Origin of the sequence: Aeromonas media (assembly GCF_020423125.1) — a bacterium.
Lineage (GTDB): Bacteria > Pseudomonadota > Gammaproteobacteria > Enterobacterales > Aeromonadaceae > Aeromonas > Aeromonas media.
The window spans coordinates 4,392,501-4,448,798 of the sequence record NZ_CP075564.1 but is presented as its reverse complement, the minus strand read 5'-3'; the positions used below and the strand labels follow the sequence as shown (position 1 = coordinate 4,448,798).

Sequence of the window (56,298 nt, the reverse complement as noted above, 5' to 3'; positions counted from 1 at the left end):
CGGCATGTCGATGTTGTCGATGATGTAGGCAGCGTGTTGCGGCGCCTTCTTGTACTCGATGCAGAGGCCGATCTCGTGCAGCAGAGCCGCATAACGCAGGATCGGGCGTCCGTAACGCTTGGAGAGACGCCAGGCCGGCTGTAACTGGGTGAAAGCCAGGACGGCGGTATCGCGTACCCGCTCGGCGTGCTCTTTATCCAGCTGATAGCGGCTGATCAGGCTGTCGGCGGTTCTGTCCCGGGCATCACAGTCGTGATTGTTGCCGAGCAGACCGTAGATCAGGCCTTCCCGCAGGGCGCCGCCCGCCAGGGTCATGCTCTCTATTCCCAAGGTCTCGAAGATGGCGATCAGGATGGCGAGGCCGGAGGGGAACACGGTCAGTCGCTCGGCCGCCAGCCCTTCCAGCTGAAGTTGATCCAGCTTGCCACAGGCGATGGCCTGACCCATCAGCTCCTGCAACTTCGGCAGGGTGACCCGCTCGCTCTTCCCTTGCGCCAGCATGATCTCCTGCAGCGCTTGCACCGTGCCTGAGGCGCCGACGCAGGTGCGCCAGCCGAGGGCGCGGTAATCTTCCGCCACCTTCTCCAGCACCGCCTTGGCGGCGGCAATGGCCTGCTGGAAACGGGCCTCGGAGAGCTCACCGTCACCGAAATGATTGTTGAGCCAGGTGACGCAGCCCATGTGCAGGCTGTTGAGCAGTTTTGCTTCGCTGTGCTCGCCGATCACCAGTTCGGTACTGGCGCCGCCGATGTCGATCACCAGCCGGTTGCCTTCCCCGGCAGAGGTCCAGGAGACCCCTTCATAGATGGTCTTGGCCTCTTCCTCGCCCGAGATGATCTCGATGCTGTGGTTGAGTACCCGTTCCGCTTCGCTGAGGAACTCATCGACATTGGTGGCGAGGCGCAAGGTGGCGGTACCCACCACCCGGATGTTGTCGGACGGAATGTCCTGCAACTGCTCGGAGAACAGGCGCAGACAGTCCCAGCCCCGCTCCATGGCGGCACGGCTGAGACGAAATTCCGGATCGAGACCGGCGGCGAGGCGAACCTTGCGCTTGACCTTGGTGACGGTGCGCAGGGCACCGGCGACCTCGCGCACCACCAGCATGTGAAAGCTGTTGGAGCCGAGGTCGATGGCGGCATAGAGAGGCGAGTTGTGCAACTGGGCCTGTCCCTCAGTTCTTGCGTGGCGGACGGCGGCGGTTGTTGCTGTTGCCACCACCCTGGCGATCCCGCATGTTGCGGTTCACCGGCTGGCGGTTGCGGAACACCCGTTTCGGGGCGGTTACGTCATCCAGCAGGGATTCACGATCGTACTTGCTGACCGGGATGGGGTGGTGGATGTACTCCTCGATGGCCGGCAGGTTGAAGGCATAGTCTTCACAGGCCAGGCTGATGGAGTGACCGCTCTTGCCGGCACGACCGGTACGACCGATGCGGTGTACATAGTCTTCGGCGTCGTCGGGCAGGTCGTAGTTGAAGACATGGGTCACGTCGGGGATGTGCAGACCACGGGCGGCCACGTCGGTGGCGACCAGTATGTCCAGCGTCCCCTTGGTGAAGTCTTCCAGGATCTTCATCCGCTTCTTCTGCGGCACGTCACCAGTCAGCAGGCCGACGCGGTGGCCGTCGTTCTCCAGCCACGCATGCACGTCTTCGCAGACATGCTTGGTGTTGGCGAAGACGATGGCTTTTTCCGGCCACTCCTCTTCCATCAGGGAGAGCAACAGCAGCATCTTGTCTTCGTTGGAGGGGTAGAACAGCTCCTCCTTGATCCGCACGCCCGTCATCTGCTCCGGCTCGATCTGCACGTGTTCCGGGTGGTTCATGTGCTCGTAGGCCAGCTCCTGCACCCGCAGGGAGAGGGTGGCGGAGAACAGCATGCTCAGACGTTCGGTCGGGGCAGGCATGCGGCGGAACAGGAAGCGGATGTCCTTGATGAAGCCGAGATCGAACATGCGATCCGCTTCATCCAGCACCACGACCTGAATGTTGCCCAGATCGATCACATTGGACTTGAAGTAGTCGATGATGCGGCCCGTGGTGCCGATCAGGATGTCGACACCCTGTTCCAGCACGGCCAGCTGCTTGTCATAGCCTTCGCCACCATAGGCGAGGCCGAGCTTGAGCCCGGTGGAGGCGGACATGCCTTCTGCATCGTTGTAAATCTGGACCGCCAGCTCCCGGGTCGGGGCCATGATGATGGCGCGGGGCTGGTTGACGAGGCGCGGCCTGGTCAGCGGATGGGTCAATAGATAGTTGAAGGTCGCGGCCAGGAAGGCAAGGGTTTTGCCGGTCCCCGTCTGGGCCTGACCGGCGAGGTCATGGCCTTCTACCAGCAGCGGCAGAGACAGTGCCTGGATGGGCGTACAATAGTGAAATCCCTTTGATTCCAGACCAGCCAGAACTTCGGGTTCGAGGCCCATTTGGGCGAATTTTTCGGTCGTTAAGTGTGTTTTGCTCATGGCGGTAGGTTATCAGGTTAGGCTTGCAATAATAAACAGGATCATTTCAAATAGGGCAACTATTGCCTTTGTTGAACCATCAATAAAGCCTTAATTACTGACTGGAGTTGGAGATGAGTGACAAGATTGTTCAGCTGAGCGATGCCAGCTTCGAGGCCGATGTAATCAAAGCCGACAGCCCCGTTCTGGTCGATTTCTGGGCTGAATGGTGCGGTCCGTGCAAGATGATTGCCCCGATCCTGAACGAAGTCGCCCAAGAATATGCCGGTCGCGTGACCGTGGCGAAATTGAACATCGATCATAACGCCGACACTCCGCCCAAGTATGGCATTCGCGGTATCCCGACCCTCTTGCTGTTCAAGAATGGCGAAGTGGCAGCGACCAAGGTCGGCGCCCTGTCCAAGACTCAGCTGAAAGAGTTCCTGGACGGTAACCTGTAATAATCAAGAAGGAGCGCATTGCAATAATGCGCTCCTTGTGTTTTATCACCTAGACGCTCATCCCGATTGGTGCTAGTTTATCGCTCGTTTGCTAACCTTTTTGCCTGACTCCTTGCTTAACAGCAGCCTGGCAAGTCAAATCCGATCAGCATCAATCCAGCAGACTGTCTCCTCATTTCAATCCTTGCTTACAGACTTTCACCACTATGAATCTGACTGAATTAAAGAACACTCCTGTGTCCGAGCTGGTACAGCTTGGCGAATCCATGGGGTTGGAAAATCTGGCTCGGGCGCACAAGAAAGACATCATCTTCGCGATCCTCAAGGCGCACGCCAAGGGTGGCGAGGATATCTTTGGCGACGGTGTGCTGGAAATCCTGACCGACGGCTTTGGCTTCCTGCGCAGCGCAGACGGCTCCTATCTGGCAGGCCCGGATGACATCTATGTCTCCCCGAGCCAGATCCGCCGCTTCAACCTGCGTACCGGTGATACCATCTCCGGCAAGATCCGGCCGCCGAAAGAGGGTGAGCGCTACTTCGCGCTGCTCAAGGTCAACGACGTCAACTACGACCGTCCGGAAAACTCCCGCAACAAGATCCTGTTCGAAAACCTGACCCCCCTGCACGCCAACGAGCGTCTGCGCATGGAGCGTGGCAACGGTTCCACCGAAGACATCACCGCCCGCGTGCTGGATCTGGCTTCCCCGATTGGTAAAGGTCAGCGTGGCCTCATCGTCGCACCGCCCAAGGCCGGTAAGACCATGCTGCTGCAGAACATCGCCCAGAGCATCGCTTACAACCACCCGGACTGCGAACTTATCGTCCTGCTGATCGACGAGCGTCCGGAAGAAGTGACCGAGATGCAGCGCATGGTGAAGGGTGAAGTGATCGCCTCCACCTTCGACGAGCCTGCCTCCCGTCACGTCCAGGTTGCCGAGATGGTGATTGAGAAGGCCAAGCGCCTGGTCGAGCACAAGAAGGACGTGGTGATCCTGCTGGACTCCATCACCCGTCTGGCGCGCGCCTACAACACCGTCATCCCGTCATCGGGCAAGGTGCTGACCGGTGGTGTGGACGCCAACGCCCTGCATCGTCCGAAGCGCTTCTTCGGTGCGGCCCGTAACGTCGAGGAAGGCGGCAGCCTGACCATCATCGCCACCGCGCTGATCGATACCGGCTCCAAGATGGATGAAGTCATCTACGAAGAGTTCAAGGGTACTGGCAACATGGAACTGCACCTCTCGCGCAAGATTGCCGAGAAGCGCGTCTACCCGGCCATCGACATCACCCGCTCCGGCACCCGCAAGGAAGAGCTGCTGACCGCGCCGGACGAGCTGCAGAAGATGTGGATACTGCGCAAGATCATTCACCCCATGGGCGAGATCGACAGCATCGAGTTCCTCATCGACAAGCTGGCAGCCACCAAGACCAATGACGAGTTCTTCGACTCCATGAAGCGTCAGCAGAAATAACTGCATCTTGGAATGACAGAACCGCGGCCCAGGTCGCGGTTTTTGTTTATCTATTTCACGGCTGGCTTAGTAGTATGTAGCCTCGATGTCACAAGGAAAGGGACGTCATGAAGCTGGTATTTCTCATCGGACTCTGCTGGATGCTGGCTGCCCCTGTGCATGCTGATACCCTGCCGCAGCTGCAGGCACCTCTGGTGGCGGACGAGGGGTTGGAGGGGCACCGGGCGTACCTGGATAGCCGCATGGCATTGGGGCAGTTTGATGCCATGGACTCGCTGCTCGAGACCCTGTCGGTGGGGCAGCGGGAGTACTTGCTGCATCAGCTGCTGAGCGGGCTCAAGTCATCGGATGCACCCAGCCCCGCCCTGCTGGCCTGGGTGCGGGCGCAGGCCGCCAAGGCGCCGCAATGGCTGGTGGAGGGGGAGGTGGACGGTTTCCTGGTCCAGCTGCCCGCCTATGATTTTGCCGCCGAGGCCAGGCTGGTGCTCAGCCACTGGCAGCAACTGGCCTGGCAGGACAACTACCGCCAACTGCTGGAGCGGAACAGCTTCGACTACAAGCAGCTCTACTACAGCCGCAACCCTGAGCTGGCCCGGCAGCAACAGGCGCTGCTGGCCGTGCTCGATGACCAGCCCGTTCCAGTGCTGCGACGCGAGGCCGACCGGCTCGCCTCCCTCAATCTCTTCCTGCCTGACAACCAGTTGCTGCTGCACCTCATCGAGCGGACGGGCGACACCGCACTGTATCTGAAGCTGTGGCGCCAGCCCGTAGATCACGACAGCCTGGCTGCCCTGCACTCCATTCCCCGCTTCCATACCGGCCAGGAGGCGAGCGATCTGCTGATCGCCGCCAGCCGCAACGGGCGGCTGATGATCCCCGCCTTGCAGCAGCTCAGCCGGCTTTCACCGCTGCCGGACGGTGCCCAGCAATATCTGCTGGCGGAGCTCGGCAAGCATCAATATGGCGGCCTGGTGGCCGGTCTCTTGTTGCAGATGGACGAGCCCAGGTTGCTGGGCCAGCTGGCAGACAGGCTTACCCGGCAGGAGCGACGTCACACCTCGTCCGTGATGCTGCCCGATACGGGTACACCGGATGCGCGGCCAGGGTTATAATGCGGAACCTCCTGATCCCGCTAGGGTACCTGCATGAAATACAAGGACTTGCGTGATTTCATCGCGCAGCTGGAACAAACCGGACAGCTCAAGCGCATCAGCCGCGAGATAGACCCCTATCTGGAAATGACCGAAATCAGCGACCGCACCCTGCGTGCGGGCGGCCCGGCCCTGTTGTTCGAGAATCCCAAAGGCTACTCCATGCCGGTGCTGACCAACCTGTTTGGCACCCCGGATCGGGTCGCCATGGGCATGGGCCAGCCCAATGTCGGTGCCCTGCGCCAGGTCGGGGTCTGGCTCTCCTACCTGAAAGAGCCAGAGCCGCCCCGCGGCCTCAAGGAGCTGATGGAGAAGCTGCCCATCTTCAAGCAGGTGCTCAACATGCCGACCAAGCGGCTCTCCTCCGCCCCCTGTCAGCAGGTGGTGCTGGAGGGAGACGCGGTGGATCTGGACCAGATCCCGATCCAGCACTGCTGGCCAGGTGACGTGGCCCCCCTGGTGACCTGGGGCCTGACCATCACCCGCGGTCCCTACAAGAAGCGCCAGAACCTCGGTATCTACCGGCAGCAGAAGATCGGCAAGAACAAGCTGATCATGCGCTGGCTGGATCATCGTGGGGGGGCCATCGATTTTCGCGAGTGGCAGGAGGCCCACCCAGGGGAGCGTTTCCCGGTGGCGGTGGCCCTCGGCGCCGACCCTGCGACCATACTCGGCGCGGTGACGCCGGTGCCTGATTCCCTCTCCGAATATGCGTTTGCCGGCCTGCTGCGCGGCAGCCGCACCGAGGTAGTGAAGGCCCTGAGCTGCGAGCTTGAGGTGCCCGCCAGCGCCGAAATCGTGCTGGAGGGCTATCTGGAGCCCGGCGAGATGGCGCCCGAGGGCCCCTATGGGGATCACACCGGCTACTACAACGAGGTGGACGAGTTCCCGGTGTTCACCATCACCCACATGACCATGCGTCGCGACGCCATCTATCACAGCACCTACACCGGCCGTCCACCCGATGAGCCGGCCGTGCTCGGAGTGGCATTGAACGAGGTGTTCGTGCCGCTGCTGCAGAAGCAGTTCCCCGAAATCGTGGACTTCTACCTGCCGCCGGAAGGCTGCTCCTACCGGATGGCGGTGGTGACCATCAAGAAGCGTTACCCCGGCCATGCCAAGCGGGTGATGCTGGGGGTCTGGTCCTTCCTGCGCCAGTTCATGTACACCAAGTTCGTGATCGTCTGCGACGACGACATCAATGCCCGGGACTGGAAGGACGTGATCTGGGCCATCACCACCCGGATGGACCCGGCACGGGACACCACCTTGATCGAACACACCCCCATCGACTACCTCGACTTCGCCTCGCCGGTCTCGGGGCTCGGCTCCAAGATGGGGCTGGATGCCACCAACAAGTGGCCGGGAGAGAGCAACCGGGAATGGGGTCAGCCCATAGTCCAGGACGAGGCGGTGAAGCAGAAGATCGACGGGATCTGGGACGAGTTGAAGATCCTCGACTGAGCGACCCACCCGGGCTGGCGGCCATACCGACGCAAAAGTGCGGTATTGCCGTGCCGAATTGGGTATGCTCGACAGACTTGACCACCAACTGGTCGCCATAAAAACAGTGAAACCATGAGCGAAGCGGGCCGGGCAGGCCCCTCACAAGGACAAGAATGCAACGTATCAAGTGCCGCGTAGAGGAACTGCGCGAATATGTCGACACCATCTGGCACGTGGCCCTGACGCCGCAGCAAGCGGTGAGCTTCAAGCCTGGCCAGTATCTGCTGGTGGTGATGAGCGATTCGGACAAGCGCCCCTTCTCCATCGCCAACTCGCCGACCCGCTCCGGTGTGCTGGAGCTGCAGATCGGTGCCACCCCGGAAAATGCCTACGCCGGTCAGGTGCTGGCCCGCATGCGCGAGCAGGGAGAAATCGAGATCGAACTGGCGGCGGGCAAGGCGTTCCTGCGTGACGAATCGCCACGCCCCCTGATCCTGATGGCAGGCGGCACCGGCTTCTCCTACGCCCGTGCCATCCTGGAGTATCTGATCGATACCGGCAGCAAGCGCCCTGTGTTCCTCTACTGGGGCGTGCGCCAGGCGCACTGGCTCTATGAGCAGGGGCAGATGCAGCAGTGGGAACGCGATTATGCGCCGCTGACCTTCATCCCCGTGGTACAGGAGCCTGAGGCGGACTGGACCGGCAAGACCGGCCTGGTGCACAAGGCCATCATGGATGACTTCGTCAGTCTGCATGACTACGACATCTATGTGGCCGGTCGCTTCGAGATGGCGGGTGCCGCTCGTGAGGAGTTCAAGGTGCTGGGTGCCGAGCCCGAGCGCATCTTCGGCGACGCCTACGAATTTATCTGAGCGCTAGCCGAGGGCGATTCACCAGTCTCTTCGGTGAGCCAGAAACAACAAACCCCAGCCAGGCTGGGGTTTGTCTTATGTGCCGACGGGACGTCGGGCCGGATTACTCGCCCTTGGCGCCGAGCTGCTGCTCGAGCTGGGCCAGCTTGGCCTCGAGGGCGGCCAGCTTCTCCCGGGTGCGCAGCAGCACCTTGGTCTGCACGTCGAACTCCTCGCGGCTGACCAGATCCAGCTTGCCCAGCTGGGCCTGCAGCACCTGACGGGTCTTCTTCTCCACCTCTTCACCCATGCTGCGAATGCCGGGCGGCAGGGCGTTGTGTATCTGTTTGGCGATCTCTTCCAGTTTTTTCGGGTCGATCATGGGGTTCTCCTTGAGCAATGGCGCCATTCTACCGACAAATCCCTCTCTTTGCCGAGATCGGGGCGGCTTTTTGCGCCACTGGCCCTGAAAGGCTCTGGTCGGGTCTGGCGATAACAGTAAGGCTGCTACCCTTTCTCGTCGGGGTTCAATTCCAGTTCCTTGATGTTGTACACAAAAAAATCAGATCAGATGACCGACCAGAGGCTTATTAATTGTTGCGTTGCTGTTAATATGATTCGGTCGGGTTTGGACCCTACCCCGTCAGGCTCATCATGGATAACAACATAAAAGAGATAAGGATATGAAAAAAAAGCTAATTTATGCGGCCGTCGTCAGTGCGCTGCTGAGCGGTTGTGGTGGCAGTGACGACAACAAAGGCGATACCTCAAGCTATCTCGATTATCTGCTGAGCGGCACCAATGCGGCGCGCCCCAGCGCCCTGGCTGCCCGTGCCAGTGACGGCACCCTGAAGTTCTCGACCGAAACGGCCGATCTCTCCAATCCCGTCTCCGCCCTCTCCACCCTGGATGGCTGGTCCACAACCCAGGCGATCCAGATAGTGCCCGTGACAGCCTCGGGCATCACCGTCAAGGCGCCAGCCGCCGGCGAATTCGGTGCTTCCGTGGCCCCGCTCTACCTGCTGGAGCTGGAATTCGACAGCGCCGCCCTGCGCCCGAGTGGCGTGAAGAAGGTGCTGGCCTACGGGGTAGACTTCGTGGTCGCCGAGTCGGCGGGCAAGCTGAACCTGGTGCCGCTCAAGCCGCTCAATCCCTCTTCCTACTACATGATAGTGGCGACCGATTCGCTCAAGGACAGCAGCGGCAACCCCCTGCGGGCGGGCAGCGACTATAGCAACTACAAGAGCACTACCGGCAGCAATGCCCAGGAGCAGACCATCAGCGGCCTGATCGCGCTGCAGGAAGGGCTGTTCAAGGCGGCTACCGGCATCACCAGCGACCACGTGATCTTCTCCGACTGGTTCGGTACCCAGTCCGGCGCCGACGTGCTGGTGGCGGTGAAGGGTGCGGCCGCCTCCGTGCTGAAGAGCCCGACCCTGGACGCTGCCGCCCTGTGGAAGCAGGATGCCCTGGGCAACACCAGCCTGCCGGGTACCTACACCTTGGCGGTGAGCGGCGGCAACCCCTTCCTGACCCAGCTGGACGCCGAGCCCTTCCTGCCGCAAGAGCAGAAGGATGCGTTGGCCGCCGCCTTTGGTACCGGCACCCCGCTCAACGGCCTGGCCCAGATGACCACCGTCTACAGCGGCACCGTCAAGCTGCCGTACTTCCTCTCCTCCCCGGCCACCGCCGGCTCCTGGGACAAGGCCAGGACCCAGTCCTGGCACGGTGCCATCCCCAGCCTCTATGCCATCGCCAATGCCCTGAAAGCGCAGGATGCCGAGGTGATCGGCGGCCTGGTGGGCGCCGGTGTGGATCCGGCCCTGCTGGGCGAGCTCATCGCCGATCCGAGCCGTCAGGCCGAGCTGCTGGCGGAGGCGAGCAAGCTGATCGGAGTGACCCTCACCTCCGGTGGCAAGCCGCTGGATCCCGAGATGAACGTGGGCCGCTTCAACCCGCTGCCGGCACTGGAAGAGGTGCAGTCCGTGCCGATGCGGATCTTCGCCGCCGCGCCGCTGGCGAACATCACCGACGTGATCATCTATCAGCACGGCGTCACCTCGGTGAAGGAGAATGCCTACGCGCTGGCATTGGGCCAGATCGGCGCCGGCGTTCAGGCGAGCAAGAACGTGGCCGTGGTGGTGATCGATCATCCGCTGCACGGTGAGCGCGGCTTCGCCCTGACCGGCAGCATGGACTCGGTGACTACCTCCGACAACCCGACCCCCTACCTGAACCTGAGCTACCTGACGGTGGCGCGCGACAACCTGAAACAGAGCGTGGCGGATCTGTTGGGCCTGCGTCTGGCGGTGGGGCTGGCCAATGCCAAGGGTGCCATCGGCACCACAGGCAGCCTCAAGGTGCACTTCCTGGGTCACTCCCTGGGTGCCATCGCGGGCGCCAACCTGCTGGCGGTGGCCAACCAGTCCATCGGCAATCCCCAGGCCGATGCCCTGTTCAAGTTCGACACCGGCGGCCTGGCCATGCCGGGGGGTGGCATCGCCCCGCTGCTGCTGAACTCGCCGACCTTTGGCCCGACGATCCAGATGAGCGTGCTCACCGGTAGCAGTGCCGCCCTGAAGACGGCCTTCACCGCCTATGCGCCGAACTGCAAGACCGCGGTGCCGACCTGCTTCGTCAACGAGTTCCTGCCAAGCTTGGATGCAACCACTCAGGCGAGCGCGGCCGGTACCCTGCAGAGCTACAGCTTTGCAGCTCAGTCGGTGCTGGATTCGGCGGATCCGATCAACCTCGGTCGCGGCATAGCGGCGGACTTCCCGCTGTTTGCCACGGAAGTCGTCGGCGATGGCGCCCTGAGCCTGTCGGATCGGGTGATCCCGAACAGCATCGCCACCGCGCCCCTGGGTGGCACCGAGCCGCTGTTCAAGGTACTGGCCCTGCAACCCCTGAGCGCGACCGGTGCGGCCAACCACCACGCCACCCGCTTCGTGGCGGGGGGACACAGCTCGCTGCTGGCACCGGACGAGAACTTCGATCCGACCGGCGCCGTCACCACCGAGATGCAGACCCAGTTCGGCAGCTTCTTCGCGAGCGATGGTGCCATGGTCAAGGTGTCCGACGCCAGCCTGCTCAAGCAGTAAGCCTGTCGGCCAATAACAACGCCGCCCCTCGGGGCGGCGTTTTCGTTTCTGGCAATGGGTACAGGGATCGTCAGGCGGGCCTGTGATGCCTGTCCAGCCAGCCTTGCAGCAGGCCGACCAGCAGACCCACCAGATGGGCCATGTTGGCGGTCGCTCTGGCTGCCGAGCAGATTGCAGCCGCCTCGATGACTACAACAACTCAGGTGGGTCTGTGGTGCCTGTCCAGCCAGCCTTGCAGCAGGCCGACCAGCAAACCCACCAGATGGGCCATATTGGCGGTGGGGGTGCCGAGCAGGTCGAAGAAGCCGAGCACCAGCCAGACCAGCATGAAGCCCATCAGGGCCGGCGGCATGGTGAGGCCGCAGGCGGGCTGCAGTCTGGCACGCAGCCAGCTGTAGCCGAGCAGGGCATAGACCACCCCGGAGAGGCCGCCAAAGCGCGGGCCACTCACGAAAAACTCGGCGATATTGGGCAATGCAGCTCCGACGATGAGCAGGATGAACAGCTTGCCGCTGCCGAGCCGCTGCTCGATTTGGCCGCCGAGATACCACCACCACAGCAGGTTGAACACCAGGTGCAGCACCGAGAAGTGGATGAAGGCCGGGGTGACGTAGCGCCAGGCCTGCCAGTCGGTGAACTGGGCCAGGGTCGGGTGGAACGCCAGCTCATCGAAGATGGGCAGGCCTATGGCGTCGAGGGCATAGATGGCCAGGCAGGCGATGATGACCACCAGGGTCAGGGGGCCCGCCTGATGCAGAAAATCGGTGACCGGATCCGTCATCCCCTTGCTGTAGTCGATGCGGGCATCCGCCCGGCCGGACTGCCAGGAGGCCTCCATGTAGCGGGGGTGATTGGGCTCGGCGAGGAAGCGCTTCACCTCCTGCTGGGCCTGGGCGAGGCGCCGCTCGTCCGCCAGCCAGACCGAGACGCCGAGCTCGGACTGGGTCAGCTCGCACGGGATGCCCAGGGTCGCGAGGTAGTCCACCAGCGCCTGGGCCATGCGGGCGTCCCCCAGCACCAGCAGCTGGATCATGCCGGCTGGGGAGGAGTGGCCCCCCCCTGTCATGCGTCGCCTGCCTGGATCGGGAACTCCCTGCGCCAGGCCTCGAAGCCACCGTCCAGGCTGTAGACGGCGTCATAGCCCTGTTGCAGCAGGTATTGGGCCGCCCCCTGGCTGCTGTTGCCGTGATAGCACATCACGATCACCGGGGTGTCGAAGTCCACCTCGTTCATGAAGCGAACCAGGGTGCCGTTGGTGAGGTGGAAGGCGCCGACCGCGTGGGCCGTCTCGAAGGATTGGGGATCGCGAATGTCCACGAGACGGGCCTCACCGGCCTCCAGCTTCTGGTGGGCATCCTGGGCGCTGATATGGGCAAACTGGTCCATTGAGATGTCCTGCAAATAGATGATTGAGGGCCAGTTTACCGCAAGCCGTGGCTTGCGCTAAGTCCGCAATGTGCCTTGCCATGTGCCGCGGGATCGCAATTTCCTTCAATATCGGCCTGGGTGGGCCGGATAGGCTGGTGGCTCAATCCTTTGCGTGAGCATCATCCATGGAAATCAGTCTGTTGTTGTCCATGTCCGGGTTTGCCCTGGCCATGTCCATCTCCCCCGGCCCGGTCAACCTGGTCGCCCTCGGCACCGGCGCCCGTTACGGCTTCCCGGCCAGCCTGCGTCACGTGGTGGGGGCGACCCTCGGCTTCATTTTCCTGCTCCTGCTGATGGGGTTGGGCCTCGGCGGTGCCCTGTCCCAGTGGCCGGTAGCGGCGGACGCCATCCACTGGGGCGGCGTGCTCTTTCTCTGTTACATGGCCTGGCAACTGCTGGTGGACAGGGGGCAACTGGAGCGGGTCGAGGGGGCGCCGCCTGCCTTCTGGTACGGGGCCCTGATGCAGTGGCTCAATCCCAAGGCCTGGCTGGCGGCCAGCATGGGAATGGGAGCCTATGGGGTTGCGGGCGGGGTGGGGCAGGTAGCCCTGTTTACTTCTATCTATCTGGTGATCTGCCTCGGCTCCATCGCCTGCTGGGCCTATGCCGGCAGTTGCATGCAGGGGCTGCTGCTCGTGCCTCGCCGACTGCGCTGGTTCAACCGGGCCATGGCGCTCTTGTTGCTGCTCAGCGCCGCCTATCTGGTACGTTCAGCCTGACGGGTGAGCTGGGTCCTGTACTGGCCCGGGGTGGTGGCGACCCGGCGTTTGAACTGGCGTTGGAAGTGGGCCTGATCCGCGAAGCCGCTGGCCAGGGCGACCTCGACCAGGGGCTGCCCCTGCCTGAGCAGGGTGCGGGCGTGGCGGATGCGTCTATCCAGCAGATAGGCGTGAGGGGTCATGCCGTAATGCTGGCTGAAGGCGCGCACGAAGTGGGAGGGAGTGAGCCCGGCCACCGCGCTCAGTTCGGCAAGGCTGAGGGGGCTGGCGCTGTCGTCCTGCATCAGCTCGGCAGCCCGTTGCAGGTGCTGGGGCGGGCGATCGTCCCAGCTGGCCGGGGTGAGCCTCGCCAGCAACTGGCGACTGAACAGATGGCAGGCCACCTCGCGGGCCAGGGGATCCGGCCCTTGCACCAGCTGGTGATGGAGGTGCTGCAAACCCTGGTAGAGCAGGGGATCCCGGCTCGCCGTCATGTCGAAGGGCCTGAACTCGCTGCCAAGTCCCGCTTCCTCCTGCTGGCTGCGCAGCCAGTCGGTATCGAGGTAGAACATCAGATAGGACCAGGGCTGATCCGCGATGGGATTGCAGGCGTGCACCTCTTCCGGGTTCATCAGCACCAGGGAGCCCGGGCCGACCTCCTGAAGGCTGCGCTGGTTGAGGTAGTGACTGTGGCCGCCGGTGATGGCGCCGATGGAGAAGTGGGGGTGGCTGTGCTTGTCGTAGCAGACGTAGCGGCCATCCTGCACCGCCCGCGCCTCGATGAAAGGCAGGGCAGGGTCGTGCCAGAAGCGGTGTCTGTCCGGCGCTTTCTCTGCCCTGCTCATGATCAGCCGCCGAGATAGGCCTGGCGCACTGCCGGGTTGGCGAGCAGGGCCGCCCCGGTGTCCTGCAGCACCACCCGGCCGTTTTCCAGCACATAGCCGCGATCCGCCAGTTTGAGCGCCTGGTTCGCGTTCTGCTCCACCAGGAAGATGGTCATCCCCTTCTGGCGCAGCTGCTCTATGGTGTCGAAGATCTGCTGGATGATGATGGGGGCCAGCCCCAGGGAGGGCTCGTCCAGCAGCAGCAGGCGCGGCTTGCTCATCAGGGCGCGGCCTATGGCCAGCATCTGCTGCTCGCCGCCGGACATGGTGCCAGCGCGCTGCTCCAGCCGCTCGTGCAGGCGCGGGAACAGGGTGAATACCTGATCCAGCAGGCCGTGTTGCTCGGCCTTGTCGACGAAGAAGGCACCCATCAGCAGGTTCTCCTGCACCGTCAGGCGGGCGAAGATGCGGCGCCCCTCCGGCACCACGGCGATGTCCTTGCGCATGATGCGGGCCGTGCTGAGGGTGTTGATCTGTTCCCCCTCGAACCAGATGCTGCCGCTGCTGGGCTTGGGTTCGCCGCACAGTGTCATCAGCAAGGTGGTCTTGCCGGCGCCGTTGGCGCCGATCAGGGTGACGATTTCCCCCTCTTTTACTTCGACGCTGACATCGTGCAGCGCCTGGATCTTGCCGTAGTGGGTCGATACGTTGCGAAGTTCTAACATCTTTTTGTCCTTACGACTCGCCCAGATAGGCCTTGATCACGGCCGGATTGTTGCGGATTTCATCCGGCTTGCCGTGGGCCAGCGGGGTGCCCTGGTTCACCACGAAGATGCGGTTGGAGATCTCCATCACCAGCTTCATGTCGTGCTCGATGAGCAACACGGAGACGCCAAACTCGTCCCTCAGGTTGGAGATGAGTTCGTTGAGCTCGTCGGTCTCGTGCGGGTTGAGACCGGCGGCCGGCTCATCCAGCATCAGCAGCTCGGGCCGGGTCGCCATGCAGCGGGCGATCTCGAGACGGCGCTGCTGACCGTAGGCCAGGTTGCCGGCGGCGCGGTTCGCGAGATCCTTGAGGCCCACCTTCTCCAGCCAGAAGGCGGACTGCTCCAGCCCCTCCCGCTCGGCACGGCGGAAGGCCGGGGTCTTGAACAGGCCGGCGATGAAGCCGGTATTGAGATGCCTGTGCTGGGCCACCAGCAGGTTCTCCACCGCCGTCATCTCCTTGAACAGGCGCACATGCTGGAAGGTGCGCACTATGCCCTTGCGGGCGATGAGATGGCCGGGCAATCCCTGGATCTCCTCGCCACGGTAGCGGATGGTGCCGCCGGTCGGGCGATAGAAACCGGTCAGGCAGTTGAAGATGGTGGTCTTGCCCGCCCCGTTGGGGCCGATGATGGAGATCACCTCGCCTTTGTCCACATCCAGCTTGACGCCGTTGACCGCCAGCAAGCCGCCGAAGCGCATCGACAGATCGGAGACATCGAGCAATTTGTTGTTGGTATTGTTCAGCTTGCTCATTTGCGCAGCTCCATATGGGGTCGGCTCATGGGCAGCAGTCCCTGCGGCCGCCAAATCATCATGAACACCATCAAGAGGCCAAACATCAGCATGCGGTACTCGTTGAACTCACGGGCCAGCTCAGGCAGCACCGTCATGACGATGGCTGCCAGTACCACCCCGATCTGGGAGCCCATGCCGCCCAGCACCACAATCGCAAGGACGATGGCCGACTCGATGAAGACGAAGGACTCCGGACTGATGAAGCCCTGGCGCGAGGCGAAGAAGCTGCCGGCGAAGCCCGCGAAGCAGGCGCCTATGGTGAAGGCGGTCAGCTTGATGATGGTGGGGTTGAGCCCCAGTGACTTGCAGGCGATCTCGTCTTCCCGCAGCGCCTCCCAGGCACGGCCCAGCGGCATGCGCAGCAGGCGGTTGATGACGAACAGGGTCGCCACCACCAGCACCAGCGCCATCAGGTAGAGGAAGATCACCTTGTGGTTCGCGTTGTAGGCGATGCCGAAGAACTCGTGGAAGGTCTCGAAGCCCCCGTCCTTGACGGTACGGTTGAACTCCAGGCCGCCCAGGGTCGGCTTGGGAATGCCGGAGATTCCGTTCGGGCCGCCGGTCAGCGTGGTCATGTTGTTGAGCAGGATGCGGATGATCTCGCCAAAGCCCAGGGTAACGATGGCCAGATAGTCTCCCCTCAGCCGCAACACCGGGAAGCCGAGCAGGAAGCCGAAGGTGGCCGCCATCAGGCCGGCGATGGGCAGGCACTCCCAGAAGCTCAGGCCGAAGTAGGTATTGAGCAGGGCGTAGCTGTAGGCGCCGACCGCGTAGAAGCCGACGTAACCGAGATCCAGCAGGCCGGCGAGGCCCACCACCACGTTCAGGCCCAGGCCCAGCATGATGTAGATGAGGGCCAGGGTGGCCAGATCGATGGCACCGCGCGAGGCCATGAAGGGCCAGCTGACCGCAAACAGCAGCACCAGGATGGCGGTGATGTTATAGAGCTTGGGCGCCTCCTCCGGGCTCGGCAGCACCAGCTTGGTGAAGCCGACGGAGAAGCCGCTGATGGAGGCCTGGAACAGGCGACTGATCTGGCCGCGCATCAGCTGGAACCAGAACACCAGGGCGGCGCCCCCCAGCAGCCAGGCCAGGGAGACATCGAGCCGGCTTACCACCAGCAGGCGGGAGCCATCGGTCTCCAGCTTGAAGCCGAGCAGCCAGAAGGAGAGCACCAGCAGCATCAGGCTGGCGATACAGGCATGGATAAATTGTTTTTTCATACCTTCTCGACCTCCGGACGACCCAGGATGCCGGTGGGCATAAAGAGGAGCACAAAGATGAGCAGGGCGAAGGCCATCACATCCTTGTATTCGGTGCTGAGGTAACCGGCGGTGAGCGCCTCGACGACGCCGAGCAGCAGGCCGCCGATCACGGCGCCAGGAATGCTGCCGATGCCACCCAATACGGCCGCGGTAAAGGCCTTCAGGCCGGCCATGAAGCCGAGGTAGGGGTTGATGACGCCGTAATACATGCCGAGCAGCACGCCCGCGACGGCGGCCAGGGCCGCCCCGAGCACGAAGGTGATGGAGATGACCACATGGGTATCTATGCCCAGCAGATTGGCCATCTTGATGTCTTCCGAACAGGCGCGGCAGGCGCGGCCCATGCGGGATCGGTTGATGAACTGGGTCAGCGCCAGCATGGTGATGAAGGTCACCACGAAGATGATGAGCTGCATGTAGGAGAGACTGGCCTGGAAGCCGTCCTCACCACCCAGGGTCCAGCCCCCGGAGATCAGGGTGGGCATGGCGATATCGCGCGAGCCCTGTGCCATCCGCATCATGTTCTGCAGGAAGATCGACATGCCGATGGCGGAGATGAGGGGGATGAGGCGGTTGCCGCCCCGCAGTGGACGATAGGCCACCCGCTCTATGGACCAGCCATAGCTGCCGGTGATGATGATGCTCACCAGGAAGGCGCCGCCCAGCAGCAGCACAGTGCTGTCGATGCCCATCATCGTGAGCCCCGCCATCACCATGAAGGCGACATAGGAACCGATCATGTAGACCTCGCCGTGGGCGAAGTTGATCATGCCGATGATGCCGTAGACCATGGTGTAGCCGATGGCGATCAACGCATAGGTGCTGCCTATGGTCAATCCGTTCAGCAACTGCTGAACCAGATAAAGAAGGTGTTCGGACATACCGCGTTCCCTGTACTTGCCCGCAAAGAAAGGAGGGGTGACTCATGTCACCCCGACCGGCAGATTATTTGACTTGAGTGGAGGTACCGTCGGCGTGCCACTGGAAGACACCGAATTCGAAGCCCTTGAGGTCACCGTTCGGTGCCCAGCTCAGGGGGCCCATGACGGTGTCGACCGGTGCGGCCTTGATGGCGGCAGCCACGGCAGCCGGATCATCCTCGCCCGCCTTGGCGATGCCGGCCGCCAGGGTCTGTACCGCTGCATAGGTGGTCCAGACGAAGGGACCTGAAGAGTCCTGACCCTTGGCCTTGAACGCTTCCACGATGGAGGCGTTGGCAGGCAGCAGATCGTACTTGTTCGGCAGGGTGACCAGCAGGCCTTCGGACGCCGGGCCGCCGATGGCGGAGATGTCCTTGTTACCCACCCCTTCCGGACCCATGAACTTGGCCTTCAGACCCTTCTCGCCGGCCTGGCGCAGGATCAGCCCCAGTTCCGGGTGGTAGCCGCCGTAGTAGACGAAATCGACGTTCTCTTTCTGCAGCTTGGCGATCAGGGCGGAGAAGTCCTTGTCCCCGGCGGTGATGCCTTCAAAGGCCACTACCTTGACGCCCGCCTTGTCCAGCGCCGCCTTGACGCTGGAGGCGATGCCTTCACCGTACTGCTTCTTGTCGTGGATGACGGCCACGCGCTGGGGTTTGACCTGCTCGATGATGTACTTGGCGGCGGTCGGGCCCTGGTCGCTGTCCAGACCGATGGTGCGCATGGTCAGCTGGTAGCCACGCTCGGTGATCTTGGGGTTGGTGGACGCCGGGGTCACCATCAGCACGCCTTCATCTTCATAGATGTCGGAGGCGGGCAGGGTGTTGTCTGAGCAGAGGTGGCCGACCACGAACTTGACGCCGTCGTTGATCACCTTGTTGGCGATGGCCACGGCCTGCTTGGGATCGCAGGCGTCGTCATAGATGACGGCTTCGATCTGCTTGCCCTTGATGCCGCCCGCCTTGTTGATCTGCTCGACCGCCATCTTGCCACCGGTGAACTGCATGTCACCGTACTGGGCGACCGGGCCGGTCAGAGGGCCGGCGATGCCGATCTTGATGGTATCGGCCGCATTGGCCATGGAGACTGATCCAAACAGAGCCAAAGAAACCGCTGCCCTGACTGCCATTTTGCTCAAGTTATTCATTGATTCGTCCCTTAATCAGTGGATTGTTTCATTTTCCGTGTGTCATTCCGAGCCTGTGTCCCGCCAGCCCGGCAATAGATAAGGTTCTATCATTCCTCGCCGTGCAATAACAAGATGTTAAAGATACTAACCATGCGGGGGTGGCAAGCCATTTTATGAAACAAATGCCCTGCCGTTTCACTATTGGTAGAGTTTAATTTTGTTTTTGTCGGTTAACATCTTCACAACAAGAGGTGTGTGCGGAAAAAATCAGAGTAAAAAACTGACGATATTTCATTCTGCGTCCGCTCTCATTTTGACCAAATTCCGTTTGCGCAAAAAGAAATGACCGCCTAGATTAGCCAAGATTGACAATTCACTGGCAGCTCTCGTTAAAACCAAGCCTTTATTCGGGAAATCTGCTACTGTTCCGCCTTTGTTATTCAGGAGACAGAGATGGCCACTATCAAGGATGTCGCCTCCAGGGCAGGCGTATCCATCTCCACCGTCTCACATGTACTCAATCACACCCGTCGGGTCAGCGAAGATGCAACCCAGAAAGTGCTTGAGGCGGTGGCAGAACTCAACTACGCGCCCAATTCGGTAGCGCGCAGCCTCAAGATCAATTCAACCAAGACCATCGGCATGCTGGTCACCACCAGTGCCAACCCCTTCTTCGCGGAAGTGGTGCAAGGGGTGGAAGCCTACTGCTTCGAGCAGGGTTACAGCCTGATCCTGTGCAACACCGAGAACCAGCCCCCCCGTCAGCAGCATTATCTGCGCATGTTGATGGAGAAGCGGGTCGACGGCTTGCTGGTGCTGGGGACCGACATCGACACCCCGCTGCGCGACATGCTGCGCATCCACAAGAACGTGCCTCAAGTGGTGCTGGACTGGGGAACCGAGTGTGATTTTGCCAACGTCATCAACGACAACGCCCGCATAGGTGCGCGCCTGGCCGTGCGCCATCTGCTGGAGCAGGGTCACACCAGCATCGTCTGCATCACGGGCCAGATCGACAAGCCGACCACCCAGCAGCGGCTGGACGGGGTGCGTGACGCCCTGGGCGAGCAGGGGCTGACCCTGAAGGATGAGCAGATCTTCGAAGGGGATTACGAGAGCCAGAGCGGCTACGATGCCATGCAGCGGATCCTGGCCCTCACGCCTCGCCCGACGGCGGTGTTTGCCTTTGACGATCCCATGGCCATCGGTGCCATCTGCGCCGCCTGGGAAGCCGGAGTCAAGGTGCCTGACGACATCTCCATGATCGGCTACGACGACGTAGAGATGGCGCGCTTCTCCAGCCCGCCGCTCACCACCATTCGCCACCCCAAGGCCGAGCTCGGCCTGCTGGCGGTGCAGCAACTGGTGAGCCGGATCCGCAACAAGGCGCTGGAAGTCGAGTCCATGACGGTCCAGCCCGAGCTGATCGTTCGCCGCTCGGTCAAGTCCCTGCGCTGATCGCCACTGCGGTTGCCCCCAAACCCCCTCCATCGCGAGGGGGTTTTTGTTTATGGGGCTCGGCTCAGTACCTCAGTGCCTCAGGGCTTGAGGCCGAGCCGTTTGGCGAGCCGGTGCAGGTTGCCGCCGTCCAGCTCCAGTGCCCGGGCGGTGGCGGCCCAGTTGCCCTGGTGGGCCGCCAGGGTCTGCTCGATCAGCGCGAGCTGGAAGGCGTCGGTGGCGGCCCGCAGGCCAGGGCCGCCGGGCAAGGGGGCAACTGGCGCGATGGCGGGGCTGGTGGAGGGGGGCAGAGGACCGGCCGCCAGGTTGAAGTGATGGCTGGCAAGGGTCGGGGCCTGGCTGCCCTGTTCGGCCCGGGCCAGCACGGCGGCGCGGTGGATGGCGTGCTCCAGCTCGCGCACGTTGCCCGGCCAGTCGTGGCGTTCGAGCAGTTGCAGTACACCGGGCTGGATGCGCAGCCGCTCCAGCCCCAGGCTGACCCGGCAGCGTTCGCAAAAATAGCCGGCCAGCAAGGGGATGTCGCCGGGGCGCTCGCGCAGCGCCGGGGCCTGGATCGGGAACACGCTCAACCGGTGGTAGAGATCGGCCCTGAACTGCCCCTCCACCACCGCCTGCTTCAGATCCCGGTTGGTGGCGGCCAGGATGCGCACGTTGACCTTGAGGGGGGTGTCGTCACCGATGCGTTGCAGATCGCCGTATTGCAGCACCCGCAGCAGCTTGGCCTGCAGCGGCAGAGAGAGCTCGCCGATCTCGTCGAGAAACAGGGTGCCCTTGTCCGCCAGCTCGAACTTGCCCGCCCTGTGGTGAATGGCGCCGGTGAAGGCCCCCTTCACGTGGCCGAACAGCTCGCTCTCCGCCACCGATTCCGGCAGGGCGGCGCAGTTGAGATAGACAAGGGGCGCCTTGGCTCGGGGTGAACCCTGATGCACCGCCTTGGCGATCAGCTCCTTGCCGACCCCGGTCTCCCCCAAAATCAGCACGTTCAGCTCCGAGCTCGCCACCACATCTATCTCGTGGCGCAGCCGTGCCATGGCGGGGGAGCGGCCTATCATCTCCGGCTGGCCCTCGGCATGGGGGGTCGAGGCGAGCGGCTCGCTGCTCTGGCGGGCGAGCCGCTCCAGCAGCAGGGCGTTGCTGAGGGCGGCGGCGGCCAGGGCGCCCACCAGCCGCAGCTCCTCGTCGCTGATGCCGTCGAACTGGGCCGGATTCATGCCGTCTATGGTCAGGGCGCCGATCAGCGTCTGATCCGAGAAGAGCGGCAGGCCGACGCAGGCGTGCACCTTGAAGTCGTCGTGATCCGGCAGCAGGCCGTCATAGGGGTCGGGCAGGCTGCTGTCGGCGGGGAAGCGCACCACGTCGCCGGCGCGGGCGATGGCCTCCATGCGCGGGTGATCCCGCAAGGCGAAGCGGCGACCCAGCACGTCCTGCATCAGGCCGTCGATGGCCAGTGGAATGAACTGGCCCCCCTCGTAGCGCAGCAGGGCCGAGGCGTCCGAGTGCAGCAGGCTGCGCACGCTCTGGATCAGGCGGTGGAATCTGTCCTGATGGGAGATGCCGAGTTGCAGGTCGAGGGCGATGCGCGCCAGGCGGTCGGTCGAGATCACGATGATTGTCCAAATGACAGTTTGTTTGTGAATATGACTATATAGAGTGGTTGTCCAAATGACAATTTTGGTTTTTTGTTCCAATTAAAAACAATGGGTTACGAGTTGGCACGTCCGCTGCAATAGGGAATTCAGTTACACATTCACTATTGCCTGCTGAGGAACTGCCTGATGAGCATTCACGTCAAAAACAACATCCACTGGGTCGGCCAACGGGACTGGGAGGTACGCGACTTCCACGGTACCGAGTACAAGACCCACAAGGGCACCAGCTACAACAGCTACCTCATCCGCGAAGGGAAGAACGTGCTGATCGACACCGTCGATCACAAGTTCAGCCGCGAGTTCGTGCAGAACCTGGCGGCAGAGATCGATCTCGCCTCCATCGACTATGTGGTGATCAACCACGCCGAGGAGGATCACGCCGGCGCCCTGACCGAGCTGATGGCCCGCATCCCCGGCACCCCCATCTACTGCACCCACAACGCCATCGACTCCATCACCGGCCACCACCACCATCCGGAGTGGAACTTCCAGCCGGTCAAGACCGGCGACAGCCTGGATATCGGCAACGGCAAGCAGCTGGTATTCATCGAGACCCCCATGCTGCACTGGCCCGACAGCATGATGACCTATATGACCGAGGATGCGGTGCTGTTCTCCAACGACGCCTTCGGCCAGCACTACTGCGACGAACACCTGTTCAACGACGAGGTGGATCAGACCGAGTTGATGGAGCAGTGCCAGCGTTACTACGCCAACATCCTCACCCCCTTCAGCCCGCTGGTGACCGCCAAGATCAAGGAAGTGCTCGGCTTCAACCTGCCGGTGAGCATGGTGGCCACCTCCCACGGCATCGTCTGGCGCGAGGATCCCACCCAGATCATCCTCAAATACCTGGAGTGGGCCGATCACTATCAGGAGGATCGCATCACCCTGTTCTACGACTCCATGTCCAACAATACCCGCATGATGGCCGACGCCATCGCCCAGGGCATCCACGAGGTGGATCCGGGCGTGGCGGTGAAGATCTTCAACGTGGCACGCCACGACAAGAACGAGATCCTGACCCAGGTGTTCCGCTCCAAGGGGATACTGGTGGGCTCCTCCACCATGAACAACGTCATGATGCCCAAGGTGGCTGGCATGCTGGAGGAGATTACCGGCCTGCGTTTTCGCAACAAGCGCGCCGCCGCTTTCGGCAGCTACGGCTGGACCGGCGGCGCGGTGGATCGCATCCAGACCCGGCTGATGGACGCGGGCTTTGACATCAGCCTCTCCCTCAAGGCCAAGTGGCGCCCGGATGGTTCGGCGCTGGCCGAGTGTCGCGAGCACGGTCGCCAGCTCGCCCGTCAGTGGGCACTGCATCCGCTTGAGGCATCCCGCCCGATCACCACAACCCAGACGGCGGTGACGCCTGCCCCGGTGATCGCCAAGGCGCCGCAAGCCGCACCGGCCGCCGGTGAATGGGACGACGACCAGCCCATGCTCTGCACCGTCTGCCAGTGGGTCTATGACCCGGCTCTCGGCGAGCCGGATCAGTTGGTGGCACCTGGCACCCCCTGGGCCCAGGTACCTGACAGCTTCCTCTGCCCGGGCTGCGGCATCGGCAAGGAGGTATTTGAACCCTGTGGGGCGGAGGCCTGTGTATGAATGCAGCAACCCTGAGTGACGCCGGTGCCAGCCGGGAGATAGTGGTGATCGGCAGCGGCTTTGCCGCCCAGCAGCTGGTCAAGAGTTTGCGCAAGCTGGATGGGGAGCAGCCCATCCGCCTCATCACCGCCGACAGCGGTGACGAGTACAACAAGCCGGACTTGAGCCACGTGGTGAGCCGGGGCTGCGCCGCCGCGGCCATGACCCGCCAGAGCGGCAGCGACTTTGCCGAGCAGCAGCGCATCGCGCTGCTGCCCCACTGCTCTGTGCTGGGTATAGATCCCGCCCGGCGCACCCTGTTGACCTCGCAGGGCAGCTTCCCCTATGGCCAGCTGGTGCTGGCTACCGGCGCCAGCGCGGCGCGCCCCGAGATACCGGGCAGCGAGCATCTGGTGACCCTCAACAGCCAGCAGGAGTACGCCGCCGCCGAGGGGCTGATCCAGCAGGCCAGGCGCATCATGATATTGGGGGCCGGGCTGATTGGCTGCGAGCTGGCGATGGACATGGCGAGCGACGGCCGCGAGGTGACCCTGCTGGATCTGGCGGGCAGCCCGCTGAGCGCCCTGCTGCCCGCCACCCTGACCCAGCCGCTGCAACAGGCGCTGCGCTGCCAGGGCGTCAGCCTGCAATTCGGGACGGGTCTCGCCAGCGTGGACGCCCAGCCCGGTGACGGCTGGCGCGTCACCCTGACCGATGGCCGCACCAGCGAGCAGGATCTGGTGATCGCCGCCATCGGCCTTACGCCCAATATGGCCCTGGCCCGGGGGGCCGGGCTGGAGGTGGGGCGCGGCATCCTGGTCGACGACAACTTGCAGACCAGCGATCCCCATATCTTCGCACTGGGTGATTGCGTGCAGTGGCGGGGTCAGCTGCTCCCCTTCCTGCAACCAATAGTGCTGGGGGCCAATGCGCTGGCGCGCACTCTGCTCGGCACCCCGACCCCGCTGACCCTGCCCCCCATGCTGGTGAAGGTGAAGACGCCGCGCTACCCGCTGCAGCTGGCGGGCCGCACCAAGGGCGAGGATCTCGCCTGGCAGTGCCGCTGGAACAGCCACGGCATGGTGGCCGAGGCGCGCGACGAAGCTGGCGAGCTGTGCGGCTTCGTGGTGGGGGGCGATCAGATGAGCGCCGCCTTCCCGCTGCTGCGCCAGCTGCCCCGTTGATCCATCGATAACGCCAGGCCGGGTTGACCCGGCCATCTGAGGAGAATGTCTATGTCACTGCACCTTATTCCCGCCCACTGGGTGGTGCGTCGTTCCACCCCCTTCTTCACTCGTGACAACGTGCCCCAGGCCCTGCTCAGCCACCACAACACCGCGGCCGGGGTGTTCGGTCAGCTCTGCGTGATGGAGGGCACCGTCACCTACCACGGCTTTGCCGACGAGCAGGCCGAACAGCCTGAGATAAGCCTGGTGATCCATGCAGGCCAGTTTGCCACCAGCCCGCCCCAGTACTGGCACAGGGTCGAGCTGTCGGAGGATGCCCGCTTCAACATCCACTTCTGGGCCGAGCAGGCAGAATCCGATCAGCCGCTGGTCAGCAGCCGCAAAGGGTGAGCGCCGGTGGGAGCCATCCTGATGAATGGCCCCTCTGCCCATGCAGATCAAAATAATCAACTCAGATGTTCGTTATCCTGCCCCCTTATCCGAATGAGTGCTATGAGGGAGATGCATGAGCCTGATTGAAGCGATGACCATGGTGGCTGGCCTGGCCTATCTGGTGCTGCTGGCGTGGCAGGCGCGATCGGGCTGGCAGTGGCGTCTTGCCCTCGGCCTGCTGGGCCTGATCTGGCTGGTGGTGGCGGACAGCCTGCTCTGGTTCGCGCTGGGGCTGGTGGTCGTCCCCCTCGCCCTGTGGCACAGATACCGACCGCTGCCGGCACTCGGCGGGATCAACAGCCAGTCGCTGCGGGCCTGGACTCGCCAGCTGCTGCTGCTCTGCTGGGGGCTGGTGACTGTGCAGTACGGCCTGCATATCTGGCAGCTGGAGCAGGGGATACCCCCCTGGCTGGTGCGTCCGGATGTGGTGGACGGCTTCCTGCCCATCGCCGGCGGGCTGGGGCTGCGGGCCTGGCTCGGACAGGGGCTGGTGGATCCGCACCATCCGGCGGCCACCATCACTGTGCTGGTGCTCTGCCTGTCGGCCCTGCTGCTGGGGCGGGCCTTCTGCGCCTGGTTCTGCCCCCTCGGGCTGGTGGGGGAGTGGCTGCACGGCCTGCGCAGTCGATGGCTGGCGGGGGAGTGGACGCCACCGCGCTGGCTCGATGTCGTGCTGCGTTCCCAGAAGTTTCTGGTGCTCGGTTTCCTGCTGTTTATCGTGCTGCTCGCGGTGCCAGGCGCCGCCCTGCCCGGCTACCTCGCCAGCCCCTACCATCAGGCGGCGGACATGAAGATGGGGGCCTTCTTCTTCAACCTGACCCTCATCTCCGGCCTCTGCCTTGGCTGGGTGCTGCTGCTCACCGTCACCTTCCGACAGGGATTCTGTCGCTACCTCTGCCCCTACGGCGCCTGGCTCTCTTTGCTCGGCCTGCTGACACCGCTGCGTATTCGCCGGGATCCGGCCCGCTGCCTGCGAAGTGCTGGCCACGACTGCGACAAGTGCAGCCGGGCCTGTCCTTCCCGCATCCAGGTACACCAGCTGATCGCGGTGCAGAGCCTCGAGTGCAGCAGCTGCCTGAGCTGCGTCGCCGCCTGCCCCAAAAGCGCCGATGCGCTGCACCTGGGCAGCAAGGCACGCAGGCTGGAGCCCCAGTGTCTGCTGGGTCTGCTCTGCCTGTTGCTGCTGGTGTTGCCGCTGCTCGCTTACGGCCTACTGGAGTTCTGGGTCAGCCAGACGCCGCTCGCCGACCGCTACGAGTTGCTGCAACGGCTGCCCTGGTTGAATCATTGAGCCGTCGGCGGGGGTGTATAAAAATCCCCCGCCAAACTGTTAGCGCCATCCCAAATTGCTCATGTCGCAATTGATCCTGGGGCGGGGCCCCCCATAATGGATTGCGTTATTGGTCGTTGTTAATTTCAACCAGATGAGCAACAACATGAATAGCATGATCACCTCACCCAAGTGGTTTACCCTGGATCATAAAATCGCGTTCTTCTTCCCGCTGTAATATCCCCCGCGGCGCTTGTGCATTTATCTGGATGCAACGAGTCCGTCTGAATTCCTGATCTGAAATAGTCTGCACTTTCGCTCGCCTTATTTATTGGCGAGGCGATGTCGTGCACCCGATCTCATTATTTGCCAGCTGCCAACCATTATTGATGGCGGGTGATGAGACTCATCCTGAATATTTAAAAAAGGGTGTCTATCCATGGAAAACTTCAAGCATCTTCCCGAACCGTTCCGCATTCGTGTCATCGAGCCAGTCAAGCGCACCACCCGTGCCTACCGGGAGGAGGCCATCATAAGGGCGGGCATGAACCCCTTCCTGCTGGATAGCGAAGACGTCTTCATCGACCTGCTGACCGACAGCGGCACCGGCGCCATCACCCAGGACATGCAGGCCGCCATGCTGCGTGGCGACGAGGCCTACAGCGGCAGCCGCAGCTACTACGCCCTGCAGCAGGCGGTGCAGGAGATCTTCGGTTATTCCCTCACCATCCCCACCCACCAGGGGCGCGGCGCAGAGCAGATCTACATCCCCGTGCTCATCAAGAAGCGGGAGCAGGAGAAGGGACTGGATCGCAAGAAGATGGTGGCGCTCTCCAACTACTTCTTCGACACCACCCAGGGCCACACCCAGATCAACTGCTGCGTGGCCAAGAACGTCTACACCAAGGAGGCGTTCGACACCTCTGTCACCGCCGACTTCAAGGGCAACTTCGATCTGGTCAAGCTGGAGGAGGCCATCCTGGAGGCGGGCCCGGCCAACGTGCCCTACATCGTCAGCACCATCACCTGCAACTCCGCCGGGGGCCAGCCGGTGTCGATTGCCAACCTCAAGGCGGTCTACGAGATAGCCCGGAAATACGACATCCCCGTCATCATGGATTCGGCCCGCTTCGCCGAGAACGCCTACTTCATCCAGCAGCGCGAGCCCGGCTATGCCGACTGGAGCATAGAGGCCATCACCATGGAGTCCTACAAGTACGCGGACGGCCTCGCCATGTCGGCGAAGAAGGATGCCATGGTGCAGATGGGGGGCCTGCTCTGCTTCAAGGACGACAGCATGCTGGATGTCTACACAGAGTGCCGCACCCTCTGCGTGGTGCAGGAGGGCTTCCCGACCTACGGGGGCCTGGAGGGGGGCGCCATGGAGCGGCTCGCGGTCGGGCTGCGGGACGGCATGCGCCAGGACTGGCTGGCCTACCGCATCGGCCAGGTGCAGTACCTGGTGGACGGCCTCGAGGCCATCGGCGTGGTGTGCCAGCAGGCGGGGGGCCACGCGGCCTTCGTGGATGCGGGCAAGCTGCTGCCCCACATCCCGGCGGATCAGTTCCCGGCCCACGCCCTGGCGTGCGAGCTCTACAAGGTGGCCGGTATCCGGGCGGTGGAGATAGGCTCATTGCTGCTGGGACGGGATCCCGCCACCGGCAAGCAGCACCCCTGCCCGGCGGAGCTGCTGCGCCTCACCATACCGCGCGCCACCTATACCCAGACCCACATGGACTTTGTCATCGAAGCCTTCGGCGAGGTGAAGAAGAACGCCAGGAACGTGAAGGGGCTCGACTTTATCTATGAGCCGGCGGTGCTGCGCCACTTCACCGCCAGATTGAAGGAGGTCGAGCCTCAGGGTCAGGCGGTCAGCAAGAAGAGTGAAAAATTAATAGAAGCATAACGAGTCAGGGGCACTTAATCAGGTGCCCCTTTTTTTTCACAGCTCTGTGAAATTTCGGGAGTGACAACACATGACATCGAAACCATCCGTGACGGGAGGGGCCTGCATTATTGCCAGCGTTTGTGTCGGCGCCGGCATGCTGGGGTTGCCGAGTGCGGGGGCGGGCGCCTGGACCAGCTGGTCCTCGCTGGCCATTATTCTCACCATGATCATCATGACGGTCTCCGGCTGGATGCTGCTGGAAGCCTTCAAACCCTATGAATTGACCGCCTCCTTCAATTCGGTGACCAAGGATCTGCTCGGTCACAAGATAAATATCTTCAACAATCTGACCGTCTATTTCGTCGGCGGCATTCTGCTGTATGCCTATATCACTTCCTCGGGTCTGATCCTGAGCGGCCTGCTCGGCATCAATAGCCAGCTGGCCTCGGTGCTGTTCGTGCTGGTGTTCTCCTGCTTCGTCTGGCATTCGACCCGGGCGGTGGATCGGATTTCGGTCGTCTTGATCGCCTTTATGGTGCTGAGCTTCGTGTTCGGGGTGTCGGGCCTTGCCGTCAACATAGACGCGACCATGCTGTTCCACTCCCTCACCGAGGAGCTGGGCCAGGCGCCCTATGCCCTGGCCATGCTGCCGGTGGCGCTCACCTCCTTCGGCTACCACCACTCGGTGGCGTCGATGCGGGCCTATTACGGCGAGGAGCAGAAGGCCAAGCAGGCGATCCTGGGGGGCACCCTGATCGCGCTGGCGCTCTACCTGCTGTGGCTGCTGAGCATCTTCGGCAACCTGCCTCGCAATGCCTTCGGCCCCATCATCGCCAAGGGGGGCGACGTCGATATGCTGCTCGGGGCGCTGGCCTCGGTGATCGAGTCCAAGCGGGTATCCAACGCCATCAACCTCTTCTCCATGGCGGCCATCCTCTCCTCCTTCATCGGGGTGGGCCTGGGGGTGTTCGACTATCTGGCGGATCTGTTCAAGTTCGACAACAGCCGCGCCGGTCGCGCCAAGTCCTGGGGCGTCACCTTCCTGCCTCCTCTGGTGCTCTCCCTGCTGTTCCCCTTCGGCTTCGTGGTGGCCATCGGCTATGCAGGGGCGGCGGCGACCGTCTGGGCCTGCATCATCCCCGCCCTGCTGGCGAAAAAATCCCGGGAGCTGGCGCCACAAGGGGGCGGCTTCAAGGCCCCCGGCGGTCAGCCCATGGTGGTGGCCGTCATCCTGTTCGGGGTGCTGACGGCCATCTTCCACCTGATGGCCATGGCAGGCATGTTGCCCATCTATACCGGTTGACCTCAGCCCTCCGGCAAGCCGACAGGGGGCGTCTGCGGGCGCCCCCTGTGGTGTCGGGTGCCTGAACCACCCCGAACAGGGGAGCAATGGCCCGAAATAGCCCCCATTTCCCATCAATTCGCCCCCGGATTTGATACCCGAAGGCATGAAGGGTAAAGTCCCCCCGCGCCAGCATTGGCGAACGCAGGAGAAGCACGGCGGCGCGCCGTGACCAGTCAACAATCCGTTTGGGGGAGTAATGGAACAGAAACCATCGTTGGTGGGCGGGGCATGCATCATTGCCGGCGTCTGTGTGGGAGCCGGTATGCTGGGACTGCCGAGTGCGGGCGCGGGTGCCTGGAGCCTCTGGTCCATGCTCGCGGTGGCGCTGACCATGGTGGTGATGACGGTCTCTGGCTGGATGCTGCTCGAATCCTACAAGGGCTATCCGCTGCGCGTCTCCTTCGATACCGTGACCCGGGATCTGCTGGGGAACAAGGTCAATGCCCTCAACAACCTCAGCGTCTATTTCGTCGGCGGCATACTGCTCTACGCCTACATCACCTCGGCCGGTCTCATCATAGATGGCATGACGGGGATGGGCAGCCACTGGGCTTCCGTGCTGTTCACCCTGGTTTTCTCGGTGCTGGTGTGGCACTCCACCCGGGCGGTGGATCGCATCTCCGTGCTGCTGGTGATCCTGATGGGGCTGAGCTTTGCCTTTGGCATCTCTGGTCTGTCGATGAACATCCGCCTGGACCTGCTGCTCGACAGAGTCGGCAGTGAGACCCACTACGCCCCCTATGCCCTGGTGATGCTGCCGGTGGCGCTCACCTCCTTCGGCTATCACCACTCTGTGTCGTCCATGCGGGCCTACTACGGCGAGGAGCGCCGCGCCAGCCGTGCCATCCTGGGAGGGACCGTCATCGCGCTGACCTTCTACCTCATCTGGCTGGTGAGCGTGTTCGGCAACCTGCCCCGCAGCGAGTTCGGCCCGGTGATCGAGCAGGGGGGCAACGTGGATGCCCTGCTCAAGGCCCTGGGCTCGGTGATCGAATCCAAGGCGGTGGCCAATGCCCTCAACGCCTTCTCCATGGCGGCCATTCTCTCCTCCTTCATCGGAGTGGGCCTGGGGGTGTTCGACTATCTGGCGGATCTGTTCAAGTTCGACAACAGCCGGGGCGGCCGCGCCAAATCCTGGGGCGTCACCTTCCTGCCGCCTCTGGTGCTCTCCCTGCTGTTCCCGTTCGGCTTCCTGATGGCTATCGGCTATGCGGGCGCCGTGGCCACCCTGTGGACCTGTATCATACCGCCGCTGCTGGCCTGGAAGGTGCGCAAGGCGGCGTCTGATGGCAGCACGGGCTTCCGCGCTCCCGGCGGTATCCTGATGATAGGGCTGGTGATCCTGTTCGGGGTGCTGACCGCCGCCTTCCACCTGCTCAACATGGCTGGGCTGCTGCCTGCCTATACCGGCTGATCGGCATCCCTTGCGGTCCGATGCAGAAAAAGCGGCGCCTTCGGGCGCCGTTTTGCTTGGGTCGTCACGGGCAGAAGGGGTGGACACTTCGCCCGTCATCGAAGCGTTGCCCCTGTCATGGCATTACTCTGCGGACTCGAGTCACCAAGGAGAAGCAGGGATGTACGATATTCACGTGATGCTGCCCGATAACCCGGGCACACTGGGGCAGTTCGGGATCTTGATGGGGCGGGCCGGTGTCAGCCTGGAGGGAGGTGGCATGTTCACCCTGGGGGGAGCAGGCCATGCCCACTTTCTGGTGGAAGATGGCGCCGCTGCGGCCCGGGCCGCCGAGCAAGGGGGGCTGAAGGTAGTAGCGGTGCGCGAGGTGCTGGTACGCCGCCTCAAGCAGGAGGTGCCGGGGCAGCTGGGGGCCATCTGCAGCGCCCTGGGGGAAGCCTCGGTCAACATCATCACCCTGTACAGCGACCATGCCAACCAGCTGATCCTGGTTACCGACGACATCGACAAGGCCAGCAGGGTCACGGCAGAGTGGCAATGACAGGGGCAAGCAGAGAGTAGCGAGATGAGCAAACAGGAGAGCCTGGAACAAGGCCTGGCGCAGGTGGCGGCCGCCATCGCCGATGGCAGCCGCGCCCGCATGTTGTGCGCCCTGATGGATGGGCGTGCCTGGACGGCGACCGAGCTGAGCCTGATGGCCGAGGTGTCGGCGTCAACCGCCAGCAGCCACCTGGCCCGGCTTCAGCAGCAGGGGCTCATGGCCTGCGTCCGGCAGGGCAAGCATCGCTACTACCGCATCGCGAGCCATGAGGTGGCGCTGGTGGTGGAGCAATTGATGGGGCTGGTGGACATGGGCACGGGGGCGCTCAGGAGCAAGACCCCGGAGCGGCTGCGCTTTGCCCGTAGCTGTTATGACCACCTGGCGGGCGAGCTGGGGGTGAGGCTTCATGACGGCCTGATGAGCCAAGGCTGGCTGGAGGCTGAGGGCTATGGGCTGACCCCGCAGGGGGAGCAGCATCTCGGTCAGCTTGGCATCGACTGCATGGCGACTGGCAAGCGCCCCTTTGCCTGCCACTGTCTCGACTGGAGCGAGCGACGCATGCATCTTGGCGGCCAGCTGGGTGCCCGCCTGCTCGATCATATGCTGGACAAGGGGTGGCTGATGCGCGTGCCGGAGAGCCGTGAACTGACCCTGACCCCCAAGGGGCAGCGGCAGTTGCAACGGCAGCTCGGCATCGTGCTTTGAGGCGCCATGGTCTTGCCGGGGGTATGGTGGCAACAGGGAGGTGAGAGTCGGGATCTCGGCCGCAGCTTGATTGATCACAGCCTCTTCATTGCGGCCTAAGGACAAAAAGCCCCAAACATGGTCATCATATGGGGCTTTTGATTTTGGGCAGATACTGTTTCAGGCGGTCATAGAGAGTTATTCCACCGGGGTCAGACGGAAGCCTTTGCCTTGCATGCACAGGTTGATCAGCTCGGCCTGCTCTTCGTCCTCTATCTTGTTGAGTTTGACCTGATATTGGCACTCGGATAAGGCATCTGTTCTCTGGGCTTCAGAGGCACCCGCTTTCGTATATTCACTGCTGGGAGTGGAGGTGCAAGCACTCAGTACCATAATGGTGCCAAGGAGGATAAGGTGACGTTTCATGAAAATGCCCTCTGCAGTGATGCATATTGAGTATGCTGCCAATATGTTGTTCTATCACTTGGCCTGGCAGCTATTCCGGTCAATCCAATGACAGATATTTCGCCATTATATAGACCCCTGGCTTTCAGATATTAACCGGGGCTGAATGAAGGTACAGAAAGCATTATTGCCTTGCCGTCCAATCCATCCCTTCCAAGACATAACCCATCGAAAGACACCTGCAGATCGGCATCTCTCCTCCCTGAATTGGTCTCTTAATTGGGGGTCTCTTAATTGGGACACCCACCTGATGGGAAATGGTAGGTAATCTGAAAGACCCATTCGTGTGCAGACTGATTCGAAGGCATGAAACTATGGGGTCTCTTAATTGGGACACCCACCTGATGGGAAATGGTGGGCAATCTGAAAGACCCATTCGTGTGCAGACTGATTCGAAGGCATGAAACTGTGGTGGTAGTGCGATCCATGAGCTTTAGCGAGCGTCAGTGGCTGCGAGTTGGCAATCAGTGCCCGTGCGGCGTCAACGAGGGCTGCTGTCATCTATCTATTGGTGGTGAACTCGCGAGGCTTGCAGGTATCAAGGACTGGGCTGATAACATCGCGTCTGGCCACAATGGGCGGCGTAGCGCTGGCAGCAAAGCTTGTCACCTATCGCTCTGATACCGTGGCGCCGAAACAGGGTGACTTGCCCCAACCATTGCCCCTCTTCTATGCCCAAGCGCTGGAGCACTGGTGCGAGATGGTGCGGGATATGGCCATGCTTATCGAGGCGAATGGCCCGCCCTGTCCAATCCACCAGTGCCAGATAATCGGCAAAATGGCAGGGAAGTGCCTCTGGCTTCCCTTCTCTTGCAAAAGACAACAGCGAGGGGAGCTGTGTGGCTAAATCAGCGGTCTGCTCGATACGTTGCTGGATGCTGGTGAAGTCGCTCTCCTCCGGTGTGGTTGCGATGCCAGCTCGAATGGGATTGAGGTCGACATAGGTCATGCAGGCCAGCAGTGCCGACTCGGTGAGCAGGGCCTGGCTTTTGAAGCGCCCCTCCCAGAAGTGGCCCTTGCAGCCATCTTCCTGATTGGCCTGGCGGGCCAGCGACTCGTTCAGCAAGCGCACCAGCCAACTGATGGAATGGAGGCGCTCCCGCCACTGGGCGATCAGCTGGTGCACAACTTCCAGCTCGGGGGCTATCAGTTTCTCCCCCTGATACCAGCGTCGTACCAGCAAGGGCCACTGAAACAGGCGGGACCAGCGTTCAGCCACCTCCCGTTCACTCCATTCATGGGCAATGTTGGCCTGCACCTTGAGTACCAGATGATAGTGATTGCTCATCACGGCATAGGCGCAGATGCCGATGGCAAAGACCTGCGACAGCTGGCCCAGCTTGTCGGCAACCCATTGGCGCCTGTGCTCGTAGCTTTGGCCAGAGTGATCATCCTGGCCACAGAGAAAGGCGCGCCGGACACAGCGGCTGACCACGTGATAGTAAGGCGTATCGGCGAGGCTGATCTGGCGCGAACGGGCGATGGTCATAGCGGCTCTCCCCTTTGGTCTCTCGGTTTAAGGAAAGTGGAGGGGGAGTGAGTTGTCAAAGAGGTGGGTGTCCTAGCTTTTATTGCCGGACACAGCGGCTGACCACATGATAGTAAGGCGTATCGGCGAGGCTGATCTGGCGCGAACGGGCGATGGTCATGATGGCTCTCCCCTTTGGTCTCTCGGTTTAAGGAAAGTGGAGGGAGAGTGAGTTGTCAAAGCTGGGGCTAGGTGGGTGTCCCAGCTTTTCTTGTCTTTCGGTTTAAGGAAAGTGGAGGGGGAGTGAGTTGTCAAAGCTGGGATTTGGTGGGTGTCCTAGCTTTTTTTTTGGTGTCCTAGCTTTTTTCTAGCTTTTTCTTCACAACTTTTTATGCCCTACGGGCAACTTAGGGAAGGTGCGAACAAGTCCCTGATATGAGATCCTGTTTGTCATCTGGAGCCATGGAACAGGGTTCATCATGAGTCATCAACTTACCTTCGCCGACAGTGAATTCAGCAGTAAGCGCCGTCAGACCAGAAAAGAGATTTTCTTGTCCCGCATGGAGCAGATTCTGCCATGGCAAAACATGGTGGAAGTCATCGAGCCGTTTTATCCCAAGGCTGGTAATGGCCGGCGACCTTATCCGCTGGAAACCATGCTACGCATTCACTGCATGCAGCATTGGTACAACCTGAGCGATGGCGCGATGGAAGATGCTCTGTACGAAATCGCCTCCATGCGTCTGTTTGCCCGGTTATCCCTGGATAGCGCCTTGCCGGACCGCACCACCATCATGAATTTCCGCCACCTGCTGGAGCAGCATCAACTGGCCCGCCAATTGTTCAAGACCATCAATCGCTGGCTGGCCGAAGCAGGCGTCATGATGACTCAAGGCACCTTGGTCGATGCCACCATCATTGAGGCACCCAGCTCGACCAAGAACAAAGAGCAGCAACGCGATCCGCAGATGCATCAGACCAAGAAAGGCAATCAGTGGCACTTTGGCATGAAGGCCCACATTGGTGTCGATGCCAAGAGTGGCCTGACCCACAGCCTAGTCACCACCGCTGCCAACGAGCATGACCTCAATCAGCTGGGTAATCTGCTGCATGGAGAGGAGCAATTTGTCTCAGCCGATGCCGGCTACCAAGGGGCGCCACAGCGCGAGGAGCTGGCTGAGGTGGATGTGGACTGGCTGATCGCCGAGCGCCCCGGCAAGGTAAGAACCTTGAAACAGCATCCACGCAAGAACAAAACGGCCATCAACATCGAATACATGAAAGCCAGCATCCGGGCCAAGGTGGAGCACCCATTTCGCATCATCAAGCGACAGTTCGGCTTCGTGAAAGCCAGATACAAGGGGTTGCTGAAAAACGATAACCAACTGGCGATGTTATTCACGCTGGCCAACCTGTTTCGGGCGGACCAAATGATACGTCAGTGGGAGAGATCTCACTAAAAACTGGGAATAACGCCTTAAATGGCGAAGAAACGGTCTAAATAGGCTGATTCAAGGCATTTACGGGAGAAAAAATCGGCTCAAACATGAAGAAATGAAATGACTGAGTCAGCCGAGAAGAATTTCCCCGCTTATTCGCACCTTCCCTAATGAAAATGGGGCGCATATATATCTCTTGTATAAATAAAAACAAAACTTACACGTGACAAACACTATATTTTTGATGATTAAAATATACAAGGATAAATGTGTTGTTAATCAATTTTTCAATTCATGGTTACAGTGCTTAGTTGCATATAGTCATGAGTACGTACATTTTTTAGGTTTTTTCACATTGATACTTTTGTAAATTGAAACGGCGCCTTACGGCGCCGTTTTTAATACCACTCAACCAACCAAAATCACTGCAGCAGGGAGATATCCGCCACTTGCAGGAACAGGTTGCGCAGGTTGTTCAGTAGCGCCAGACGGTTGGCCTTGAGGGCTTCGTCGTCGGCCATCACCATCACCTCGTTGAAGAAGGTGTCGACCGGCTCGCGCAGGGCGGCCAGACGGGTGAGGGCAGCCTGATAGTCACCGGCAGCGAACAGCGGCGCCAGTTCGGCTTGCAGGGCAGCAACCTGAGTGGCCAGCGCCTTCTCGGCGGCATCGACCAGCAGTTCCGGTTTGACGGCAGTCGGCAATTCGCCTTCAACCTTGGCCAGAATGTTGCTGACGCGCTTGTTGGCAGCAGCCAGGGCCAGTGCGGCATCCAGACTGCGGAAGTGGCTGACGGCCTTGACGCGGCGATCGAAGTCCAGCGGACGGGTCGGGCGGCGGGCCAGTACGGCCAGCACCACATCGGCACCGATGCCTTCGTCTTGATAGGCGGCGCGAAAGCGCCCCAGCATGAAATCGACCACGTCGGTGACGACGGTTTTGTTGGTCAGCTTGTCGCCGTAGACGCGTACCGCTTCTTCAACCAGTTCAACCAGATCCAGATCCAGCTGCTTCTCGGTCATGATGCGCAGGGCACCGATGGCGGCGCGGCGCAGGGCGAACGGATCTTTGTCACCTTTGGGCAGCATGCCGATGCCGAAGATACCGGCCAGGGTGTCGAGCTTGTCGGCCAGCGCCACGGCACAGGCTTCCAGAGCGGACGGCAGGGCATCACCGGCGAAGCGCGGCATGTACTGCTCGTTCAGGGCCACGGCCACCACCTCGTCTTCGCCGTCGTGACGGGCGTAGTGCATCCCCATGACACCCTGGGTGCTGGCGAACTCGCCGACCATGTTGGTCATGAGATCGCACTTGGAGAGCAGACCGGCGCGCTTGGCCTGAGCCACGTTGGCACCGATCCGCTCGGCGATGAAGCCGGCGACGGTCTCGATGCGCTCGACCTTGGCCTTGACGGTACCGAGCTGTTGCTGGAACAGCACGGTTTCGAGGCGCGGCAGGCGCGAAGCCAGGCTCTGCTTCAGATCGGTCTTGAAGAAGAACTCGGCGTCAGAGAGACGGGGGCGAACCACCTTCTCGTTGCCGCTGATGATCTGGCTCGGGTCCTTGGACTCGATGTTGGTGACGAAGATGAACTTCGGCAGCAGCTTGCCGCTCTTGTCGTAGACCGGGAAGTACTTCTGGTCACCCTTCATGGTGTGCACCAGCGCCTCGGCGGGGACGGCCAGGAACTTCTCTTCGAAGTTGGCGGTCAGCACCACCGGCCATTCGACCAGTGCGGTGACTTCTTCCAGCAGGGCGTCGTCCAGATCGGCGACGCCACCGAAGGCGGCGGCCGCCGCTTCGACGTCAGCCTTGATCTTGGCCTTGCGGGCCATGAAGTCGGCCATCACCATGCCGCGTTCCAGCAGGATCTGCGGGTACTGGCTGGCGTTGTCGATGGTGAATTCCGGCTCGCCCATAAAGCGGTGACCGCGGATGGTGCGGGCGGAGTCGATACCCAGGATGGTGGCGGGCACCAGCTCGCCATCCAGCAGCAGGGTCACGGTGAACACCGGACGCACGAACTGGATGCTCTTGTCGCCCCAGCGCATCATCTTGGGGATGGGCAGCTTGGCCAGTGCGGAGGCGACCAGTTCACCCAGCAGCTCGCGCGCCGGACGACCTTCGACCTTGGCGGTGTGGACCAGCCACTCACCCTTGTCGGTGACCAGACGCTCGGCCTGTTCGACCGTGATGCCGTTGCCACGGGCCCAGCCTTCGGCGGCCTTGGTCGGCTTGCCATCGGCATCGAACGCCTGGGAGACGGCCGGGCCGCGCTTCTCGACGCTCTTGCTCGGCTGCTCGCTGGCCAGGTTGCTCACCTTCAGCGCCAGACGGCGCGGTGAGGCGAACCATTCGACGTCGCCGCAGGCCAGATCGGCCTTGGTCAGCTCGGCTTTGAAGTTATCAGCAAAGGCTTCGGCCAGGGAGCGCAGCGCCTTGGGGGGCAGCTCGGCGGTGCCGATCTCTACCAGAAATGTATGTTGTGCCATGTCCGTTCCTTAACCTTGCTTGTTCTCAGTGCGCTGACACATGGGGAAGCCCAGCGCCTCGCGGGAGGCGTAGTAAGCCTCGGCCACGGCCTTGGTCAGGGTGCGAATGCGCAGGATGTAGCGCTGACGCTCGGTGACCGAGATGGCCTTGCGGGCATCCAGCAGGTTGAAGGAATGCGCGGCCTTGAGGATGCGCTCGTAGGCGGGCAGGGGCAGCGGTTTTTCCAGTGCCAGCAGGTGCTGGGCTTCCTTCTCGTACTGCTCGAAGCAGTGGAACAGGAAGTCCACGTCGGCGTGCTCGAAGTTGTAGGTAGATTGCTCCACCTCGTTCTGGTGGAAGACGTCGCCGTAGGTGGTCTTGCCCAGGGGGCCGTCGGACCACACCAGGTCATAGACGCTGTCCACGCCCTGGATGTACATGGCCAGACGCTCGAGACCATAGGTGATCTCGCCGGTGACCGGCTTGCACTCGAGGCCGCCAACCTGCTGGAAGTAGGTGAACTGGGTCACTTCCATGCCGTTGAGCCAGACTTCCCAGCCCAGACCCCAGGCACCCAGCGTCGGGTTTTCCCAGTTGTCTTCCACGAAGCGGATGTCGTGGATCTCGGGATCCATGCCCAGCTCTTTCAAAGAGCCGAGGTAGAGTTCCTGGATGTTGTCGGGGGAAGGCTTGATGATCACCTGGAACTGGTAATAGTGCTGCAGGCGGTTCGGGTTCTCACCGTAGCGGCCGTCGGTGGGACGGCGGGACGGTTGCACGTAGGCGCAGGCGATGGGCTCCGGGCCCAGGGCGCGCAGGCAGGTCATGGGGTGGGAGGTACCGGCACCCACTTCCATATCCAGCGGCTGAATGATGGTACAGCCCTGGCGGGACCAATAGTCCTGCAGCTGCAGGATCAGGCCCTGAAAGGTTTTGACATCGAATTTTTGCATAGTGTTTTTCGCGCGAAGTGAAATCAGAGCAAGATTTGCTGAATGTGAACCGAAGGAGTATACCGTCTGGCATGGTCGGATAATAGGCGAAATTGTAGGGGATTCATGGGGCGGGGCTGCGCCGGGCCTGGTTGGCCCGGGATGGAAGCCCCGTCATATCGCCGATGAAATCCCCTTGTCGGACAGAGAGTCGGACAGAGAAAAATAACAGGAGACGAGGAATGGAACTGCGCTGCGCCTGGGTGACCAGGGACCCGGAATATATCGAATACCATGACAAGCAGTGGGGGCGGCCGGTGCGCGACTCCCGCGAGCTGTTTGCCAAGCTCTGCCTCGATGGTCAGCAGGCGGGGCTCTCCTGGATCACTATCTTGAAGCGCACCGACAGCTATTACCGCGCCTATGCCGACTTCGATCCCAGGCTTATCGTCCGGTTCGACGAGCAGGATGTGGAGCGGCTGATGCAGGACAAAGGCATCATCCGCAACCGCCTCAAGGTGCAGTCGATCATCAAAAACGCTCGCGCCTATCTGGCGCTGGAGGCCCAGGGCATCGACTTCGCGGACTATCTGTGGGCCTTTGTCGGCGGCGTCCCCATGGTCAACCAGCGGCAGGGTAACGGCGACATACCGGCGACCTCGCCCGAGTCGGATGCCATGGCCAAGGCCCTCAAGAAGCTCGGCTTCACCTTCGTCGGCAGCACCATCTGCTACGCCTTTATGCAGGCGGTGGGCATGGTGAACGATCATCTGGTGACCTGCCCCTGTCACGCCGCCTGCCAGCAAGGTTAGGGTGGAACGAGAAAGGAAGAAGGGAGGCCAGCAGCCTCCCTTCTTCCTTTCTGGCCTCGAGGCCAACGGACATCTCGCCAGGATCTGACGCCAGGGTGAGGGCGTTCACGCGGCTCGATTTTACCTCGGGCGGCAGCCTCCTCTGCCGCGCCGCCATGCGGGCCCTGGTCCTGGTGAACGATCATCTCGAAGCCCGCCCCGACAGGCCCCCTTTTCGGCGCCCGGTACAGCCGGGATACAGTCATTCCTGTTCAAGATTGCTGTATCCAAATCTAAGTCCCCATCAACGAGGCAGTCCCATGTCACTGAATTCATTTCGCCACCGCACCCTCGGCACCCTGATCCTGGCGGGTTGCTCCCTGCTGGCGACCCTGCCCGCCCAGGCGGCCGATCGCCAGGATGCCCGCGACGTGCGTCAGGAAGTCCGTCCCGAGATCCGTGAGGCCAAGATCGATTGTCGTGAGGCCAACAATAAGGACAACTACGAGTGCCGTCAGGACAAGCGTGAAGTGAAACAGGACGTGCGCGAGAAGTCCCGCGACGTCAAATACTGATCCAGCACCACAGACCTCAGCCCGATCAACCAGGGAGCCTCGTCATGAACATTTCAATTCCTCACCCGGCTCGCAGCGCCTTGCTGTCAGCCTTGCTGGTCGGCTGTACCCTGTCGGTGGCCCTGCCGGCCCAGGCAACCGAACAAGCCCAGCAGCGCCGCCAGGCTCGGGATCTGCGCCAGGACGTCCGTCAGGAGTCTCGCGAACAGAAACGGGATTGCCGCCAGGAGGAGTTCCTGGGTAACGCCGACTGCCGCCAGGAGCATCGCCACAACAAGCAAGAGGCGCGCGACGCGGCTCGCGATATCAAATATTGATTCGAGAGCAGGGGCTCGCCGACCCCATCTTCCATGACGGCAGCCGAACCAGGTTGCCGCATTAACTTACATTGGAGTCCTTATGACTATTTCCGTATCCCGCCTGAGCGCCGCCCTGCTGACCGCCTGCACCCTGTTCGCCGCCGTGCCGGCTCAAGCCACCAATCAGGGTGAGCAGCGCCAGGACGCCCGCGACATCCGCCAGGACGGTCGTCAGGAATCCCGTGACGCCAAGCAGGAGTGCCGTGAGGGCCTGGTCGGCAATGCCGATTGCCGTCAGGACAACCGCGACAACAAGCAAGAGAACCGCGACGAGGCTCGCGACGTCAAATATTGATCCCGACAAGCCGCCTCCCTGTCGGGTCGCCATGCCGGGCCCGTCCCGCGGTGATCTTGACCCCAGTGTATAATTCAGACATCCCAAGCCGGTGTATTTCGTTTAGCCAAGGAGCCACCATGAAGAAGACCGTATTCGCGCTGCTTGCAGCCACCGCCTTGTTGGCTGCCCTGCCTGCACAGGCAACCAAACAGGCCCAGGAGCGTCGCGAGGCGCGCGATGTGCGTCAGGATACCCGTCAGGAATCCCGCGACGCCAAGCAGGAGTGCCGCGAAGGCCTGGTGGGCAATGCCGATTGCCGTCAGGAGCACCGCGACAACAAGCAGGAAGGGCGTGACGAGGCGCGCGACATCAAATATTGATGTCCGGCCTGCCCGGGCAGGCAGTACTCATGCCGTTCACGGCATGACACAGGGGGCTTTGGCCCCCTTGTTCATATCCGCAATGCGCGCGTCACACTCTGGCGCCTCTCTGGGTTAGAATGCGCGGCCATCGGCTAGAGTCGTTCTTTTTCAGAGGTTTTTTCATGCATTTCAAGAAACTGGTTCCTGCACTTGCCCTGACCATCGCCATCACTGGCTGCACCACCAACCCCTATACCGGTGAATCCCAGACCTCCAAGGGCGCCTGGGGTGCGTTGGCGGGGGCCGCGACCGGCGCTGCCGTGGGCGCGCTCTCCTCCAGCAAGGGTGATCGCAAGAAGGGCATACTGACCGGCGTGGCCGCCGGCGCCGCCCTGGGCGGCGGTATCGGTTACTACATGGACGTGCAGGAAGCCAAGCTGCGCGAGAAGCTGCAGGGCACCGGTGTCAGCGTGACCCGCAACGGCGATCAGCTGATCCTCAACATGCCGAACAACGTCACCTTCGACAGCTCCAGCGCCCAGCTCAAAGCCGCCGGTGCCAACACCCTGTCCGGCGTGGCCATGGTGGTGGCCGAGTTCGACAAGACCCGCTTGAACGTGGTCGGTCACACCGACAGCACCGGCTCCCGCGAGCTGAACATGAAGCTCTCCGCCCAGCGCGCCGACGCCGTCGCCGCCCAGCTGATCGGTCAGGGCGTGACCGGCAGCCGCATCTCCACCAGCGGTGTTGGCCCGGATCAGCCGGTTGCCACCAACAGCACTGCCGCCGGCAAGGCCCAGAACCGTCGGGTGACCATTACCCTGACCCCGACCGCCTAAGTCGTTCAGGTTTTTGTAACGAAAAGGCCCCGCCAGTGATGGTGGGGCCTTTTGCTATGGGTGCCGTGGTCCGATGGTATCGGCGCTCTTGTCGCCCTTCTCCCCTCTCGGGAGAAGGGCCGGGGATGAGGGGGCGAACCGTGTCTCAGACTGCAGCGGTCAGCTGCACTTCTACCTTGTAGCCTTCGTGAGCCAAGCGGGCCTGCACGCAGGCGCGGACCGGTGCGGTACCGGCCGGGATCCAGGCGTCCCACTGGGCGTTGAAGGCGGCGATGTCGCCAATGTCCTTGAGATAGATGTTGGCCATCAGGATCTTGTCGACTCCGGAACCGTTGGCTTCCAGCAGGCGCTGCAGGCTGGTCAGTACTTCGCGGGTCTGCTGGTGGATGTCGGCCTCGTCGGTGGCGGGGACTTCCACCACATAGAGGGTGCCGTTGTGGATGACAACATCAGACCAGCGGGCCGTGGTGCCGATTCGGGTAATCGTCATGGATTGCTCCGGTACAGGGGCTTATTGACCCTTGCGGATCAGATAGCGATAGGGGGCCTGCTCTGTCTCGCTGGCGATCAGGGTGTGATCCATGAAGCGGCAGAAACTGGGGATGTCGCGGGTGGTTGAGGGGTCGTCGGCACTGACCAGCAGGGTCTCGCCATCCGCCATCAGCCGCACTTTCTTGCGGACCATCATCACGGGTTCAGGGCAACGAAGCCCGATTGCGTTCAACTCATGAGTCGCATCGCAGAATAAAGTACTCATCAATAATCAACCTTCAGCCGCACTTTCTTGCGCGCTATCGTCATGGGTTCAGGGCAACGAAGCCCGATTGCGTCCAACTCATGAGTCGCATTGCAGAATAAAGCACTCATAAATAATCAACCTTCAACCAATTCAGCTGCCAATGATACTCAAGGCGAAAAAATAATCAAATATCAGGGTGCTCTGCCAGCATATGTAACCAAAGTGTGATCCGGCTCTATCCAGACCTTGCCCGATGAGTAATATAAAAATTGAACCATATTCAACAAGGAGGTGTGAATATGCAGGTCTCCTACGGCAGATTGCAAGCCTACGCAGGCATGGGGTTCCTGTCGTTCGCCATGATAGTGCTGGGCAGCCCGATCGGAAACACCGGTACCTGGTTCGGATCCATGGTGATGATAGGGCTGGGGCTCTGGATAGAGCTCAGCGACTACTACGACGAGGATGAGGACGAAAACGATAAATCCTGAATCGGATGACGATTCACCCACAAAGGCGGAGCTATTCCGCCTTTGTCATTTCTGCTCCACGCCTGAGCGGGTCGAGCGCATGGCACGTTCCAGTTGCAGCGCCGTCTGTTCGGGATTGGCCCTGGCGTCGTTGAAGAAGCTGCTCAGCACATCCATGATCCCCTGGCGCATGTTGGTCGGAACCGCCATGCCCTCCGCCATGCTGGGCAGCAGATTGCCGTCCCGCTCCGCCCGCTGGAAATCATGGTAGGAGCGGATGGCGCAGCGATCGAACTTGCTCATGTCAGGCTGGGTGAGCGCCGGGATGGAGCCTTTCACCCGGTTGAACTCCTCCTGGAATCTGGGGGTCATCAGCAACCTGGCCAGCTCGCCCTGGGCTTGCAGCTGGGCGGGATCCCGCTGCTTGAACATGGCGATGGAATCGAGGTTGTAGCTGAACAATCCCTGGCTGCCCGGGCTTGGCAGGCAGTCGATGTCCTCCCCGGGTCGGTAGTTGCCGGCGCTCAGCTCCCCCTTCACCCAGTCCCCCATGATCTGCATGGCGGCGCCACCGCTCTCCAGCAGGTTGGTGGCCTGGTGCCACTTCAGGCCGGCGTATTTTTCCGGTACATAGGCGCGCAACTGCTGGAAGCGAGTCAGCACCCGCACCATGTCGGGGCCGGTCAGGGTGGCGCTGTCTTGCTCCAGGAACGCCTTGCGATAGAAGGTCTTGCCGCCTTCGCCGAGCGCCACCGTCTCGAACAGCACCGCCAGCTGCCAGGGCTCATTGCCGATGGCCAGCGGCGTGACGCCCTGTGCCTTGAGCTGCTCCGCCACCGTCATGAACTGGTGCCAGTCGGTGGGGGGCGTCAGCCCCAGCCGCTCGAACAGCTTGCGGTTGAGCCACAGCCAGTTGACGCGGTGGATGCCGGTGGGCACCGCCATCAGGGCACCGTTCTGGCTGAGGGTGTCACGGACCATGGGGGAGAGTTGCGGGTACCAGCCGAGGTGTTCGGCCATGGGGCTGAGGTCGCGCAGGAAACCCAGGCTGGCCCACTCGTGCAGCTCATAGCCCTTGAGGTGCGCCGCCTCCGGCGGGTTGGCCGCCAGTGCACGGCTTTTCAGCACCGTCATGGCGCTCTTGCCGCCGCCGCCCTGCACCGCGAAGTCGTTCCACTGGTTGCCCTGCTCGGCCCATTCCGACTTGAGTACCTCCACCGCCTTGGCCTCGCCGCCGGAGGTCCACCAGTGCAACACCTCGACTTGGGAGGCGCCGACGGGCAGGGACAACAGGGCGATGACAGGAAACGACAACCACTTCATAAGCTTTACTGCCTTGGTAGGGAGAGGGTGGCCTGCAGGCCGCCCTGGGGGCGATTTTCCAGCACCAGATCGCCGCCGTGGGCGTGGGCTATGTTGCGGGCGATGCCAAGACCCAGTCCGGTTCCGGCGGAATCCGTGCTGAGGCGGTAGTAAGGCTCGAAGATGCGCTCGAACTGATCTTCCGGCAGACCGGGGCCCTCGTCCATGATGAAGAGGATCAGCATCTCCTCGTCATCCATGAGGATGACGCGCACGCGATGGCCGTACTTGATGCCGTTGTCCACCAGGTTGCCGATGCAGCGCTTGAGGGCCAGCAGCTTGCCGCGATAGGGCCACTTGCAGTGCCCCTCTATGGTGAGCAGATCCTCGTGCAGGTTCATGGCTTCCGCCATCTGCTCCAGCAGGGCATTGATGTCGATGAGCTCGAGGTTCTCGTGAATGTCGGTCTCTTTCACCGTCTGCAGCGCCCCCTTCACCATCAGCTCCAGCTCGTCCAGATCCTTGTTGAACTTGGCTATCTGGGCTTCGTCGTCGAGCAGCTCGACCCGCAGCCGCAGCCGGGTGATGGGGGTCTTGAGATCGTGGGAGATTGAGCTGAACAGCCGCTCCCTGTCGTCTATGAAGCGGCGGATGCGCTGCTGCATGATGTTGAAGGCACGGGTCGCCGCCACTATTTCCGACGCCCCTTCCTCTTTGAGTGACGGCTGATCGATGTCCTTGCCGAGGTTGACCGCCGCCTTGGCCAGCCGACGCAGGGGCCGGGTCTGCCAGCGCACCAGCATGAAGGTGAAGAAGCAGAGGAAGACCGTCATCAGGGCGATGAAGCGCACCTGGTTGCTCGGCATGACGGTGTCATCCAGCGTCATGTAGGGGGCGGGCAGCAGGGCCGCCAGATAGAGCCACTCCCCCGGTTCGATCTCTATCTGGGTGACCAGCACCGGCGGATTGATGGGCTCGAGGGACAGGGTGTAGCGGGCCCAGGAGGAGGGCAGATCCGCCAGCAGGGTGTCGTTGTTGAAGACGTGCAGCTCCTCGGGTCGCGAGAAGTCCACCTTGATCGCCATGGCGTCGGATAGCTTGCGGGTCAGCACCTCCTGCACCTCCTTCAGCACCAGCGTCTTGCGCTCGCTGTCGGGGATGGCGCTGATGTGGATCTCCTCCTCGTTCAGCGACACGAAGAAGCGGCTGCCCCCCATGTTGCGCAGCTGGTCCAGCGCGATGTGGCGGTACTGCAGTGGCAGGGACTTGAAGAAGCTGACGGTGGAGGCAGCGGAGAGCGCCAGGTTGCGGGTGGTGCTGAGCATGCCCTCCAGCTCCCGCTTCTGGATCTGCTGCATCCAGATGCCGGTGAGTATGGTCTGGGAGAGCAGGATGGCGAGCAGCAACAGCAGCAGCATCCGTGACAGCAGGGAGCGGGGTACCAGTGCTTGCCAGAATCGCCGACTTCTCATGGGATTGGGTGCCTCTTGTCAGTCAGCATGTAGCCGCCAAGGCGACACCGTGCCGCTTGCCTCTCCCCTTTCACGGGATCTCGTGGACTTCCGCGATCAGCATGTAGCCGCTGCCGCGTATGGTCTTGATGATGCGCGGGCTCTTGCCGTTGTCACCCAGCTTCTGGCGCAGACGGCTTATCTGCACGTCGATGCCGCGCTCCATCGGCAGGCTCTCGCGGCCCCGGGTGGCATCGGAGATGGTGTCTCTGTCCAGCACCACGCCCGGTTGTTGCAGGAACATGCCGAGCAGCAGAGCGTCGCTGCCGGAGAGATCCAGCAGGCTGCCGTCGTCGTGGGTCAGCTGGTGGCTCAGGGTGTCCAGGGTCCAGTCGGCGAAGCGCAGGCGGCGGCTCGGCTCCTTCTCTTTCTCCGGCTGGCGGAATTCGGCGCGGCGCAGCAGCGCCTTGATGCGGGCCTGCAGTTCGCGCGGGCTGAACGGCTTAGCGATGTAGTCGTCGGCGCCGAGTTCCAGGCCGATCACCCGATCCGCCTCATCGGAGGCCGCGGTCAGCATGATGATGGGGACCTGGGAGTCGCGGCGGATCTGCTGACACAGGGTAAAGCCGTCGTCGCCGGGCATCATGATGTCCAGAATGATGAGGTCCGGGCTGTGCTGGGCGAGTTGCTGGCGCATCTCGTTGCCCTCGGCTGCCGTCAATACCTGGAAACCCGCCCGGGTCAGGTATTCGTTGAGCAGCTCGCGGATCTCCTGATCGTCGTCGACGATAAGCAGTTGTTTGCTCGTTGACATATGTATGTGCATCCACCCATTTTTTTGTGCAGATTGAACCTGTCGGGGGAGCAAAAAGCAAGCAAGGCCCCCCTCTAATGTGAAGTTATGGGCAATATAGCCCCTGAATTGGCGCTGATCGGTAGAACAGAATAAAAAAGGCCGACCCAAACGGGCCGGCCAACACGCAGATTCCGACGGCAGGATCACACCCCGTGTGGCGTGCTCCACAGACTCGACAACGGGCCGGACCGGCCGACCCCAACAAGAGAATGCTGGCTCACGTTCGCGTGAGCCGTTTAGATCACACCCGCTCGAACACGGTGGCGATACCCTGACCCAGGCCGATGCACATGGTGGCGACCCCCAGGGTGGCGTCCTTCTCCTCCATCAGATTGATCAGGGTGGTGGAGATGCGGGCACCGGAGCAGCCCAGCGGGTGGCCCAACGCGATGGCGCCACCGTTGAGGTTTACCTTCTCGTCTACCAGTTCCTGCAGACCGAGATCCTTGACGCAGGGCAGTGACTGGGCGGCAAACGCCTCGTTCAGCTCGAACAGGTCGATATCACCGACGGTCAGACCGGCACGCTTGAGCGCCTTCTGGGTCGCTGGCACCGGGCCGTACCCCATGATGGCGGCGTCGCAACCGGCCACGGCCATGGCCCGTACCTTGGCGCGGGGAGTCAGCCCCAGCGCCTTGGCTCTGTCCGCGCTCATCACCAGCATGGCGGCGGCGCCGTCGGACAGGGCCGAGGAGGTGCCGGCGGTGACGGTGCCGTTGACCGGGTCAAACACCGGGCGCAGCTGGCTCAGGGTGTCGACCGTGGTCTCCGGGCGGATCACCTCGTCGTAGTCGTAGAAGAAGCGGGCGCCACTGGCGTCATGGCCTTCCAGCCCGACGATCTCTCTGGCGAAGCGCCCTTCCACGGTCGCGGCATAGGCGCGGCGGTGGGAGCGGGCGGCAAACTCGTCCTGCTGCGCTCGGCTGATGCCGTGCAGCTTGCCGAGCATTTCGGCGGTCAGCCCCATCATGCCGGATGCTTTCGCCACGGATTTCGCCATGCCGGGGTGGAAGTCGACGCCATGGCTCATCGGCACATGGCCCATGTGCTCGACGCCGCCGATGATGAAGATATCCCCATCACCCACCTGAATGGCGCGGGAGGCATCGTGCAGCGCCTGCATGCTGGATCCGCACAGCCGGTTGACGGTGACCGCCCCCACCTGCTTCGGAATACCGGCCAGCAGGGCGGCGTTGCGGGCGATGTTGAAGCCCTGTTCCAGGGTCTGCTGCACGCAGCCCCAGTAAATGTCCTCGATCTCGTTCGGGTCGAGGTTGGGGTTGCGCAGCAGGATGGAGCTCATCAGGTGCGCGGACAGATCTTCTGCACGCACGTTGCGGAAGGCGCCGCCCTTGGACCGGCCCATGGGGGTCCGGATACAGTCGACAATGACTACGTCTTTCATGAATGGATCTCCTTTCCGCAATCAGTAGAAGGTTTTGCCCTGGGCGGCCATCTCACGCAGCTTGTCGCTGACGCGGTAGAGCGGGCCCAAGTCGGCATACTGGTCGGCCATGGCCACGTAACGATCCAGACCGATAGTGTCCAGATAGCGGAACACGCCACCACGGAAGGGAGGGAAGCCCAGACCGTAGACCAGTGCGATGTCGGCTTCGGCTGGCGTGGCGACAATGCCCTCTTCCAGACAGAGCACCACCTCGTTGATCATGGGGATCATCATGCGGGCTATGATGGCGTCCTTGTCGAACTCCTGCTTCGGCTTGGCAATGGGGGCCAGCAGCTCGTAGCTAGCTGCGTCGGCCACCTTCTTCGGCTTGCCCTTCTTGTCCTGCTCGTAGGCGTAGAAGCCCTTGCCATTCTTCTGACCGAAGCGGCTCACTTCGTACATCACGTCGATGGCGGTGCGGCCTTCCTTGCTCATACGTGCCGGGAAACCTTGCGCCATCACGTCACCGGCATGGTGACCTGTATCTATGCCGACCACGTCCAGCAGGTAGGCGGGGCCCATCGGCCAGCCGAACTCCTTCTCCATCACCTTGTCGACGGTCGCAAAGTCGGCGCCATCGGCGACCAGCTTGTTGAAGCCGAAGAAGTAGGGGAAGAGCACCCGGTTGACGAAGAAGCCCGGGCAGTCGTTGACCACCACAGGGGACTTGCCCATGGCGGCGGCGTAGGCCACCACGCGGTTGATGGTGTCGTCCGACGTCTGCTCGCCGCGGATGATCTCCACCAGGGGCATGCGGTGCACCGGGTTGAAGAAGTGCATGCCGCAGAAGTTCTCGGGGCGCTTCAGCCCCTTGGCCAGCAGGGAGATGGGGATGGTGGAGGTGTTGCTGGCGAGCACGGCGTCTTCGCCAATGATCCCTTCCACTTCGCCCAGTACGGCGGCCTTCACCTTGGGATTCTCGACCACGGCTTCAACCACCACATCCACATGCTTGACGTTGTCATAGCTGAGGGTCGGGGTGATGGCAGAGAGCACCTGGCCCATTTTGATGCCGTCGATGCGGCCCTTCTCGAGCTGGCCGTTGAGCAGCTTGGTGGCTTCGCCCATACCGAGTGCCAGCGCCTTCTCGTTGATGTCCTTCATCACCGCCGGGATGCCCTTGCTGGCAGACTGGTAGGCAATACCGCCCCCCATGATGCCGGCACCCAGTACGGCGGCGTGGCTTGTGGCCTTGGCAGCCTGCTTGGCCGCCTTCTTGGCCAGCGCCTTGATGTGCTGATCGTTGAGGAAGATACCGACCAGCGCCTTGGCCACGTCGGTCTTGGCCAGCTTGATAAAACCCTGTGCCTCGACGTTGAGCGCCTCGTCACGGCTCATGCCGGCGGCGGCTTCGACGGTTTTCACCGCCGTCATCGGCGCCGGATAGTGTTTGCCCGCCACGGCGGCAACCATGCCGGCGGCGGTGCTGAAGCTCATCATGGCTTCCAGCTTGGAGAGGCGCAGCGGGGCCTTCTTGGCGGCGCGGCGGCTCTGCCAGTCCAGCTTGCCCGCGATGGCGTCTCTCATCATCTGCACGGCGGCGCTCTGCAATACTGCGGGGGCGACCACGGCGTCGATGGCCCCCACCTTGAGGGCGTCATCGGCACGGACATCCTTGCCGGTGGTGATCCACTCCAGGGCGTTGTCGGCACCGATCACCCGCGGCAGACGGACGGTGCCGCCAAAGCCCGGCATGATGCCGAGCTTGGTCTCGGGCAGGCCAATTTTGGCGGTGGTGTCAGCCAGACGGAAATCGGTGGAGAGTATGGTCTCGCAGCCGCCGCCCAGGGCGTGGCCCTTGATGGCAGAGAGGGTCGGCACCGGCAGATCTTCGATGGCGCTGAAGATGTCGTTGGCCTTTTTCAGCCAGCCGAGCAGATCTTCTTGCGGCAGATCGAACAGTTCCAGGAATTCGGTAATGTCGGCGCCGACGATGAAGGCGTCTTTGCCGGAGGTGAGGATCAGACCTTTTAGTTCACGTTCTTGTTTTAATGCGGCGATCGCTTCGCTCAGCGAGAGCAGGGTAGCGCGATCCAGCTTGTTGACTGAACCCGGGGCATCAAACCTCAGCTCGGCAATGCCGTGTTCGAGGTAGCTGACCGACAGGGTTTCGCCTTGGTAGATCATGAGAGTGTCTCCTTGTTCCCACGCGGTGGGGGGCTTTGCTCCTTTCTCCCCAGCAGGGGGCGAGGCTCACTATTGATCCAAAAGGAGACATTTTCAACACCTATTTAAAACATTTGTTTAACAGTTATCGAGTAAAAGCTCTTCATCACGGAACGGGCAAAAGAGAGGCGCCTTGCGGCGCCTGCTCTTCAGATGAGTTGTTTGTCAACTGGCCAGCTCGGGGCGATCACGATACTGGTTCAGCACCTCGGGGTCGGCGAGGGCATGGGTGTTGTTGACGGGCCTGTTGTGCACTACTTCCCGCACCGCCAGCTCCACTATCTTGCCGGACTTGGTACGGGGGATGGCATCCACCTGCAGAATGCGGGCCGGCACGTGACGGGCGGTGCAGTGCTGCCTTATTTGCTGGCAGATGCGCTCGCGCAGGGGCTCGTCCAGCTTGCAGCCCGCCTTGAGCTTGACGAACAACACCACCCGCTCGTCCTGCTGCCACTGCTGGCCGATGACGATGCTCTCCTCTACCTCGTCGAGCTGCTCCACATAGCGGTAGATCTCGCTGGTGCCGATGCGCACGCCACCCGGGTTGAGAGTGGCGTCGGAGCGGCCGTAGAACAAGATGCCGCCGGTCTGGGTCAGCTCGATCCAGTCGCCGTGGCACCAGACGTTGTCGAACCGCTCGAAGTAGGCGGCGTGGTACTTTTCGCCGTTTTCGTCGCCCCAGAAGTAGATAGGCTGGGCCGGGAAGGGTTTGGTACAGACCAGCTCGCCCTTCTCCCCTTGCACCGGCTGGCCGGCCTCGTTGAATACCTGCACCGCTAGGCCGAGGCCGCGTCCCTGACTCTCACCGCGATAGACGGGACTCAAGGGATTGCCGATGACGAAGCAGGAGCAAATGTCGGTGCCACCTGAGATGGAGCTGAGCTGCACATCCTGCTTGATCCCCTGATAGACATAGTCAAATCCCTCCGGCGACAGCACAGAACCCGTGCTGCATATAAGTCGCAAGTGCGGCAAGTCGTGGGTGTTGATGGGGGCATAACCCTGCTTGTGCAGGGCATCGAGATACTTGGCGGAGGTGCCAAACAGGGAAACTCCTTCATCGCGGGCGAGATCCCACAACACGTTGCCGTCCGGGTAGAAGGGGGATCCGTCGTAGAGCACCAGGGTGGCGCCAGAGGCGAGGGCGCTCACCAGCCAGTTCCACATCATCCAGCCACAGGTGGTGAAGTAGAAGACGCGCTCCCCCGGCTTGATGTCGCAGTGCAGCTGGTGCTCTTTCAGGTGCTGCAGCAGGGTGCCGCCGATGCCGTGGACGATGCACTTGGGTTTGCCGGTGGTGCCTGAGGAGTAGAGGATATAGAGCGGATCGTTGAAGGCCATGGGCTCGAAGGTGAGCTGGGCACCGTGCTGGCTTGCCAGCAGCTGCAGCCAGTCGTGGCCGAGCTGCAGGGGATTGCCCAGCAGGGGGATCATCACCGTCTGCTCTATGCTGTCGATTTGGCTCACTACGCTGGCGACCTTGGCCTGAATGTCGATGGCCTTGCCCCCATAGCGATAGCCATCCACCGCGAACAGCACCCGGGGGCGGGTCTGGCCGAAGCGCTCCACCACGCTGGCCTCACCGAAATCGGGGCTGGTGGAGGTCCAGATAGCGCCGAGGCTGGTGGTGGCCAGCATGGCGACCACGGTTTGCGGGATGTTGGGCAGGTAGGCGGCCACCACATCACCCCGACTAATGCCCTGGCTGCGCAGCCACTGAGCCAGCCTGGCGACCTGATCTGCCAGCTCGGCCCAGCTCAGGGTCTGGCTCGTATCCCCTTCGAGGCGGGAGATGATGGCTGGGCTCTCGTCCTGGCGGCGCAGCAGGTTCTCGGCGAAGTTGAGCCGACTGTCGGGGAACCAGCGGGCGCGCTGCATCTCCTGGCGGTTCTCCGCCACTATGTTGCCGAGCTCTCCCTTGACACCGCAGTGCTGCCACACCAACGGCCAGAAACGGGTGGTCTTCTCCACCGACCATTGATAGAGGTCGGCGTAGCTGCGTAGTTGCAGGCCGTGGAAGTGGTTGACCTCGGCCATGAACTGCTGGAGGTTGGAGTGCTGCATCCTGTCTTGATCCGGTTTCCACAGACAAAGGTTTTGCATGAATCGTTCCTGACTGCTGATATCTACTGTCTGTGGGCAGTGTATTGAATTGTTCTTTATTTGTTAATTGTTGGTTTTCGTTTCATAACAAAAACCCCCTGACCTATGCGTTACCTCACGAAGCGAAAGCCTGGCGGCTCGAGCCTTGATTCGCTTGATGTTATGCTGAAGTCACATTCGCCCGGAGCAGGACGCCATGAGCACTTACAGCCAACTTTTTGCCCAGCATCTCGATACCCTTCAGCGGCGCACCCGCGACATACTGCAACAGCAGGGGCTCAGCGGACTGGCTATCCATTCCGGCCAGACCCACCGCATCTTCCTCGACGATCAGGATTACCCTTTCAAGGTGAACCCCCAGTTCAAGGCCTGGTTGCCGGTGCTGGACAACCCTCACTGCTGGTTGCTGGTGGACGGGGTGAGCAAGCCGGTGCTGCTGTTCTACCGGCCGGTGGATTTCTGGCACAAGGTGGCGGACCTGCCCAATGCCTTCTGGGTCGACTTCTTCGACATCCGCATCCTGACCCGGCCTGAACAGGTGGCGGATCACCTGCCTGCCGACAAGCAGGAGTGGGCCTATCTGGGTGGTCATCTCGAGGTGGCCCAGCTGGTGGGACTGGGGCAGCCCAACCCGGAGGCGGTGCTCAACTACCTGCACTATCACCGTGCCTACAAGACACCCTATGAGCTGGAGTGTCTGCGCGATGCGAACCGGCTCGGGGTGCGCGGTCACATCGCTGCCAAGGACTCCTTCATGGCGGGGGCGAGCGAGTTCGAGATCAACCTCGCCTACATGAAGGCGGTCGGGCAGGGGGCCAATGAGGCGCCCTACGGCAACATAGTCGCCATCAACCGGAACGCGGCCATCCTCCATTACACTCATCTGTCGACCCAACGGGTACCGGATGCGGAGCGCCACTCCTTCCTGATCGATGCCGGGGTGGATTATCACGGCTATGCCTCCGACATCACCCGCACCTGGGCCTGGCGTCGGGGCGAGTTTGCCGATCTGATCGCGGCGCTGGATGTGCAGCAGCAGGAGATCATCGCGGAGATCAAACCGGGCCGCCGTTACAGCGAGCTGCATCTGCAGATGCACCACAGACTGGCGCGCTTGCTGCAGGCCACCGAGCTGGTGGACATGTCGGTGGACGAGATGATCCACACCGGCGTCACCAATGTGTTCTTCCCCCATGGGCTCGGCCATTTCCTCGGCCTGCTGGTGCACGATGCCGGTGGCTTCATGCAGGATGAGCGTGGCACCCACCTGGCGGCGCCCGAGCAGTTCCCCTATCTGCGCTGCACCCGGGTGATGGAGGTGGGTCAGGTGTTCACCATAGAACCCGGCCTCTACTTCATCGACAGCCTGCTGGAGCCGCTACGCCGCGGCGAGCAGGGCAAGCGGGTTAACTGGAACAAGGTCGAGGCGCTGCGTCCCTTTGGTGGCATCCGGATCGAGGACAACGTGGTCCTGCATGGGGACGGGGTGGAGAACCTCACCCGGCAAGCAGGGCTCTGATGGTCGCAGACTACGCCATACCAGCCGCGCCGCTGGAGCTTTGCGAGGAGAGCAAGAAGAGTCGCTTCATCACCCTGATTGCCCATGCGCCGACGGTCGAGGCCGCCAAGGCCTGGATCGGCGAGGTGAAGCGGCAGCACCCGACGGCCCGGCACCATTGCTGGGCCTTCGTCGCCGGGGCGCCTCAAGACAGCCAGGTCTATGGCTTCAGCGATGACGGCGAACCCTCGGGCACAGCGGGCAAGCCCATGCTGGCCCAGCTGATGGGGGCTGGCATCGGCGAGGTCGCGGCCGTGGTGGTGCGTTACTACGGTGGTGTTCTGCTCGGAACCGGCGGCCTGGTCAAGGCCTATGGCGGCGGTGTGGGGGCGGCGCTCAAGCGGCTCGAGACCCGCATCAAGCGTCAGCAAACTCCTTCCCTTATCTGCTGCGACTATGGCGACATGGGGGTGGTGGAAGCCCTGATCTCGGCCCATCAGGGTCAGTTGCTGGCCGCCGATTATGGTCAGCAGGTTTGTTTGCAGGTGGCCTGGGATGCTGCCATCTGGAGTCAGGTGGATCAGAAAATGACAGACCGAACCCATGGCCGGGTATCTCTTCGCCCCTTAGATGGCTAGAATCCATCGCTCTTTTAGCCTGAAGGGGGAGCCAGAATGCAAATTCTGAGCATCATTCGTATCGTTGGTCTCTTGGTCGCGCTGTTCAGCTCGACCATGTTGCTGCCAGCGATGGTTGCTTTTGGGTATCGCGATGGTGGCGGTGCCGAGTTTGTGAACTCCTTCTTCATCGCCCTCCTGCTCGGTGCCCTGCTCTGGTTCCCCAATCGCCATCAGAAGAAAGACCTCAGATCCAAGGAAGGCTTCCTCATAGTGGTGCTGTTCTGGGTGGTGCTGGGCAGCGTGGGGGCCGTCCCCTTTATCATCAGCGACGTGCCGAACATGTCGGTTTCCGAAGCCTTCTTCGAATCATTCTCCGGCCTGACGACCACGGGGGCAACAGTGCTGACCGGGCTGGACAGCCTGCCGAAGGCCTTCCTCTTCTATCGCCAGCTGCTGCAATGGCTGGGAGGCATGGGGATTATCGTGCTGGCGGTGGCCGTTTTGCCCTTGCTCGGCATCGGGGGCATGCAGCTCTATCGCGCCGAGATCCCGGGGCCGGTCAAGGACAACAAGGTGACCCCGCGCATCGCCGAGACGGCCAAGGCGCTCTGGTTCATCTACCTGTTGCTGACCACCCTCTGTGCCCTGGCCTACTGGATGGCGGGGATGACGCTGTTCGATGCCATCTGCCACTCCTTCTCCACCTTGTCGGTGGGCGGCTTCTCGACTCACGATGCCAGCATAGGTTTCTTCAACAGCCCGGCCATCAACCTGATCACTGTGCTGTTCCTGCTGCTGGCCAGCGTCAACTTCGCCCTGCATTTCATGGTGTTCGCCCACAAGCCAGTGCGATTGAGCAGCTATCTGCGGGACTCCGAATTGAAGGTGTTCCTGGCCATCCAGGGCGTGCTGGTGCTGATCTGCTTCGTATCCCTGCTGTTCCACGGCCACTACGCCACCTGGCAGGAGGCGCTCAACCACGGCCTGTTCCAGGCGGTCTCCCTTGGCACGACCACGGGCTACAGCACGACCAGCTACGCCGACTGGCCCTCCTTTCTGCCCATGTTACTGATGTTCTCGGCCTTTATCGGCTGCTGTGCCGGTAGCACGGGGGGCGGCATCAAGGTGATGCGATTCATGATCCTGTTCCTACAGGGGATGCGCGAGCTCAAGCGACTGGTGCACCCGCGGGCCATCTATACCCTGAAGCTGGGGCGGCGTGCGGTACCCGAGCGGATCGTCGAGGCGGTGTGGGGCTACTTCGCCACCTATATCATTCTGTTCTTCATCTTCATGCTGTTGTTGCTGATGACAGGGCTGAACGAGGTGACCGCGTTCACGGCAGTAGCGGCCGCCTTCACCAACGTGGGACCCGGGTTAGGTGAGGTATCCAGCAACTTTGGCAACATCTCGGCGACGGCACAGTGGATCCTGGTGGTCGCTATGCTGTTTGGCCGATT

General features: G+C 62.0%; 53 protein-coding genes (2 of these 53 running past the window's edge). 29 read left to right on the top strand and 24 right to left on the bottom strand.

Annotated elements, in window-relative coordinates:
* Both gppA and rhlB read right to left on the bottom strand, forming a co-directional pair.
* Positions 1 to 1,161: the 5' portion of a guanosine-5'-triphosphate,3'-diphosphate diphosphatase gene (gene gppA, locus KI797_RS20575; protein ID WP_005328890.1), read on the bottom strand. 330 nt of this gene lie to the left of the window's left edge; only the first 1,161 of its 1,491 coding nucleotides appear in the window; its start codon is at positions 1,159 to 1,161; its stop codon lies beyond the left edge, outside the window.
* Positions 1,162 to 1,174: 13 nt separating this feature from the next.
* Positions 1,175 to 2,464, bottom strand: a complete 1,290-nt coding sequence (gene rhlB / locus KI797_RS20570; RefSeq protein ID WP_041206690.1) for an ATP-dependent RNA helicase RhlB — start codon at positions 2,462 to 2,464, stop codon at positions 1,175 to 1,177.
* Between the two features lie 113 nt (positions 2,465 to 2,577).
* Here rhlB and trxA point away from each other — a divergent pair, with 113 nt between their 5' ends.
* The 5 genes from trxA to fre all read left to right on the top strand — a co-directional run bounded on the left by trxA (position 2,578) and on the right by fre (position 7,845).
* Positions 2,578 to 2,904 carry a thioredoxin TrxA gene (trxA, locus tag KI797_RS20565; protein WP_025328829.1) on the top strand — a complete coding sequence of 109 codons (327 nt, stop codon included), beginning with the start codon at positions 2,578 to 2,580 and terminating at the stop codon, positions 2,902 to 2,904.
* A 206-nt stretch (positions 2,905 to 3,110) separates the two neighbouring features.
* Positions 3,111 to 4,376, top strand: coding sequence for a transcription termination factor Rho (gene rho, locus KI797_RS20560; protein ID WP_010672370.1), 1,266 nt, complete (start codon positions 3,111 to 3,113; stop codon positions 4,374 to 4,376).
* Between the two features lie 107 nt (positions 4,377 to 4,483).
* Entirely contained in the window at positions 4,484 to 5,488 is a 1,005-nt protein-coding gene (locus KI797_RS20555; RefSeq protein ID WP_226170847.1) for a hypothetical protein, read from the top strand.
* Between the two features lie 33 nt (positions 5,489 to 5,521).
* Positions 5,522 to 6,991: a 4-hydroxy-3-polyprenylbenzoate decarboxylase gene (ubiD, locus tag KI797_RS20550; RefSeq protein WP_005328898.1), complete on the top strand. Its 1,470-nt coding sequence runs from the start codon at positions 5,522 to 5,524 to the stop codon at positions 6,989 to 6,991.
* A 155-nt stretch (positions 6,992 to 7,146) separates the two neighbouring features.
* The gene (gene fre / locus KI797_RS20545) at positions 7,147 to 7,845 is read left to right on the top strand and encodes an NAD(P)H-flavin reductase (protein WP_005328900.1); all 699 of its coding nucleotides are present in this window, start codon (positions 7,147 to 7,149) and stop codon (positions 7,843 to 7,845) included.
* A gap of 103 nt (positions 7,846 to 7,948) precedes the next feature.
* Here the strand turns inward: fre and ubiK are convergent, their stop codons facing one another.
* A complete protein-coding gene (gene ubiK / locus KI797_RS20540; protein ID WP_041206692.1) occupies positions 7,949 to 8,206 on the bottom strand; it encodes a ubiquinone biosynthesis accessory factor UbiK in 258 nt (85 codons plus the stop codon).
* A 301-nt stretch (positions 8,207 to 8,507) separates the two neighbouring features.
* Here ubiK and KI797_RS20535 point away from each other — a divergent pair, with 301 nt between their 5' ends.
* Positions 8,508 to 10,925, top strand: a complete 2,418-nt coding sequence (locus KI797_RS20535) for a VolA/Pla-1 family phospholipase (protein ID WP_226170846.1) — start codon at positions 8,508 to 8,510, stop codon at positions 10,923 to 10,925.
* A 199-nt stretch (positions 10,926 to 11,124) separates the two neighbouring features.
* Here the strand turns inward: KI797_RS20535 and glpG are convergent, their stop codons facing one another.
* Complete coding sequence (gene glpG / locus KI797_RS20530) at positions 11,125 to 11,958, bottom strand: rhomboid family intramembrane serine protease GlpG (protein ID WP_226173191.1); 834 nt, start codon at positions 11,956 to 11,958, stop codon at positions 11,125 to 11,127.
* A 29-nt stretch (positions 11,959 to 11,987) separates the two neighbouring features.
* Complete coding sequence (gene glpE / locus KI797_RS20525; RefSeq protein WP_005330007.1) at positions 11,988 to 12,311, bottom strand: thiosulfate sulfurtransferase GlpE; 324 nt, start codon at positions 12,309 to 12,311, stop codon at positions 11,988 to 11,990.
* A gap of 167 nt (positions 12,312 to 12,478) precedes the next feature.
* On the opposite strand from glpE, the gene KI797_RS20520 reads away from it, so the two are divergent.
* Entirely contained in the window at positions 12,479 to 13,072 is a 594-nt protein-coding gene (locus KI797_RS20520) for a LysE family translocator (RefSeq protein ID WP_226170845.1), read from the top strand.
* On the opposite strand, the gene KI797_RS20515 is transcribed toward KI797_RS20520, so the two are convergent.
* The 6 genes from KI797_RS20515 to KI797_RS20490 form a co-directional block, all read right to left on the bottom strand.
* Positions 13,051 to 13,896 (bottom strand): AraC family transcriptional regulator, encoded by an 846-nt coding sequence (locus KI797_RS20515; protein ID WP_226170844.1) that lies wholly within the window; start codon positions 13,894 to 13,896, stop codon positions 13,051 to 13,053. The two genes, KI797_RS20520 and KI797_RS20515, sit on opposite strands and share 22 nt — an antisense overlap.
* Before the next feature lie 2 nt (positions 13,897 to 13,898).
* Positions 13,899 to 14,600: an ABC transporter ATP-binding protein gene (locus KI797_RS20510; RefSeq protein WP_005330014.1), complete on the bottom strand. Its 702-nt coding sequence runs from the start codon at positions 14,598 to 14,600 to the stop codon at positions 13,899 to 13,901.
* A gap of 10 nt (positions 14,601 to 14,610) precedes the next feature.
* Positions 14,611 to 15,396 carry a high-affinity branched-chain amino acid ABC transporter ATP-binding protein LivG gene (gene livG, locus KI797_RS20505; protein WP_043132444.1) on the bottom strand — a complete coding sequence of 262 codons (786 nt, stop codon included), beginning with the start codon at positions 15,394 to 15,396 and terminating at the stop codon, positions 14,611 to 14,613.
* On the bottom strand, positions 15,393 to 16,661 hold the full coding sequence (locus KI797_RS20500; RefSeq protein ID WP_005330027.1) for a high-affinity branched-chain amino acid ABC transporter permease LivM: 1,269 nt from the start codon (positions 16,659 to 16,661) through the stop codon (positions 15,393 to 15,395). Before KI797_RS20500 ends, livG begins: the two co-directional genes overlap by 4 nt.
* The gene (gene livH / locus KI797_RS20495; protein ID WP_005330030.1) at positions 16,658 to 17,584 is read right to left on the bottom strand and encodes a high-affinity branched-chain amino acid ABC transporter permease LivH; all 927 of its coding nucleotides are present in this window, start codon (positions 17,582 to 17,584) and stop codon (positions 16,658 to 16,660) included. The genes KI797_RS20500 and livH overlap by 4 nt, the downstream gene beginning before the upstream one ends.
* Before the next feature lie 64 nt (positions 17,585 to 17,648).
* Complete coding sequence (locus tag KI797_RS20490; RefSeq protein WP_041206698.1) at positions 17,649 to 18,770, bottom strand: branched-chain amino acid ABC transporter substrate-binding protein; 1,122 nt, start codon at positions 18,768 to 18,770, stop codon at positions 17,649 to 17,651.
* Positions 18,771 to 19,205: 435 nt separating this feature from the next.
* On the opposite strand from KI797_RS20490, the gene KI797_RS20485 reads away from it, so the two are divergent.
* Entirely contained in the window at positions 19,206 to 20,210 is a 1,005-nt protein-coding gene (locus KI797_RS20485) for a substrate-binding domain-containing protein (RefSeq protein ID WP_005330032.1), read from the top strand.
* An 80-nt stretch (positions 20,211 to 20,290) separates the two neighbouring features.
* Here the strand turns inward: KI797_RS20485 and norR are convergent, their stop codons facing one another.
* Positions 20,291 to 21,814 (bottom strand): nitric oxide reductase transcriptional regulator NorR, encoded by a 1,524-nt coding sequence (gene norR, locus KI797_RS20480; RefSeq protein ID WP_264160718.1) that lies wholly within the window; start codon positions 21,812 to 21,814, stop codon positions 20,291 to 20,293.
* Positions 21,815 to 21,985: 171 nt separating this feature from the next.
* On the opposite strand from norR, the gene norV reads away from it, so the two are divergent.
* The 10 genes from norV (at position 21,986) to KI797_RS20430 (ending at position 32,228) form a co-directional block, all read left to right on the top strand.
* Entirely contained in the window at positions 21,986 to 23,467 is a 1,482-nt protein-coding gene (gene norV / locus KI797_RS20475; protein WP_005330034.1) for an anaerobic nitric oxide reductase flavorubredoxin, read from the top strand.
* Positions 23,464 to 24,630: an NADH:flavorubredoxin reductase NorW gene (gene norW / locus KI797_RS20470; protein WP_226170843.1), complete on the top strand. Its 1,167-nt coding sequence runs from the start codon at positions 23,464 to 23,466 to the stop codon at positions 24,628 to 24,630. Before norV ends, norW begins: the two co-directional genes overlap by 4 nt.
* Positions 24,631 to 24,681: 51 nt before the next feature.
* Positions 24,682 to 25,023 (top strand): DUF1971 domain-containing protein, encoded by a 342-nt coding sequence (locus KI797_RS20465; protein ID WP_226170841.1) that lies wholly within the window; start codon positions 24,682 to 24,684, stop codon positions 25,021 to 25,023.
* Positions 25,024 to 25,138: 115 nt separating this feature from the next.
* On the top strand, positions 25,139 to 26,356 hold the full coding sequence (locus tag KI797_RS20460) for a 4Fe-4S binding protein (protein ID WP_226170839.1): 1,218 nt from the start codon (positions 25,139 to 25,141) through the stop codon (positions 26,354 to 26,356).
* Between the two features lie 133 nt (positions 26,357 to 26,489).
* Positions 26,490 to 26,573: a tryptophanase leader peptide gene (gene tnaC / locus KI797_RS21175; protein ID WP_404801086.1), complete on the top strand. Its 84-nt coding sequence runs from the start codon at positions 26,490 to 26,492 to the stop codon at positions 26,571 to 26,573.
* Between the two features lie 201 nt (positions 26,574 to 26,774).
* On the top strand, positions 26,775 to 28,241 hold the full coding sequence (tnaA, locus tag KI797_RS20450) for a tryptophanase (protein WP_226170837.1): 1,467 nt from the start codon (positions 26,775 to 26,777) through the stop codon (positions 28,239 to 28,241).
* A gap of 70 nt (positions 28,242 to 28,311) precedes the next feature.
* Complete coding sequence (locus KI797_RS20445) at positions 28,312 to 29,526, top strand: aromatic amino acid transporter (protein ID WP_226170836.1); 1,215 nt, start codon at positions 28,312 to 28,314, stop codon at positions 29,524 to 29,526.
* Between the two features lie 238 nt (positions 29,527 to 29,764).
* Positions 29,765 to 30,982, top strand: a complete 1,218-nt coding sequence (locus KI797_RS20440) for an aromatic amino acid transporter (RefSeq protein WP_226170834.1) — start codon at positions 29,765 to 29,767, stop codon at positions 30,980 to 30,982.
* A gap of 160 nt (positions 30,983 to 31,142) precedes the next feature.
* Positions 31,143 to 31,523, top strand: a complete 381-nt coding sequence (locus KI797_RS20435) for an amino acid-binding protein (protein WP_226170833.1) — start codon at positions 31,143 to 31,145, stop codon at positions 31,521 to 31,523.
* 24 nt (positions 31,524 to 31,547) lie between these two features.
* Positions 31,548 to 32,228 (top strand): ArsR/SmtB family transcription factor, encoded by a 681-nt coding sequence (locus KI797_RS20430; protein WP_226170832.1) that lies wholly within the window; start codon positions 31,548 to 31,550, stop codon positions 32,226 to 32,228.
* Between the two features lie 177 nt (positions 32,229 to 32,405).
* On the opposite strand, the gene KI797_RS20425 is transcribed toward KI797_RS20430, so the two are convergent.
* The gene (locus KI797_RS20425; protein ID WP_226170830.1) at positions 32,406 to 32,633 is read right to left on the bottom strand and encodes a putative periplasmic lipoprotein; all 228 of its coding nucleotides are present in this window, start codon (positions 32,631 to 32,633) and stop codon (positions 32,406 to 32,408) included.
* Positions 32,634 to 33,210: 577 nt separating this feature from the next.
* The gene (locus KI797_RS20420; protein WP_226170829.1) at positions 33,211 to 34,161 is read right to left on the bottom strand and encodes a transposase; all 951 of its coding nucleotides are present in this window, start codon (positions 34,159 to 34,161) and stop codon (positions 33,211 to 33,213) included.
* Between the two features lie 458 nt (positions 34,162 to 34,619).
* Between KI797_RS20420 and KI797_RS20415 the strand changes: the two genes are divergently transcribed.
* A complete protein-coding gene (locus KI797_RS20415; protein WP_026141915.1) occupies positions 34,620 to 35,600 on the top strand; it encodes an IS5-like element IS5 family transposase in 981 nt (326 codons plus the stop codon).
* 401 nt (positions 35,601 to 36,001) lie between these two features.
* On the opposite strand, the gene glyS is transcribed toward KI797_RS20415, so the two are convergent.
* Entirely contained in the window at positions 36,002 to 38,071 is a 2,070-nt protein-coding gene (gene glyS / locus KI797_RS20410; protein ID WP_226170828.1) for a glycine--tRNA ligase subunit beta, read from the bottom strand.
* Between the two features lie 9 nt (positions 38,072 to 38,080).
* Positions 38,081 to 39,004, bottom strand: a complete 924-nt coding sequence (gene glyQ / locus KI797_RS20405; RefSeq protein WP_025328800.1) for a glycine--tRNA ligase subunit alpha — start codon at positions 39,002 to 39,004, stop codon at positions 38,081 to 38,083.
* A gap of 221 nt (positions 39,005 to 39,225) precedes the next feature.
* Between glyQ and KI797_RS20400 the strand changes: the two genes are divergently transcribed.
* The 6 genes from KI797_RS20400 to KI797_RS20375 all read left to right on the top strand — a co-directional run bounded on the left by KI797_RS20400 (position 39,226) and on the right by KI797_RS20375 (position 42,186).
* On the top strand, positions 39,226 to 39,795 hold the full coding sequence (locus KI797_RS20400) for a DNA-3-methyladenine glycosylase I (RefSeq protein WP_226170827.1): 570 nt from the start codon (positions 39,226 to 39,228) through the stop codon (positions 39,793 to 39,795).
* Between the two features lie 299 nt (positions 39,796 to 40,094).
* Positions 40,095 to 40,349, top strand: coding sequence for a hypothetical protein (locus KI797_RS20395; protein ID WP_025328798.1), 255 nt, complete (start codon positions 40,095 to 40,097; stop codon positions 40,347 to 40,349).
* 44 nt (positions 40,350 to 40,393) lie between these two features.
* Entirely contained in the window at positions 40,394 to 40,666 is a 273-nt protein-coding gene (locus KI797_RS20390; protein WP_226170826.1) for a hypothetical protein, read from the top strand.
* Between the two features lie 82 nt (positions 40,667 to 40,748).
* The gene (locus KI797_RS20385; protein WP_005323912.1) at positions 40,749 to 41,003 is read left to right on the top strand and encodes a hypothetical protein; all 255 of its coding nucleotides are present in this window, start codon (positions 40,749 to 40,751) and stop codon (positions 41,001 to 41,003) included.
* A gap of 119 nt (positions 41,004 to 41,122) precedes the next feature.
* Positions 41,123 to 41,365 carry a hypothetical protein gene (locus KI797_RS20380; protein ID WP_005323913.1) on the top strand — a complete coding sequence of 81 codons (243 nt, stop codon included), beginning with the start codon at positions 41,123 to 41,125 and terminating at the stop codon, positions 41,363 to 41,365.
* 164 nt (positions 41,366 to 41,529) lie between these two features.
* Positions 41,530 to 42,186, top strand: a complete 657-nt coding sequence (locus tag KI797_RS20375) for an OmpA family lipoprotein (RefSeq protein WP_202048029.1) — start codon at positions 41,530 to 41,532, stop codon at positions 42,184 to 42,186.
* A 145-nt stretch (positions 42,187 to 42,331) separates the two neighbouring features.
* On the opposite strand, the gene KI797_RS20370 is transcribed toward KI797_RS20375, so the two are convergent.
* Both KI797_RS20370 and tusA read right to left on the bottom strand, forming a co-directional pair.
* On the bottom strand, positions 42,332 to 42,676 hold the full coding sequence (locus KI797_RS20370; protein ID WP_106885435.1) for a RidA family protein: 345 nt from the start codon (positions 42,674 to 42,676) through the stop codon (positions 42,332 to 42,334).
* A 21-nt stretch (positions 42,677 to 42,697) separates the two neighbouring features.
* Positions 42,698 to 42,943, bottom strand: a complete 246-nt coding sequence (tusA, locus tag KI797_RS20365) for a sulfurtransferase TusA (protein ID WP_182786987.1) — start codon at positions 42,941 to 42,943, stop codon at positions 42,698 to 42,700.
* A 281-nt stretch (positions 42,944 to 43,224) separates the two neighbouring features.
* On the opposite strand from tusA, the gene KI797_RS20355 reads away from it, so the two are divergent.
* A complete protein-coding gene (locus tag KI797_RS20355) occupies positions 43,225 to 43,416 on the top strand; it encodes a hypothetical protein (RefSeq protein ID WP_005323922.1) in 192 nt (63 codons plus the stop codon).
* Positions 43,417 to 43,461: 45 nt separating this feature from the next.
* On the opposite strand, the gene KI797_RS20350 is transcribed toward KI797_RS20355, so the two are convergent.
* From KI797_RS20350 to KI797_RS20325, 6 genes are all read right to left on the bottom strand, one after another.
* Positions 43,462 to 44,718, bottom strand: coding sequence for an ABC transporter substrate-binding protein (locus KI797_RS20350; protein WP_226170824.1), 1,257 nt, complete (start codon positions 44,716 to 44,718; stop codon positions 43,462 to 43,464).
* Positions 44,719 to 44,723: 5 nt separating this feature from the next.
* The gene (locus KI797_RS20345; protein ID WP_218410812.1) at positions 44,724 to 46,169 is read right to left on the bottom strand and encodes an ATP-binding protein; all 1,446 of its coding nucleotides are present in this window, start codon (positions 46,167 to 46,169) and stop codon (positions 44,724 to 44,726) included.
* A gap of 70 nt (positions 46,170 to 46,239) precedes the next feature.
* Positions 46,240 to 46,962 (bottom strand): response regulator, encoded by a 723-nt coding sequence (locus KI797_RS20340; RefSeq protein ID WP_005323928.1) that lies wholly within the window; start codon positions 46,960 to 46,962, stop codon positions 46,240 to 46,242.
* 283 nt (positions 46,963 to 47,245) lie between these two features.
* Positions 47,246 to 48,409 (bottom strand): acetyl-CoA C-acyltransferase FadA, encoded by a 1,164-nt coding sequence (fadA, locus tag KI797_RS20335; protein WP_264160717.1) that lies wholly within the window; start codon positions 48,407 to 48,409, stop codon positions 47,246 to 47,248.
* Between the two features lie 21 nt (positions 48,410 to 48,430).
* Positions 48,431 to 50,578, bottom strand: a complete 2,148-nt coding sequence (fadB, locus tag KI797_RS20330) for a fatty acid oxidation complex subunit alpha FadB (RefSeq protein WP_226170819.1) — start codon at positions 50,576 to 50,578, stop codon at positions 48,431 to 48,433.
* A gap of 204 nt (positions 50,579 to 50,782) precedes the next feature.
* Positions 50,783 to 52,720 (bottom strand): acetoacetate--CoA ligase, encoded by a 1,938-nt coding sequence (locus KI797_RS20325; protein WP_226170817.1) that lies wholly within the window; start codon positions 52,718 to 52,720, stop codon positions 50,783 to 50,785.
* Positions 52,721 to 52,916: 196 nt separating this feature from the next.
* On the opposite strand from KI797_RS20325, the gene pepQ reads away from it, so the two are divergent.
* The 3 genes in view from pepQ to KI797_RS20310 are tightly spaced (at most 36 nt apart) and all read left to right on the top strand, a layout consistent with a single transcriptional unit that may run on beyond the window.
* Entirely contained in the window at positions 52,917 to 54,239 is a 1,323-nt protein-coding gene (gene pepQ, locus KI797_RS20320) for a Xaa-Pro dipeptidase (RefSeq protein WP_226170814.1), read from the top strand.
* Complete coding sequence (locus KI797_RS20315) at positions 54,239 to 54,856, top strand: YigZ family protein (protein WP_226170811.1); 618 nt, start codon at positions 54,239 to 54,241, stop codon at positions 54,854 to 54,856. Before pepQ ends, KI797_RS20315 begins: the two co-directional genes overlap by 1 nt.
* A 36-nt stretch (positions 54,857 to 54,892) precedes the next feature.
* Positions 54,893 to 56,298 carry the 5' portion of a TrkH family potassium uptake protein gene (locus KI797_RS20310; protein WP_043128965.1) on the top strand. Its footprint extends 52 nt past the window's final position, so only the first 1,406 of its 1,458 coding nucleotides appear in the window; it begins with the start codon at positions 54,893 to 54,895; its stop codon lies beyond the right edge, outside the window.

Excerpts from the sequence above, each read along its gene's own strand:
- rhlB (WP_041206690.1), bottom strand. The coding sequence starts at position 2,464 with ATGAGCAAAACACACTTAACGACCGAAAAATTCGCCCAAATGGGCCTC.
- trxA (WP_025328829.1), top strand. The coding sequence starts at position 2,578 with ATGAGTGACAAGATTGTTCAGCTGAGCGATGCCAGCTTCGAGGCCGAT.
- rho (WP_010672370.1), top strand. The coding sequence starts at position 3,111 with ATGAATCTGACTGAATTAAAGAACACTCCTGTGTCCGAGCTGGTACAG.
- KI797_RS20555 (WP_226170847.1), top strand. The coding sequence starts at position 4,484 with ATGAAGCTGGTATTTCTCATCGGACTCTGCTGGATGCTGGCTGCCCCT.
- ubiD (WP_005328898.1), top strand. The coding sequence starts at position 5,522 with ATGAAATACAAGGACTTGCGTGATTTCATCGCGCAGCTGGAACAAACC.
- fre (WP_005328900.1), top strand. The coding sequence starts at position 7,147 with ATGCAACGTATCAAGTGCCGCGTAGAGGAACTGCGCGAATATGTCGAC.
- ubiK (WP_041206692.1), bottom strand. The coding sequence starts at position 8,206 with ATGATCGACCCGAAAAAACTGGAAGAGATCGCCAAACAGATACACAAC.
- KI797_RS20535 (WP_226170846.1), top strand. The coding sequence starts at position 8,508 with ATGAAAAAAAAGCTAATTTATGCGGCCGTCGTCAGTGCGCTGCTGAGC.
- glpG (WP_226173191.1), bottom strand. The coding sequence starts at position 11,958 with ATGATCCAGCTGCTGGTGCTGGGGGACGCCCGCATGGCCCAGGCGCTG.
- glpE (WP_005330007.1), bottom strand. The coding sequence starts at position 12,311 with ATGGACCAGTTTGCCCATATCAGCGCCCAGGATGCCCACCAGAAGCTG.
- KI797_RS20520 (WP_226170845.1), top strand. The coding sequence starts at position 12,479 with ATGGAAATCAGTCTGTTGTTGTCCATGTCCGGGTTTGCCCTGGCCATG.
- KI797_RS20515 (WP_226170844.1), bottom strand. The coding sequence starts at position 13,896 with ATGAGCAGGGCAGAGAAAGCGCCGGACAGACACCGCTTCTGGCACGAC.
- KI797_RS20510 (WP_005330014.1), bottom strand. The coding sequence starts at position 14,600 with ATGTTAGAACTTCGCAACGTATCGACCCACTACGGCAAGATCCAGGCG.
- livG (WP_043132444.1), bottom strand. The coding sequence starts at position 15,396 with ATGAGCAAGCTGAACAATACCAACAACAAATTGCTCGATGTCTCCGAT.
- KI797_RS20500 (WP_005330027.1), bottom strand. The coding sequence starts at position 16,661 with ATGAAAAAACAATTTATCCATGCCTGTATCGCCAGCCTGATGCTGCTG.
- livH (WP_005330030.1), bottom strand. The coding sequence starts at position 17,584 with ATGTCCGAACACCTTCTTTATCTGGTTCAGCAGTTGCTGAACGGATTG.
- KI797_RS20490 (WP_041206698.1), bottom strand. The coding sequence starts at position 18,770 with ATGAATAACTTGAGCAAAATGGCAGTCAGGGCAGCGGTTTCTTTGGCT.
- KI797_RS20485 (WP_005330032.1), top strand. The coding sequence starts at position 19,206 with ATGGCCACTATCAAGGATGTCGCCTCCAGGGCAGGCGTATCCATCTCC.
- norV (WP_005330034.1), top strand. The coding sequence starts at position 21,986 with ATGAGCATTCACGTCAAAAACAACATCCACTGGGTCGGCCAACGGGAC.
- norW (WP_226170843.1), top strand. The coding sequence starts at position 23,464 with ATGAATGCAGCAACCCTGAGTGACGCCGGTGCCAGCCGGGAGATAGTG.
- KI797_RS20465 (WP_226170841.1), top strand. The coding sequence starts at position 24,682 with ATGTCACTGCACCTTATTCCCGCCCACTGGGTGGTGCGTCGTTCCACC.
- KI797_RS20460 (WP_226170839.1), top strand. The coding sequence starts at position 25,139 with ATGAGCCTGATTGAAGCGATGACCATGGTGGCTGGCCTGGCCTATCTG.
- tnaC (WP_404801086.1), top strand. The coding sequence starts at position 26,490 with ATGAGCAACAACATGAATAGCATGATCACCTCACCCAAGTGGTTTACC.
- tnaA (WP_226170837.1), top strand. The coding sequence starts at position 26,775 with ATGGAAAACTTCAAGCATCTTCCCGAACCGTTCCGCATTCGTGTCATC.
- KI797_RS20445 (WP_226170836.1), top strand. The coding sequence starts at position 28,312 with ATGACATCGAAACCATCCGTGACGGGAGGGGCCTGCATTATTGCCAGC.
- KI797_RS20440 (WP_226170834.1), top strand. The coding sequence starts at position 29,765 with ATGGAACAGAAACCATCGTTGGTGGGCGGGGCATGCATCATTGCCGGC.
- KI797_RS20435 (WP_226170833.1), top strand. The coding sequence starts at position 31,143 with ATGTACGATATTCACGTGATGCTGCCCGATAACCCGGGCACACTGGGG.
- KI797_RS20430 (WP_226170832.1), top strand. The coding sequence starts at position 31,548 with ATGAGCAAACAGGAGAGCCTGGAACAAGGCCTGGCGCAGGTGGCGGCC.
- KI797_RS20425 (WP_226170830.1), bottom strand. The coding sequence starts at position 32,633 with ATGAAACGTCACCTTATCCTCCTTGGCACCATTATGGTACTGAGTGCT.
- KI797_RS20420 (WP_226170829.1), bottom strand. The coding sequence starts at position 34,161 with ATGACCATCGCCCGTTCGCGCCAGATCAGCCTCGCCGATACGCCTTAC.
- KI797_RS20415 (WP_026141915.1), top strand. The coding sequence starts at position 34,620 with ATGAGTCATCAACTTACCTTCGCCGACAGTGAATTCAGCAGTAAGCGC.
- glyS (WP_226170828.1), bottom strand. The coding sequence starts at position 38,071 with ATGGCACAACATACATTTCTGGTAGAGATCGGCACCGCCGAGCTGCCC.
- glyQ (WP_025328800.1), bottom strand. The coding sequence starts at position 39,004 with ATGCAAAAATTCGATGTCAAAACCTTTCAGGGCCTGATCCTGCAGCTG.
- KI797_RS20400 (WP_226170827.1), top strand. The coding sequence starts at position 39,226 with ATGGAACTGCGCTGCGCCTGGGTGACCAGGGACCCGGAATATATCGAA.
- KI797_RS20395 (WP_025328798.1), top strand. The coding sequence starts at position 40,095 with ATGTCACTGAATTCATTTCGCCACCGCACCCTCGGCACCCTGATCCTG.
- KI797_RS20390 (WP_226170826.1), top strand. The coding sequence starts at position 40,394 with ATGAACATTTCAATTCCTCACCCGGCTCGCAGCGCCTTGCTGTCAGCC.
- KI797_RS20385 (WP_005323912.1), top strand. The coding sequence starts at position 40,749 with ATGACTATTTCCGTATCCCGCCTGAGCGCCGCCCTGCTGACCGCCTGC.
- KI797_RS20380 (WP_005323913.1), top strand. The coding sequence starts at position 41,123 with ATGAAGAAGACCGTATTCGCGCTGCTTGCAGCCACCGCCTTGTTGGCT.
- KI797_RS20375 (WP_202048029.1), top strand. The coding sequence starts at position 41,530 with ATGCATTTCAAGAAACTGGTTCCTGCACTTGCCCTGACCATCGCCATC.
- KI797_RS20370 (WP_106885435.1), bottom strand. The coding sequence starts at position 42,676 with ATGACGATTACCCGAATCGGCACCACGGCCCGCTGGTCTGATGTTGTC.
- tusA (WP_182786987.1), bottom strand. The coding sequence starts at position 42,943 with ATGAGTACTTTATTCTGCGATGCGACTCATGAGTTGAACGCAATCGGG.
- KI797_RS20355 (WP_005323922.1), top strand. The coding sequence starts at position 43,225 with ATGCAGGTCTCCTACGGCAGATTGCAAGCCTACGCAGGCATGGGGTTC.
- KI797_RS20350 (WP_226170824.1), bottom strand. The coding sequence starts at position 44,718 with ATGAAGTGGTTGTCGTTTCCTGTCATCGCCCTGTTGTCCCTGCCCGTC.
- KI797_RS20345 (WP_218410812.1), bottom strand. The coding sequence starts at position 46,169 with ATGAGAAGTCGGCGATTCTGGCAAGCACTGGTACCCCGCTCCCTGCTG.
- KI797_RS20340 (WP_005323928.1), bottom strand. The coding sequence starts at position 46,962 with ATGTCAACGAGCAAACAACTGCTTATCGTCGACGACGATCAGGAGATC.
- fadA (WP_264160717.1), bottom strand. The coding sequence starts at position 48,409 with ATGAAAGACGTAGTCATTGTCGACTGTATCCGGACCCCCATGGGCCGG.
- fadB (WP_226170819.1), bottom strand. The coding sequence starts at position 50,578 with ATGATCTACCAAGGCGAAACCCTGTCGGTCAGCTACCTCGAACACGGC.
- KI797_RS20325 (WP_226170817.1), bottom strand. The coding sequence starts at position 52,720 with ATGCAAAACCTTTGTCTGTGGAAACCGGATCAAGACAGGATGCAGCAC.
- pepQ (WP_226170814.1), top strand. The coding sequence starts at position 52,917 with ATGAGCACTTACAGCCAACTTTTTGCCCAGCATCTCGATACCCTTCAG.
- KI797_RS20315 (WP_226170811.1), top strand. The coding sequence starts at position 54,239 with ATGGTCGCAGACTACGCCATACCAGCCGCGCCGCTGGAGCTTTGCGAG.